At 31.9% G+C, this 57,671-nt stretch carries 53 protein-coding genes, 1 pseudogene and 1 riboswitch (1 of these 55 running past the window's edge); of the genes and pseudogenes, 27 read left to right on the forward strand and 27 right to left on the reverse strand.

From position 1 onward, the window contains the following. Positions 1-310: 310 nt before the first annotated feature. Together B4H69_RS07595 and B4H69_RS07600 are read left to right on the forward strand one after the other, a co-directional pair. On the forward strand, positions 311-2,461 hold the full coding sequence (locus tag B4H69_RS07595; RefSeq protein WP_414647218.1) for a type VI secretion system Vgr family protein: 2,151 nt from the start codon (positions 311-313) through the stop codon (positions 2,459-2,461). 4 nt (positions 2,462-2,465) lie between these two features. Then, positions 2,466-3,533, forward strand: a complete 1,068-nt coding sequence (locus tag B4H69_RS07600) for a LysM peptidoglycan-binding domain-containing protein (protein ID WP_180904902.1) — start codon at positions 2,466-2,468, stop codon at positions 3,531-3,533. A gap of 10 nt (positions 3,534-3,543) precedes the next feature. Here the strand turns inward: B4H69_RS07600 and B4H69_RS07605 are convergent, their stop codons facing one another. Further along, complete coding sequence (locus B4H69_RS07605; RefSeq protein ID WP_280045333.1) at positions 3,544-3,885, reverse strand: hypothetical protein; 342 nt, start codon at positions 3,883-3,885, stop codon at positions 3,544-3,546. On the opposite strand from B4H69_RS07605, the gene B4H69_RS07610 reads away from it, so the two are divergent. The 8 genes from B4H69_RS07610 (at position 3,854) to B4H69_RS07645 (ending at position 12,188) form a co-directional block, all read left to right on the forward strand. Further along, entirely contained in the window at positions 3,854-4,612 is a 759-nt protein-coding gene (locus tag B4H69_RS07610; RefSeq protein WP_280045334.1) for a hypothetical protein, read from the forward strand. The two genes, B4H69_RS07605 and B4H69_RS07610, sit on opposite strands and share 32 nt — an antisense overlap. A gap of 3 nt (positions 4,613-4,615) precedes the next feature. Further along, complete coding sequence (locus B4H69_RS07615; protein ID WP_180904900.1) at positions 4,616-5,221, forward strand: hypothetical protein; 606 nt, start codon at positions 4,616-4,618, stop codon at positions 5,219-5,221. Positions 5,222-5,848: 627 nt separating this feature from the next. Further along, positions 5,849-6,472, forward strand: a complete 624-nt coding sequence (locus B4H69_RS07620; RefSeq protein WP_180904898.1) for a hypothetical protein — start codon at positions 5,849-5,851, stop codon at positions 6,470-6,472. A gap of 196 nt (positions 6,473-6,668) precedes the next feature. Next, entirely contained in the window at positions 6,669-7,196 is a 528-nt protein-coding gene (locus B4H69_RS07625; protein ID WP_180904897.1) for a hypothetical protein, read from the forward strand. Between the two features lie 743 nt (positions 7,197-7,939). Next, the gene (locus tag B4H69_RS07630) at positions 7,940-9,403 is read left to right on the forward strand and encodes a helix-turn-helix domain-containing protein (RefSeq protein ID WP_180904896.1); all 1,464 of its coding nucleotides are present in this window, start codon (positions 7,940-7,942) and stop codon (positions 9,401-9,403) included. A gap of 157 nt (positions 9,404-9,560) precedes the next feature. Further along, positions 9,561-10,427 carry a C1q-like domain-containing protein gene (locus B4H69_RS07635; RefSeq protein WP_180904895.1) on the forward strand — a complete coding sequence of 289 codons (867 nt, stop codon included), beginning with the start codon at positions 9,561-9,563 and terminating at the stop codon, positions 10,425-10,427. Between the two features lie 10 nt (positions 10,428-10,437). Beyond that, a complete protein-coding gene (locus tag B4H69_RS07640; RefSeq protein WP_180904894.1) occupies positions 10,438-11,241 on the forward strand; it encodes a hypothetical protein in 804 nt (267 codons plus the stop codon). A 5-nt stretch (positions 11,242-11,246) separates the two neighbouring features. Then, entirely contained in the window at positions 11,247-12,188 is a 942-nt protein-coding gene (locus tag B4H69_RS07645; RefSeq protein ID WP_180904893.1) for a hypothetical protein, read from the forward strand. A gap of 157 nt (positions 12,189-12,345) precedes the next feature. Here the strand turns inward: B4H69_RS07645 and B4H69_RS07650 are convergent, their stop codons facing one another. The 15 genes and pseudogenes from B4H69_RS07650 to B4H69_RS07715 form a co-directional block, all read right to left on the reverse strand. Then, positions 12,346-14,070 (reverse strand): HAMP domain-containing sensor histidine kinase, encoded by a 1,725-nt coding sequence (locus B4H69_RS07650; RefSeq protein ID WP_291093385.1) that lies wholly within the window; start codon positions 14,068-14,070, stop codon positions 12,346-12,348. Next, positions 14,067-15,205, reverse strand: a pseudogene (locus B4H69_RS07655) (sensor protein KdpD). Before B4H69_RS07655 ends, B4H69_RS07650 begins: the two are co-directional and overlap by 4 nt. After that, positions 15,206-16,279, reverse strand: a complete 1,074-nt coding sequence (locus B4H69_RS07660; RefSeq protein WP_180904890.1) for a porin — start codon at positions 16,277-16,279, stop codon at positions 15,206-15,208. Next, entirely contained in the window at positions 16,279-16,845 is a 567-nt protein-coding gene (locus B4H69_RS07665; RefSeq protein WP_180904889.1) for a K(+)-transporting ATPase subunit C, read from the reverse strand. The genes B4H69_RS07660 and B4H69_RS07665 overlap by 1 nt, the downstream gene beginning before the upstream one ends. A gap of 81 nt (positions 16,846-16,926) precedes the next feature. Beyond that, the gene (gene kdpB / locus B4H69_RS07670) at positions 16,927-18,942 is read right to left on the reverse strand and encodes a potassium-transporting ATPase subunit KdpB (RefSeq protein WP_180904888.1); all 2,016 of its coding nucleotides are present in this window, start codon (positions 18,940-18,942) and stop codon (positions 16,927-16,929) included. A gap of 3 nt (positions 18,943-18,945) precedes the next feature. Then, the gene (kdpA, locus tag B4H69_RS07675; protein ID WP_180904887.1) at positions 18,946-20,640 is read right to left on the reverse strand and encodes a potassium-transporting ATPase subunit KdpA; all 1,695 of its coding nucleotides are present in this window, start codon (positions 20,638-20,640) and stop codon (positions 18,946-18,948) included. A gap of 18 nt (positions 20,641-20,658) precedes the next feature. Continuing rightward, complete coding sequence (gene kdpF / locus B4H69_RS16480) at positions 20,659-20,736, reverse strand: K(+)-transporting ATPase subunit F (protein WP_084106879.1); 78 nt, start codon at positions 20,734-20,736, stop codon at positions 20,659-20,661. Between the two features lie 90 nt (positions 20,737-20,826). Continuing rightward, positions 20,827-21,117: a DUF7674 family protein gene (locus B4H69_RS07680; RefSeq protein WP_114999274.1), complete on the reverse strand. Its 291-nt coding sequence runs from the start codon at positions 21,115-21,117 to the stop codon at positions 20,827-20,829. Between the two features lie 367 nt (positions 21,118-21,484). Continuing rightward, positions 21,485-22,819 (reverse strand): sigma-54-dependent transcriptional regulator, encoded by a 1,335-nt coding sequence (locus tag B4H69_RS07685; RefSeq protein WP_180904886.1) that lies wholly within the window; start codon positions 22,817-22,819, stop codon positions 21,485-21,487. A 159-nt stretch (positions 22,820-22,978) separates the two neighbouring features. Then, positions 22,979-24,565, reverse strand: a complete 1,587-nt coding sequence (gene abc-f / locus B4H69_RS07690; RefSeq protein WP_180904885.1) for a ribosomal protection-like ABC-F family protein — start codon at positions 24,563-24,565, stop codon at positions 22,979-22,981. 197 nt (positions 24,566-24,762) lie between these two features. After that, positions 24,763-24,969 (reverse strand): (4Fe-4S)-binding protein, encoded by a 207-nt coding sequence (locus B4H69_RS07695; protein ID WP_180904884.1) that lies wholly within the window; start codon positions 24,967-24,969, stop codon positions 24,763-24,765. 29 nt (positions 24,970-24,998) lie between these two features. Continuing rightward, positions 24,999-26,393, reverse strand: a complete 1,395-nt coding sequence (locus B4H69_RS07700) for a sensor histidine kinase (protein ID WP_291093390.1) — start codon at positions 26,391-26,393, stop codon at positions 24,999-25,001. Next, positions 26,386-27,069 (reverse strand): response regulator transcription factor, encoded by a 684-nt coding sequence (locus B4H69_RS07705; RefSeq protein ID WP_180904882.1) that lies wholly within the window; start codon positions 27,067-27,069, stop codon positions 26,386-26,388. Before B4H69_RS07705 ends, B4H69_RS07700 begins: the two co-directional genes overlap by 8 nt. Positions 27,070-27,072: 3 nt before the next feature. Continuing rightward, a complete protein-coding gene (locus B4H69_RS07710) occupies positions 27,073-27,960 on the reverse strand; it encodes a diacylglycerol/lipid kinase family protein (RefSeq protein ID WP_180904881.1) in 888 nt (295 codons plus the stop codon). Beyond that, the gene (locus B4H69_RS07715; RefSeq protein ID WP_280045339.1) at positions 27,950-29,914 is read right to left on the reverse strand and encodes an LTA synthase family protein; all 1,965 of its coding nucleotides are present in this window, start codon (positions 29,912-29,914) and stop codon (positions 27,950-27,952) included. Before B4H69_RS07715 ends, B4H69_RS07710 begins: the two co-directional genes overlap by 11 nt. Before the next feature lie 192 nt (positions 29,915-30,106). Here B4H69_RS07715 and B4H69_RS07720 point away from each other — a divergent pair, with 192 nt between their 5' ends. The 5 genes from B4H69_RS07720 (at position 30,107) to purM (ending at position 38,213) form a co-directional block, all read left to right on the forward strand. Next, a complete protein-coding gene (locus B4H69_RS07720) occupies positions 30,107-30,352 on the forward strand; it encodes a hypothetical protein (RefSeq protein ID WP_038332385.1) in 246 nt (81 codons plus the stop codon). 194 nt (positions 30,353-30,546) lie between these two features. Then, positions 30,547-30,645: riboswitch (purine riboswitch) on the forward strand. Positions 30,646-30,749: 104 nt separating this feature from the next. Next, a complete protein-coding gene (locus tag B4H69_RS07725; protein WP_280045340.1) occupies positions 30,750-34,457 on the forward strand; it encodes a phosphoribosylformylglycinamidine synthase in 3,708 nt (1,235 codons plus the stop codon). 461 nt (positions 34,458-34,918) lie between these two features. After that, positions 34,919-35,641 carry a phosphoribosylaminoimidazolesuccinocarboxamide synthase gene (gene purC / locus B4H69_RS07730; RefSeq protein WP_038332381.1) on the forward strand — a complete coding sequence of 241 codons (723 nt, stop codon included), beginning with the start codon at positions 34,919-34,921 and terminating at the stop codon, positions 35,639-35,641. 19 nt (positions 35,642-35,660) lie between these two features. After that, positions 35,661-37,166 (forward strand): amidophosphoribosyltransferase, encoded by a 1,506-nt coding sequence (gene purF / locus B4H69_RS07735; RefSeq protein ID WP_280045341.1) that lies wholly within the window; start codon positions 35,661-35,663, stop codon positions 37,164-37,166. 54 nt (positions 37,167-37,220) lie between these two features. Beyond that, the gene (gene purM, locus B4H69_RS07740) at positions 37,221-38,213 is read left to right on the forward strand and encodes a phosphoribosylformylglycinamidine cyclo-ligase (RefSeq protein WP_280045342.1); all 993 of its coding nucleotides are present in this window, start codon (positions 37,221-37,223) and stop codon (positions 38,211-38,213) included. A gap of 66 nt (positions 38,214-38,279) precedes the next feature. Here purM and B4H69_RS07745 read toward each other — a convergent pair whose 3' ends face one another. From B4H69_RS07745 to B4H69_RS07775, 7 genes are all read right to left on the reverse strand, one after another. Continuing rightward, the gene (locus B4H69_RS07745) at positions 38,280-39,425 is read right to left on the reverse strand and encodes a DUF6620 family protein (protein ID WP_280045343.1); all 1,146 of its coding nucleotides are present in this window, start codon (positions 39,423-39,425) and stop codon (positions 38,280-38,282) included. 13 nt (positions 39,426-39,438) lie between these two features. Continuing rightward, entirely contained in the window at positions 39,439-40,458 is a 1,020-nt protein-coding gene (locus tag B4H69_RS07750) for a hypothetical protein (protein WP_180904877.1), read from the reverse strand. Then, entirely contained in the window at positions 40,458-40,706 is a 249-nt protein-coding gene (locus B4H69_RS07755; RefSeq protein ID WP_180904876.1) for a hypothetical protein, read from the reverse strand. Before B4H69_RS07755 ends, B4H69_RS07750 begins: the two co-directional genes overlap by 1 nt. Before the next feature lie 6 nt (positions 40,707-40,712). Next, on the reverse strand, positions 40,713-40,913 hold the full coding sequence (locus B4H69_RS07760) for a hypothetical protein (protein ID WP_180904875.1): 201 nt from the start codon (positions 40,911-40,913) through the stop codon (positions 40,713-40,715). Between the two features lie 19 nt (positions 40,914-40,932). After that, entirely contained in the window at positions 40,933-41,916 is a 984-nt protein-coding gene (locus B4H69_RS07765) for an SPFH domain-containing protein (RefSeq protein WP_180904874.1), read from the reverse strand. Between the two features lie 80 nt (positions 41,917-41,996). Beyond that, complete coding sequence (locus tag B4H69_RS07770) at positions 41,997-43,079, reverse strand: hypothetical protein (RefSeq protein WP_180904873.1); 1,083 nt, start codon at positions 43,077-43,079, stop codon at positions 41,997-41,999. 22 nt (positions 43,080-43,101) lie between these two features. Further along, entirely contained in the window at positions 43,102-44,208 is a 1,107-nt protein-coding gene (locus B4H69_RS07775; RefSeq protein WP_180906851.1) for an SPFH domain-containing protein, read from the reverse strand. 165 nt (positions 44,209-44,373) lie between these two features. Between B4H69_RS07775 and B4H69_RS07780 the strand changes: the two genes are divergently transcribed. The 6 genes from B4H69_RS07780 to purD all read left to right on the forward strand — a co-directional run bounded on the left by B4H69_RS07780 (position 44,374) and on the right by purD (position 50,807). Then, the gene (locus B4H69_RS07780; RefSeq protein ID WP_286479037.1) at positions 44,374-46,053 is read left to right on the forward strand and encodes an AAA family ATPase; all 1,680 of its coding nucleotides are present in this window, start codon (positions 44,374-44,376) and stop codon (positions 46,051-46,053) included. Between the two features lie 128 nt (positions 46,054-46,181). Continuing rightward, on the forward strand, positions 46,182-46,682 hold the full coding sequence (locus tag B4H69_RS07785) for an FKBP-type peptidyl-prolyl cis-trans isomerase (protein WP_180904871.1): 501 nt from the start codon (positions 46,182-46,184) through the stop codon (positions 46,680-46,682). A gap of 159 nt (positions 46,683-46,841) precedes the next feature. Next, positions 46,842-47,402, forward strand: coding sequence for a phosphoribosylglycinamide formyltransferase (gene purN / locus B4H69_RS07790; RefSeq protein ID WP_180904870.1), 561 nt, complete (start codon positions 46,842-46,844; stop codon positions 47,400-47,402). A gap of 89 nt (positions 47,403-47,491) precedes the next feature. After that, entirely contained in the window at positions 47,492-49,003 is a 1,512-nt protein-coding gene (gene purH / locus B4H69_RS07795; protein WP_180904869.1) for a bifunctional phosphoribosylaminoimidazolecarboxamide formyltransferase/IMP cyclohydrolase, read from the forward strand. Positions 49,004-49,105: 102 nt separating this feature from the next. Then, positions 49,106-49,465 carry a four helix bundle protein gene (locus tag B4H69_RS07800; protein WP_180904868.1) on the forward strand — a complete coding sequence of 120 codons (360 nt, stop codon included), beginning with the start codon at positions 49,106-49,108 and terminating at the stop codon, positions 49,463-49,465. A 49-nt stretch (positions 49,466-49,514) separates the two neighbouring features. After that, positions 49,515-50,807, forward strand: coding sequence for a phosphoribosylamine--glycine ligase (gene purD, locus B4H69_RS07805; RefSeq protein WP_291093405.1), 1,293 nt, complete (start codon positions 49,515-49,517; stop codon positions 50,805-50,807). A gap of 57 nt (positions 50,808-50,864) precedes the next feature. Here purD and B4H69_RS07810 read toward each other — a convergent pair whose 3' ends face one another. The 3 genes from B4H69_RS07810 to B4H69_RS07820 all read right to left on the reverse strand — a co-directional run bounded on the left by B4H69_RS07810 (position 50,865) and on the right by B4H69_RS07820 (position 52,468). Then, complete coding sequence (locus tag B4H69_RS07810) at positions 50,865-51,251, reverse strand: hypothetical protein (RefSeq protein WP_114999543.1); 387 nt, start codon at positions 51,249-51,251, stop codon at positions 50,865-50,867. Beyond that, a complete protein-coding gene (locus tag B4H69_RS07815; protein WP_038332359.1) occupies positions 51,251-51,472 on the reverse strand; it encodes a VF530 family DNA-binding protein in 222 nt (73 codons plus the stop codon). The genes B4H69_RS07810 and B4H69_RS07815 overlap by 1 nt, the downstream gene beginning before the upstream one ends. Positions 51,473-51,577: 105 nt before the next feature. After that, positions 51,578-52,468: an ADP-ribosylglycohydrolase family protein gene (locus tag B4H69_RS07820; RefSeq protein ID WP_291093407.1), complete on the reverse strand. Its 891-nt coding sequence runs from the start codon at positions 52,466-52,468 to the stop codon at positions 51,578-51,580. Between the two features lie 208 nt (positions 52,469-52,676). On the opposite strand from B4H69_RS07820, the gene B4H69_RS07825 reads away from it, so the two are divergent. From B4H69_RS07825 to B4H69_RS07845, 5 genes are all read left to right on the forward strand, one after another. Beyond that, a complete protein-coding gene (locus B4H69_RS07825) occupies positions 52,677-53,576 on the forward strand; it encodes a DnaJ C-terminal domain-containing protein (RefSeq protein WP_114999547.1) in 900 nt (299 codons plus the stop codon). Between the two features lie 4 nt (positions 53,577-53,580). Then, positions 53,581-53,838: a chaperone modulator CbpM gene (locus B4H69_RS07830; RefSeq protein ID WP_038332351.1), complete on the forward strand. Its 258-nt coding sequence runs from the start codon at positions 53,581-53,583 to the stop codon at positions 53,836-53,838. A 67-nt stretch (positions 53,839-53,905) separates the two neighbouring features. Further along, positions 53,906-54,820, forward strand: a complete 915-nt coding sequence (rlmF, locus tag B4H69_RS07835; protein ID WP_038332349.1) for a 23S rRNA (adenine(1618)-N(6))-methyltransferase RlmF — start codon at positions 53,906-53,908, stop codon at positions 54,818-54,820. Between the two features lie 111 nt (positions 54,821-54,931). After that, positions 54,932-55,447, forward strand: coding sequence for a c-type cytochrome (locus tag B4H69_RS07840; RefSeq protein ID WP_219034713.1), 516 nt, complete (start codon positions 54,932-54,934; stop codon positions 55,445-55,447). A gap of 67 nt (positions 55,448-55,514) precedes the next feature. Beyond that, a complete protein-coding gene (locus B4H69_RS07845; protein WP_291093409.1) occupies positions 55,515-55,868 on the forward strand; it encodes a hypothetical protein in 354 nt (117 codons plus the stop codon). Positions 55,869-55,934: 66 nt separating this feature from the next. Here B4H69_RS07845 and B4H69_RS07850 read toward each other — a convergent pair whose 3' ends face one another. Then, on the reverse strand, positions 55,935-57,014 hold the full coding sequence (locus B4H69_RS07850) for a TerC family protein (RefSeq protein ID WP_180904861.1): 1,080 nt from the start codon (positions 57,012-57,014) through the stop codon (positions 55,935-55,937). Positions 57,015-57,125: 111 nt separating this feature from the next. Between B4H69_RS07850 and B4H69_RS07855 the strand changes: the two genes are divergently transcribed. Next, on the forward strand, positions 57,126-57,671 hold the 5' portion of the coding sequence (locus B4H69_RS07855) for a glycoside hydrolase family 3 protein (protein ID WP_244957955.1). Its footprint extends 1,209 nt past the window's final position; only the first 546 of its 1,755 coding nucleotides appear in the window; its start codon is at positions 57,126-57,128; the stop codon falls past the right edge of the window.

Raw genomic sequence — 57,671 nt, forward strand, 5'->3', positions numbered from 1 at the left:
TCAACACGAATTAAATTTTGATGCATTAAACGACAACAATATGTTAATTTCATTTGTAGTGAGTGCAGAGAAAATCGATTACGGAACAGCTTCTTACGACGGTGTTTGGCCTTCAGCTCGATAATTTATTTCAATCGAAAATCGCATAAGTTTACTAACCAACCAACTTATGAAAATTTGAAACTCTTGGTGCGATGCGAAGGCTGCATCAGGAGTTTTTTGTTTGTAAATGAGATGTTTTAACAAAAAATTAATGCATTCTCATTCCTTAATTGTATAATTTTAAGCTAAATACCTAAACTCTATTACTATGTTTCAAGATGATAAACTTCCAAAAAATAAACCATCTGTTGATCCATCTAAACTAAAAGATGATGCAATAAATGCTTTGGACAACAAAATAACGTCGCAAGTTGATGCTAAAATTGCAAAAGTAACGGATGGAAAATTGAATCAATCGTTTGAAAAAACACAAGATTATTCGAAAATGTTCATGAATCAACCGATTGTTCCCAATGCGAAAACGTATGTGGACAAGGATTTATGGGGAAATCAACCTACTTCAAAAATATACAATGCGAAAACAATTCCTGAACATGATATACTGGGAATTAATCGTGTTGTAAAGCTTAGTTTGGTGATTGAAGGTGAAATAATCAATTTTTTCAAACATTTCAAATTGGTTCAAAGTGCAAAAAAACACCATGAATTTTCGCTAGAATTAGCGCATGATGTATTGGGTGATGCAGAGAATTACCGCTTGGAGAATGCACAGAAATTTTTAGGAAAAAGATTAACTGCAATTTTTAGATACAGCGGAGTTGAGGATAGTCCAGAACGTGTTTTTGTTGGTGTCATTACCGAAGTTGGTTTTGTACAAGAACAAGGGAGTTTAGGAAATATTCTGTTAACAGGTTATAGCCCAACAATTTTGCTAGATGCAGCTCCTCACACTCAAAGTTTTGGTGGAACAGATTCAATCAGTCTAAATAGTATTGCAGATCAAGTGATCAAACAAGGGATAAGCAAAAGTAAATTTGATTACCGCATTGCAGCAAAATATGGGAGTATTACCTATTCTACGCAATATGAAGAGACCCATTATAATTATTTGGCGAGAATGGCAGAAGCTTATGGTGAGCAGTTTTTTTATGATGGAGAGGTCTTACATTTTGGAGAACTTCCGCCTCAACAGAAACCAATTACTTTAACATACGGAAGTAGCGTAAATGATATAAAAGTGAATATGCGTGCCCAACATATTAATCCTTCATTTTATGGCTATAATAGTAGTAAAAATGAAAAATTAACGACAGGAACTTCACAAATTAGACATACTTCTGATATTGCAAAACGAGCTTACTCTATTTCAGAACAAACGTTTAAAACACCCTCGCTACGTGTTGCCCCAATCAAAGCAGCGACTTTCTTAGATATTAGTGCTTCTCAAAAAGGGACAGCTGGTAGTAAGGCAGTTGATGTTTTTGTGACGTCTGGTACCACGACGATTCCATTTTTATATCCAGGTTGTATTGCAGATATCGAAATGCGTCAAACAGATACAAATAGAACCTCTTATTTTACTAAATTAATGATAACCGAAACGACACACGAAGTTGATGCACGTGGTTATTACAACGGAACTTTTGAGGCGATTGCTGCGGATACAGGATTTTTACCTCGTCCAGAATTTAAGATGCCGAGAGCCGAAATTCAAGTAGCGAAAGTAACTTCGAATACTGATCCTAAAAATCAAGGACGTGTACAGGTGCAATTTGATTGGCAAAATGGCTATAATAAATCAGAGTTTATTCGTGTGATGACACCTGATGCTGGAGGAAGTGATAAAGTAAAAACAAACCGTGGCTTTATGGCTATTCCAGAAGTTGGTGATCAAGTAATGGTTGCTTTTCAACATCATCATCCTGATCGTCCTTTCGTAATGGGTGGTATGTTCCATGGAAAAGTTGGCGGCGGCGGTGGTCAAGGAAATAATGTGAAAAGTTTGAGTAGTAAAAGTGGTAACATTATTTGTCTAAACGATGGAGCAGGTATCGAAATTAAAGATAAAGCAGGTAATCATGTTACTTTAAGTGGAACAGGAAATTTAACGACTGAAATAAGTGCTGATTGTACTGATAATATAGGTGGAAATCAAACTATAAATATTACAAGTGCAAATAGAATTAACATTGGTACAAATAGTGTTGAAAATGTTGGAGAAAAAGGAACTTCAACTTTTGCAAGTAGTTCGGGATATTATTATGTTAAGAGTGAAACCGCAACTTTATTAAAATCAGGTGAAAGTTCCATTATATTAACAAAAGATGGAATCATTAAAATAAAAGGAAAAGCAATTATTATAGAAGGTACTGATCTTGTAAGTATTAATGGAAAAGGAGCGAAAGCATTATTTAGTACATCTACAACAATTTCAGGAAGTCAAGTTGATATAAATTAAGAGAATGGAAATTATAGAATACGAAATACAACAAGACGATACATTAGCATCAATAGCAGAAAAGCACAATATTACTGTTGAAGAATTGGTTAATTTTCATAATCAACATTGTGGGATTACGCAACAGATTATTGGAAATGAGATACCGTTTCATGTTATGCTAATTTTGATAAATGATTTTATAAATGAAGATATTTCAGAATCTAATACTAATGTTCAGATTGCACACGATTATCAAGCAAGATACAGATGTGAGCAGTCTGTTATGACTTATGTAGGTGATATTATGATGAATCATGCGGACACAAAACGAGAGTTTTTTGTAAATAAGTATCAAGAAAATGGAGAAAGTTTAGTAAAGGTAGAGTTGATAGAAAATATTATTGAAACCTATCCTGAGCAAATGAATGAAGCTGTAGAATTGATGTCTGATATAGATCTTATAGCATGTAATTTAGAGACAGGTTTAGATTCTCATTCTGGTAAAATAAAATATATCAAAAATTACAACGAAGTTTTAGAAAAATGGAAAAGACATAAGAATAATCTAGCTTCTAAATACAGTTATTTAAGAAATCCCACTTCAAGTAATGATCTTAAAACTTTTATTACTATTTATGATGATATTTTTAATCATCAAGAAAAACTAATATCATGGGTAAATACCAAAATGTTTTTCGATTTATTTTTTGACAAATATTTAGTAACCAATAAGAAATTAACAGATGACTTTAAAAGAACTGCCTACTCTCAGCTTTTTGAAGGCTTGCCTGTGCAGTTAAATTTTAGACAAGATATAATTGGCGAAACCCCCGAAACTATAAATCTTCGTAAAGTAAGCGAAATGCAAGATGGAGGATACGATATAGACTCTTTTAAGAAAATATATACCGAAAAATTTTTACCACTCGTAAAATACAAATTCTCTGAATTTAAACTAAGTTGTAGGGAAAACTCAACTTATGACCTTGTTGATAGATGGATTACCAAGTCTGATGTTACCATTATTGAAGAAATAAAAAATAATGTAAAGATTATGATAACCTACAAACTAACCAAAATAGAAGCATAATGGCAGAATCTTATGTACCACAAGATACAATGGCAATTTGTACCATGATGACCAATGGCGCACCGCAGATGATAAAAACTACTACACCTAGTAACGTTATGTATAGCACCAAAACACAGCCCTTCTTAACCATGTCCGATAATAAATTAGGTGGATCTTTTGCCTGTAAAAAGCCTGCAAAACTTTGGGGTGGGTTACAAACCTTAGCATTAGGCATTGCCCTTGGTGCAGCAATAGTGCTTACAGGTGGTGCCGCAGCAGTGGTTATTATTGCTGCTTGCGCAGTAAGTGTTGTTGCAGGAGGTGTTGCCCTCTTTAAAATGGCACACGATTGTGATGCTACTTTAAGCATAAAATGGAGTGAATCTCATAAAAAAGTTCGTTTTAATCAAGATTTTGCTCTCCTTAATCGTTCTTTTTTAGATTGTCCGCAAAAAGGTAAAATTACAATTATCATGGATCCTGTAATAGCACAAAAAGCAGCAGATTTTATCACAAACAACAATACCAAAGAATATTTATGGCAAGCAGGCAGCCAATTTGTAATGGGGTTTATTGGCGGGGTTACAGCGGGTACAAGTGCAGTAGCAGTTGGTGTTTCTGCGATAATATCTGGGGTAATGTATTTTCCGAGCGAGTGGCTTGGTGACACCGATTGGGGTGGCGAAAATGTAGCTACTGCAAGTACGGCTTCTGCTATGGCAACCGACGGGGTAACTGCTACAACGGGTGCAGGTCTTTCTGCAGCAGGTGTTACAACCGAAGTTGGTGGTACCATTATCAATAAAAATGTAGGTAATGCAGTGGGTGGTGCAGTGCAACATGCAGCAGGAGAAGCTACAGGTAATGTATCGCAAAGTTTAACAGGTGCTTTGCGTAATTATATAGGGCATAGTGGATTAAAAGCTGATAAATACCAAGGTTACAAAGGAATAGCCGGTTTTATAGCCAATATTGCCATTGGTACCTATGCCGATAAAAAAGAAAATAAATTGGCTGATGAAACAAAAAGAGTTGCAGAAGACTTTAATGAATCTGATAAGAGTAATGGTATTAATGTAATTGCTTTAGATGTTTAAAATATGAAAACACTATTAAAAATATTAGGAGGAATTATTATAATTTTACTACTCAATTTTTTAATTAACTTATTTTTTGTTAGTAAAAATAAAGGAGAAAAGTATGTTGAACAATATAAAAGTTTATCAAAAGAATTAAAAGTAAAAGTAAATCCAGTTTTTTTTGCAGGTAGAAATACACAGGATAGTTATTTTAAAGGAACAGCTTTTTTTAAGGGTTTATATGGAGGTTATTCTGGGAAAATAATTAAGGATGATTATAGTGGGCGTTATTTCAAGATAATACGTTTCGATCCTTATGGTGATAAATTTTATTTAGCACAATCTGCTAAAATCGACAACAAAGAACTTATTGTAAAAGTTGATCCTTTGCAATACAATGATAAGACTTTTGGCACCAAAGAAAATCCTATTTTAGTTTTTTGGTATGAAGGTGCTAACGAAAAGCTAATGACAGATATACGCACGGATGAAAAAGATAGTGATGGGTTTTATATTAATAAAGATGTACAATTATCCCCAACCGAAGAAGAATACCGTTATAATGTAACGCAATATTTAACGTATGTAATGCCAAAGGAAGAATTCAAAAAACGTTTTAAAAACTAAGTGAAATCACTATTAAAAATATTGGGTGGAATTGTTGTTATCTTATTATTAAATTTTTTGATTAATTTACTTTTCGTAAGTAAAAATAAAGGTAAAGATTTTGTTGAAACATATATCAAAGAATCCAAGAAAATTAGAATTAGAGTTGATAGTAAAGATTTTTCAGGTAAGTTTACTCATGTTAGTTATTTTAAAGGAACAGTTTTTTTTAAAGGACTCTATGGGAATAGTCAAGATGAAATAGTTTTAGATAATATTAATCATAAATATTATAGAATAATGCGCTTTGATCCTTATGGTGATAAATTTTNNTAAAATCGACAACAAAGAACTTATTGTAAAAGTTGATCCTTTGCAATACAATGATAAGACTTTTGGCACAAAGGAAAATCCTATTTTGGTTTTTTGGTATAAAGGCGCCAACGAAAAGCTAATTATGAATATGGATATTGACGAATTGGATGAAGATGGTGTTTACAAACAAGCACCAACATTAATATCCCCAACCGAAGAAGAATACCGTTATAATGTAACGCAGTATTTAACGTATGTAATGCCTAAGGAAGAGTTCAAAAAGCGTTTTAAATAGGACATCTAAAAAAATAAACTATTTTTCCCAACAAGTAAATGAAAACAATTGGCTATTTTTTAGGGTTACTTATTGGTGCACCGCTGGTATTTTTCTTAATTAGTTATATCTTTTTAAGACCACGAAATATAGAAGAAATTCAAATACTAAATTATATTGATAATTCTGAAAAAAAATTATTGAAAGAACCGATTCCATATTTAAGTAAATATGATGGAGATGATGAAAGATTAGGTGGTAGTACAATTAGTAAAACAACTTATTTTAGTAATCGTAATATGTCATACTTGAGAGGAGATTCGTATATATTTTTTTCTAAAGAATTAAATAAATATGTACAAACATTGGTTATAAGTGAAGGTGCTTATTTAAATAAAGAATTACTTGATTTTGGCAATTCAAAAAAAAATAAAAATGTTTATCCAGATATTATTTTTTACTATAATAAAATACAAAATGAAGACCCTAGTTATGGTACGATAGACAAGCCTTTGCCTATTTTACACTTCAGAAGTGCTAATCCAGCTCTTCGATCAATGCGGAAAGAAAATAAAGATACAGATGAAGCGTATCTAAAAAAAGTTTACGAAGAAAACGTGAAGTTATATCTTCAATATTTTATAGACAAAGAAGATTTCAAGAAACTTTTCCCAAAAGAATAAATGAAAACAATTGGGTATTGTTTTTAAGGATCTAGTATTGTTGTTTTACAAACATCTTATTTATATAAAACTCTTAAAAATAACCTACAATATTTAGCGTATCATTTAAAGCTATAATAATAAATGAACCCAAAGAAATTAGAATATCTATGAAAATTTTATTTTTTAATAGTCGTTTAGAAAAGCAGAATTATAAATGAATGTTCAAAAACAAAGTATAGGAAAAGCATATTATCATCAGCAAATGATTAAAATGACGTATGCTTATCTACCAATATTTTCACTTGTTGTTTTAGTGTGTTCTGCTTTTGAAAAGTTAAGATTCTTTTTATATCTGGCAGTGGTAGGAGCAACTTATGGATATATACTCAATCAAATGAAGAAAAAACATTTTTGGATTGAGTTTAGAGAAAATGATATCATGGTGGATAAGACTTCTTACAATTTTAAAGATATAGAAAGCTATCATCTCTCTTTACCTTTGAATGAGTTATTAATGTTAAGAATAAGAACAATAGATAAAAAATATCTAGCTGTCTATGTTGATAAAGATTTAAAACAAACTATTGAAATGTTTTTTAATAAACATTTTATAATATCCCATAAAACTAATCATGATAATTATCTACAATACGGACATTTAATATTTTCTCTTTTATGTATTTTTTTATGTGGAATGATGTATGCTCTTTATAATCTTATTTATTATAAAATATTAAATTAATCTTTATGAGTAAAGTTTATATACCTAAAAATACTTGAGTTGTTTGCACCATGCAACAAAACTCTACTCTTAAAAAAAATCCTATATAAATCTTATTAGACAATCGGTAGGAAAGATTATTGATTTGGAATAGATATTCAACCGCCAATTGGCGGTTTTTTTTATTTAAAATTTAAAGGTTAATTGCTAAAAATAATACGAATGAAAAAAACTATTTTAGAAGTAAAATGAAATATCTTTAATATTATATATTTAATTAAGATTTATCGTTATATGACTTCTTGTACAAAACTACGTTATGATTTCACGATTATCAATTATGATGAGAATAACATAGAATGTAGTAAAATTAACCTTTAGAGAAACAAGTTAAGTAGGAGTGACGAATGACGAACCTAATTGGTTAATGGAGGTTGTATGCCTTAAAATTATTTTTTTATGTATCGGTTGTGTATCTTTGCTATATTGATTCTGTATCAGTTGTATATCCATTTCGTATGATTTGTTCGATGCTCGTGTATCGATGCATGGATTACCTTTTAGTCAAAAAAATACCTATTCAACTAAAAGAATAGATTTATTACATAAAGGTTTACTGAAAAAGTGATTCAAAATTTGTTTTCATTAAAAATAAATTAGAGTTACTTTGAATATCGAAAACGAAGGTTCCTTTGGCATATTTTATGAAATACTAAAGTTATCTTTCTACTATTACATATTTATAAAAAACCTAAAGCTTATATATGAAAAAGACTCTTTACTTTTTTATGGTATTATTCTGTTCTGTAATTTCTGCTCAAAAATCTGAATATATTTATGAAAAACTGCGAACAGAATTAACTACTTCTCCTAATGAATTCTTTAAAAATATTGAAAAAGAAAAATTAAATGCATTAGCCTCGCAAGATTTAAAATTGGTAACAAAGCTAGATTATTTGAAAGGTTTTGGCTATTATTTGAATAATAATGCCGATTCATGTGTCTTCTACGCGAATGAAGCTATAAATAGAGCAGAGCATATTTCTTATATAGAAGGAGAAGCAATGGGATTGCGACTTCTGGGGACTCAGTATGCGAAAATGGGATTGTTAAGTGAGTCTGATTCTGCTTTAGATAAAGGGTTGGTATTAATAAAACATCTAGATAATGAGGAAGCAAATGATTTAATAGGAAGTCTGTTTGCTTCAAAACTTGTTTTAATGGATGATACTGTAAATCTAGAAGAAAAACTAAATGTTGCTAAAAAATCTATCGATTCTTATGAACGTTTAAAGTCATTAAAGAGGAAAAAAGAAGTTTTGCCATCTGCTTATACAAATGTAAGTTATATGTATACAAAATTGGAAAAGTACGATTCTGCATATAATTACTCAAAAAAAGCTATATCTATAGTAGATCCTTCTGATAAGTATATGAATGCAGCAATATATCATGATTTAGGTTTGATTTTTTTGAGAAAACATGAGTATAGTAAAGCGATAAATTACTTAGAAAAAGCATTGGATTATTGTAAATCAACAGACTTTTTAAGTAAGAAACAAGAAATTCTAAAAAGATTGGTTGAAGCTTATACTGGGTTAGGAGATTATAAGAAGGCAAATGAAGTGAACGAAGAGTTTATGGAATTGACTCATGAAATAGATAAGTCAGCAAAAACTGCTGTAAGTTCAGTTGTTCAACAAAAAAATTCTAAAATAAATAGTTTGACAAAGTATGAAAAACTGTTTTATATTGGTTTAATCTCCTTTCTACTTGTAACTGTTTCAACAATAATTTGGTTTTATACTAAAAGAAGAACTAAAATTTCAGATGATAATTCTATTGATTTAACTGAAAAAGAAGATTCGTTTTCGATTAATGATTCAACAAAAAATAAAATTATTGAAGAATTGAAGAAATTCGAAAAAGAAGAAGGCTTTATCGATCAACATATTACTTTATATCATTTGTCTAATAAAATAGGATGTAATACAAAATATCTTTCACGTACAATTAAAGAAGAATACGGAAAGAGTTTCTCAAACTATATTAATGAACTTAGAATTGAATATTTACTCGAAAAGTTGAAAAATGAAGAATCTTTTCTAAATTATAAAATAAGTCACTTATCTAAGTTAGCTGGTTTTTCATCTGATCCTACTTTTATAAAGGCATTTCAAAAGAAAACAGGAATGAACCCTTCCGAATATTTAAAACTGAATAAATAATTAGAGTGTTTATTTATAGTTGTTTAGGTTTTTAAAAATAAGAATATTTAATTTAAATATTGAAAGAATTCTGAATTTTTAAAATATGTGAAATGACAAAACCATTATATTAATTAACCATAGTTTTGTAGGATCAATTTAAAAACCAAATCAACCAATGATCAAAGACCTTAAAAAAAGATTACTTCTTTTATTTTTTTTTGGTAGTACTTTCAGTTTATTCGCTCAGATAGGAATTAATACAAAAGATGTAAAAGGGGCATTTCATGTGGATGGAAAGATAGACAATTTTAGTACACCTACTAATGAACAAGCCAATAATGACTTTGTAGTAACAACGAATGGAAATATAGGAGTAGGGACGATAACACCTGTTACAAAACTTGATCTAAGATCAACTTCTAACTCTAATAATGCTTTGGGTATTGGTTTTACATCTAGAACAGCAGAGTCAGTAGGAGCAGGAGTTATTCGTTATGTTAATACTTCTGGAGGAAAGTTGCAAATTTCTGATGGTATTCAATGGATGGATATTTATTCTGTTCCAAAGAAATCGTTTGTAGTGGCGAGAATTAGGACTGCAGATAAAGCAATTAAGTTTACTTATAATACTGCAACTATAATCGCTGGTTGGGAGATTACAAATGATATTTCTAATAATTTTAATGCTACAACTGGTGAGTTTGTTGCTCCTAGAGATGGCGTTTATACTTTTAGTTTTGCTTATGATTTTGTTCAAGAAGGGAATGCATTCTTGGCAAATAGTTCGGTTGAGAGTCAGTTTGTGAAAAATACTAATGTAATTGAAGTAAAATGTTTAAAAACATATGGTAAATCAACAAGAGGAGCTCAAGCTGGAGGAAGCTGCGTAAGTAGTATGAAATTAAAACAAAATGATAAGGTAGTTGTAAAATTGCTACAAAAGATTGACAACTCTACGAGTGGAGGGAGAGGTCTTCGCTCGGATGCTGTAGTAAATAAGCCCAATTTTGGATTCAATAATTTGACAATTGTAGAGCAGTAAAATATAGCATATGAAAAATATTTATTTAATTCTTAGCTTTCTGATTACAACAGCTCTTTTCGCGCAAGTGGGAGTGGGAACAACTAATCCTCAACAAGTTTTACATATAGACGCTTCAATGAATAATGATAGTTCTACTCAAAATATTTACGAAGATGATGTCGTTGTAACAGCAGAAGGTAAATTAGGTGTTGGAACTATAAATCCTATAACAAAAGTTGATTTAAGAAGTAAGACGCTAACAGATAATGTGATAGCTATAGGTTCTACTACACAAACGGCTACTCAAGCAAAAGAAGGTGCTTTGCAATACAATGGTAATTTAAAACTTTCTGATGGTACAAATTGGATAAATCTTCCTGGTAAATCATTAAATGCTTTGGTATACGCTAATAACTCTTCTAATCAATCTTTAGCAAATAATACACAAGTTTTAATAAAAAGTTGGACAAAACAAGAGGATGTAACCAATAGTTTGGATGCTGTAACTGGAATTTTTACAGCTCCTAAAGACGGAGTTTATGTAGTAAGTTTTAATGCAGCTTTGTCATCTGCTGCTATTCCTAATAATAGTTATATCGAAATACATTTAAAATCTAATGCAAGTCAAGGTGTTCCTGAATATAGATGTTTAAACTCTTATCCAGGATTCTCAACTGGGAATGCAACGAATATCAGTTCTATAAACTGTACAGGTATTTTTTATCTGAAAAAAAATGAGACATTATCACCTAACATTTTCCATACTTTTGGCGGGAGTCGAAACTTAATTAATGATGCAAGTTATAATACCTTAACAATTTACGGCTTATGAAAAATATGATTATATTTTTAACATCCTCTTTTTTCGTTCTTTCTATAAATACGAATGCACAAATAGGAGTAGGGGTAGAACAACCAAAAGGAATTTTGCATATTGATCCTTTAAAAAATACAGTTAACACAATTTCAAGTGCAACAGATGATTTTTTAGTAGAAAATATAACAGGAAATATAGCGATAGGAAATAACCTGCCTAAGGTTAAATTGGATGTTAGAGGAGCTACAGAAAGTGCTATAGGGTTAGGAAATACAAGTCAAACAGCAATAGAAGCAGAAGAAGGAGCGATTCGATACAACACAGAATCTAAAAAAATACAATATTCTAATGGAATAGAATGGAATGATGTAATTATTAATCCAATTGAGAAATCAGTATTTATCGCGACTAAAAATTCGCAAGAAGTGGTGTGTTATGAACAGGGAGGTGTAAGTCCAGGAACCTATAACGGTATGCCACATCGTACTCCTTGTTATCTAACATCATGGACTCAGAAGTATAATAATTCCAATGGTGGAGGAACTTTTAATCCTGCTACTGGAGAGTTTACAGCAAAAAGAGATGGAGTTTTTACAGCAACTTTTACATTTGCTTTAGAGTCAGGAAGAATAAGGGCTTTGAATGGTTCTAGTGCTGCTATTGATAATAACCAAATTGAAGCTATTTGGAGATTAAAGGACTCTAATAATGTGGAAATAAATGCAGTTAAATGTGCTAATAATTTCCCTAGTGATAGTAGAAATAATACAAATGATGCGGGGAGTGCACCTGCTGCATCTAATTGCACAGCGAGTTTTTATATGCTAACAGGACAAAAAATTAGACCTGAAGCTTGGATCGATTTAGATCCTGGTCAACAAAAGTTATTCAATTCTACAGCATCGGGAAGTGGAGCTACTTTAAATTCATATTATAATAACATGACTATTATAGAGAACTAAGTATTATAGAACTTAGCCCTTAAAACTTTGACTAGAATAATATAAATTATTTAAAAACGTAAAAGAATATCAAGTCTACTGTTGAAGTAACTCTTGGCTTGCTATAAGCTTGAACACTGGTTCAAGCTTTTTTGTTTTCAAACCAAACGAATAGATTTTATGAATATTCTTTTTGTGATAATCTCATCACGAATTCGCTTCCAACACCATATTCGCTAAATACATCCAACGTTCCTTTTTGAGCTTCAATAAATTCTTTGCTAATAGCCAATCCCAAACCTGTACCTTCTTTGTGAGTGCCTGGTACACGAAAATAACGGTCGAAAACTTTGGGTAAAAATTCGGTTGGAATTCCAATTCCTTCGTCTTTAACTTTGAAAGATGTTTCGGTTGTTGTTTGTTCAATAGTAATCCAAATTCGAGCATTTTCGTGAGAATAATGTATTGCATTTGAGATTAGATTTGATAAAACCCAAGCTGTTTTTTCAAGATCAACTTTTATAGATTCTAAATGATTTGGAATATTCGTTTCTATGATTAAATGCTTTTGTTCAGCTAAAGTTTGGTTGGCTTTAACTGCATTTTCTACAATTTCAATAGGGAAAACTTCTGTTTTATTCATTTGAATTGTACCACTTTCTATCTGTGTTAAGTTGAGTAATTCTTTTGTTATTCGCAATAAACGATGTACATCATCGTCAATACTAGTTACCAAATCATTTTGTTCTTCGTTTAATGTTCCTATTTGCTTATTTCGAAGCAATTGCAAACTCATTTCCATAGATGAAATAGGTGTTTTAAATTCATGCGAAACTGTAGCAATAAATCGTGTTTTGGCTGCATCTAGTTCTTTAAATTCGGTAATGTTTCTAAGAATGATCACATGTCCAACAACTTGTTTTATCGTTTCTCCTGTTGGAATTATTTCGATATGAAAAATTTCTTTGGTAAAAAATTGTTCTTTTTCATCCACTACAATTTGCAAAGGTTTTTCGTCTTTTATAATTTCTGTTTCGATATTTTGCAATAACAATCGAATCAAATCATTATGCAAAGCCAAATCTTTACCTGCCTTATTTACCATTTGTTTAGCAGACAATCCTGTTACTTTTACAGCTTCATTATTCGCGAAAATTACTTGCATTTGTTCATCCAAACCAATTACAACATCGTGCATATTATTAATTAGCGTTTCCATTCTTGTTTTTTGTTTAAGAATAGTTGCTAAATGACTTTCGTTGTATTCTTCTAATTTAGAAGCCATGGTGTTAAAAGATTGCGCTAAATCGCCAAACTCATCTTTTTTGTCTAAATAGACACGCTCTTTGTAATTATTCGAAGCAATTTCCTTGATACTATTCGTTAATTTCTGAATAGGATTTGCAATATTAGACGGAATCTTAATTAAAGAATTAAAGGCTATAAAAATACATGCGATACCTGTGAAAATGATTAATAAAATGGCTTGATTAGCGGTCTTTTCAGCAAATTCACTTTTAATTTCTATGGCTTGCATATTTATTTCCATCATTTCTAAAAGCGAAATTCTAACATCTTTTAATAGTTCTGGAGAATGATTTCCTTCTTTATAAGCATCAAATTTATCTCGAATCTGTTGATTCAATTCTTTTTCACCTTGTTCTGTTGCGTTTAATTCTTGATTTGCTAATTGCTTTTCAAACGATTTGAAATTAAAGTTTTCCGCATCATTTAAATTTCGCATCATACTTTTTGCATAAATCAATGAGTTGTAATTATCATGCAAAATATTTTGTGTATCATTTTTCAATGAATAAATAGACGTAGTTGCTACAGCTGCCAATAATACAATCAATAAAAACAGCAAGCCTAATCCTAAGCGAAGTTTAGTTTTAATTCTCATTTTGATAAAATAATCACATCAACATGTAACGAAGATAGTTTTTTTAGTAATTGATTAAATACATTCGTAGCCAAAATAATCTGGATTAAATTTAACTTTGGTTTTCCCAAGCAAACAGTGGTAATATTACGCAATTCAATTTGTTGAATGATAGCTGTAGAAACCCGTTGATTTTTTACCTTAATAATCTCAGCACCTAATTCTGTAGCTAATTTTAAATTATTAATGAGATGTCGTTGTTTGTCCAAAGCAATTTTATTAGGATGCTCTTTTGGCGTTTCTACGTACAATACAAACCAACGTGAATTATNNAATTATAATATCCAGCCAAACGAGCGGTTTTTCGAATAACAGTTTTGGCATTTTTATCATTGCTACTAATGCATGCCAAAAAACGCGACGGTTTTGCATAAACAGATGATACATATTCGGTTTCAACCTTTTTTTCTACATGTGAAGCAACTTCTTTTAAAGCCAATTCACGTAATTGTAAAATATTTGAAGGAATAAAAAAGTTATTTAAAGCCATTTGAATTTTATCTTTCGGATAAATTTTCCCTGTTTTTAATCGTTCAATTAAATCATCTGCTGTTAAATCAATATTTACAATCTCATCTGCTTGTTCCAAAATTATATCAGGAATTCTTTCCGAAACGTCAATCGAGGTAATCTCCGAAATACTATTATTCAAACTTTCTAAATGTTGAATATTTACAGCAGAAATAACATTGATACCAGCATCTAAAATTTCCATAACATCTTGCCAGCGTTTCGCATGTTTGCTTCCAAAAACATTAGAATGCGCCAATTCGTCCACAATAACAATTTCGGGTCTTTGTCTTAGGATTTCTTCCAAATCCATTTCTTCGACAGATTTACCTTTGTAGTAAATTACTTTTCGTGGAATTATGGTTAATCCTACAACAAGATTTTCTGTTTCGGCTCGCTTATGGGTTTCGATATATCCAATTTTTACATCAATCTTATTTTTTTGCAATTCGTGTGCTTCTTGCAACATACGATAAGATTTTCCAACGCCAGCGCACATTCCAATATACACCTTAAACTTGCCTCGTTTCGATTTCCGAATCAAGGCAAGAAAGTCTTCTGCTGTATGTTGTGTTTCTTTTTCCATTTATAATTTTAATGCTAAAGAAGTTGTCAAAAATGTTTCATTCGATATATTTTTATCATTTCGAAAATAGATATCATCCTTACTCGAAAAACTTCTAATTTCTATTCTCCACATCAAATTATTTGTAAAATAATGATCTAAATTCAAAGAAAAACCAACTGTTTTGAAACCATTTTGTGTATTCGTTGAGATTATTACACCTTTTTCGTCAGCATAATATTCGGCACGTGCAGTTGCAGACCATTTTTCATTGAATGTATATTGCCCAACTAAAATAGGACTGTACCAAATATTATAACTGTCTGATCCTTTCGATTTTTGTTGTGCACCAATATCAAAACCTGCGGTTATTGAAAGCTTTTTAATAGGTTTAAAAACAGCATAAAGATGATGGAAATAACGCATTTGACGCAAAGAATCAGGAGTATCGCTACCAATAAACGAACTGCTGTTGATCGAAAATTTTTCATTTGGTGTGTAAGTAATTTGATGTCCAAAAGCTGGTGTAGAATTACCATCAAGACGCTTGATACGTTGCCAACCATTTAAATAATGCAAACTCATTGCCCATTTGTTATTAGGTGAAATATAACTCAGCTTAACGCCAGTTGAAAAATACGGTGAATTCTCTGCCTGAATACTTCGTGTAAGTGTTGCAACATTAGCACCAATTGCGCTTTCAAATCCAATGTGAGAAGGCATAATACCTGCATCTAGCCATAAATTTTTATTCTTTGAAAGTTTGATACCGATATTTGCTTCGTAAATATTTCTTAAACCATCAGGTTCTGCAGCAAGATTTGATTGCGCATAAGTTCCTGCCATTAAAGCAAGATTTCCTCGAACTCGTTCATCATTATATTGCAATTGAATTGTACCGAAGTTTAAATTCATCTCATTGTGTCGATTAAACGAATACAAATAATTAGGAAGCTGATTGTTTTTTGGTTGATTAAAATCGTAGGTATAATAAACTTCTGCATAGCCAGAAAGTTTTAATTTCTGAATAGAATCGTTTTGAGCTTGAACATTTAAACCCAAAATAAAAGCACCAAAAGCAAGTATTTTTTTCATTATTTCGATAATTTATCCAATTCGATATTCAGTTTTAAGACATTGATTTTATCAGGACCTAAACTTCCTAATAAAGGTTTTTCAATTTGGTTATCAATCAATTCTTTTACTTTTTCGTGATCTAAACCTCGAGCTTTTGCAATTCTATCAACTTGCACAATTGCTCCTTGAACTGAAATATTAGGATCTAAACCACTTCCACTAGCCGTAATTAAATCTACAGGAACGTCTTCTTTTTTTACCGTTGGATTTTTTTGAAGAAAATCATTTAAGCGTTTTTCAACTTCTTGCAAATATTCTTCATTATTTGATCCTTTGTTACTTGCACCAGAACCTGCTGCATTGTAATCTACAGCCGATGGTCGTCCCCAGAAATAATGATCTTTTGAAAATGATTGTCCAATATTTTCGTAATAATGCTGATTGTTTTTATCGGCAACTAAAAAACCTTTTCCTTGATTTGGAGAAAGTTGAGCAATTCCCCACATAGCTAACGGATATAGTACCATTAAAAGGAGCATTAAGCTTAATGTTAGTAAAATTGCTTTTATACTATTTTGTTTCATTTTGTATTAGTTTTAAAAATTTGCTGTTTTGAATTTTATTAATAGAATATTGAACTCCTTCAAAACAGCTCATTACATTAATTAAAAAAATATGGAAATAAAGATGTCGATTAGTTTTATCCCGATAAATGGAACGATGATTCCTCCAATTCCATAAATCAGTAAATTTCTTCTCAAAAGTGCACTTGCTCCAATTGGTTTGTATGGAACACCTTTTAATGCTAAAGGAATCAAGAAAGGAATAATAATCGCATTGAAAATAACAGCCGATAAAATAGCGGTTTCTGGACTATGTAAATTCATGATATTCAATCCTTTTAAGGCCGGAATTGCTGTAATAAATAAAGCGGGTATGATGGCAAAATATTTTGCTACATCGTTGGCAATACTAAAGGTTGTTAAGGTTCCGCGCGTCATTAATAATTGTTTTCCGATTTCAACAACTTCAATTAATTTGGTTGGATCATTATCTAAATCTACCATATTTCCAGCTTCTTTTGCTGCTTGCGTACCACTGTTCATGGCTACACCAACATTAGCTTGCGCTAGAGCAGGAGCGTCATTTGTACCATCGCCCATCATCGCAACCAAACGACCTTCGGTTTGTTCTTTTTTGATGTAATTCATTTTATCCTCCGGTTTTGCTTCCGCAATAAAATCATCTACACCTGCTTTTTCTGCGATAAATTTTGCAGTCATAGGATTATCACCTGTTACCATAACCGTTTTAATTCCCATTTTACGTAAACGAGCAAAGCGTTCTTGAATTCCAGGTTTGATAATATCTTGTAATTCGATCACTCCTAAAACTTGTTCATTTTGAGAAACAACTAAAGGTGTTCCTCCATTTTGAGCAATTTCATTAGCTTTCAATTGAATTTCGTTTGGAAAAGTATTTCCAGCATTTTCAACCAAATTTTTGATAGCATCTACAGCTCCTTTTCGAATACGAGTTTGATCAAAATCAATTCCTGAACAACGTGTTTCTGCGCTAAAATTGATGAAAATAGGATGTTGAATTGCATACTTTAATGGATCTATCTGAACTAATTCTATAATTGATTTTCCTTCTGGCGTTTCATCACTCATCGAACTAAGAACTGCTGCTTTTTCTAAAGCTTCCATTTCTATTCCAATTGCAGGATATAAAGCCGTCGCCTTACGATTCCCGATTGTAATGGTTCCTGTTTTATCCAATAATAAAACATCTATATCGCCTGCTGTTTCCACTGCTTTTCCACTTTTTGTAATAACATTTGCACGCAAAGCTCTATCCATTCCAGCAATTCCGATTGCGGATAATAAACCTCCAATAGTGGTTGGAATTAAACATACAAATAATGAGATTAAAGCGCCAATGGTAATGGGAACATTTGCATAATCAGCGAATGGTTTTAGGGTAACCATAACTATGACAAATACTAATGTAAAAGCAGCTAATAAAATGGTTAAAGCAATTTCATTTGGTGATTTCTGACGATTTGCACCTTCAACTAATGCAATCATTTTATCTAAAAAACTTTCTCCTGGTTGTGTCGTAACTTTGACTTTAATTCGATCCGAAAGAACTTTTGTTCCTCCAGTAACCGAGCTTTTATCACCACCAGCTTCACGAATTACAGGTGCACTTTCTCCTGTAATAGCACTTTCGTCGATCGTTGCTAAACCTTCTATAATTTCACCATCGGTTGGAATTATATCTCCAGCTTCACAGATGAACATCATATCTTTGATTAGAGCAGAGGATGAAATCGTTTCACCATTTTCTAATTTTGCAGGCGTTTCTTCTCGTGTTTTACGTAAACTGTCGGCTTGAGCTTTTCCTCTTGCTTCGGCAATTGCTTCAGCAAAATTGGCAAATAACAATGTAAAAAGGAGTAAGATGAAAATTGAAAAATTATACCCAAAACTACCTTGAGATGTTTCACCTAAAAGAATCCAAAAACAAACTCCTAACATAATTGCAGTACCAATTTCTACAGCAAACATGACAGGGTTTTTATATAAAGTTGCTGGATTTAGTTTGATGAAAGCTTCTTTGAAGGCTGTTTGTACCAATGTTTTTTCAAATAAATTGGTTTTATTTTCTCGTGTCATTTTCTAAAATTTTGGAGTTGAAAAATAATCTGCAATGGGACCTAAGGTTAAAGCTGGAAAAAATGCTAAGGCTGCAACAATTAAGATGATGGCAAAAACAATACTTCCAAAAGTTGCTGTATCGGTTGCTAAAGTTCCTGAACCTTCTGGGACAAAATGTTTTTTTGCTAATAATCCAGCAATTGCAACAGGACCAATTATAGGTAAGAATCGTCCTAAAATCAATACAAAACCAGTTGCAATATTCCAAAATGGAGTGTTGTCTCCTAAGCCTTCGAAACCAGAACCGTTATTTGCAGCAGATGAAGTAAATTCATATAACATTTCACTAAATCCATGATACGAAGAGTTGTTTAAGGTTGATAGTGTTTCACTTGGTATTCCAGCAGCCAAAGCTGTTCCTACTAAAATCAAGAATGGATGTAAAAGGGTAATCATCATGGCGATTTTCATTTCTTTGGCTTCTATTTTTTTTCCAAAAATTTCAGGTGTTCTACCAACCATCAATCCACTAATAAATACCGCTAAAATTACAAATACAAAGAAGTTTAAAATACCAACTCCCACACCTCCATAAACACTGTTGATCATCATAGCTAACAATTCGTTCATTCCAGATAATGGCATTGTACTATCGTGCATAGAATTGACTGAACCTGTAGAAATAACGGTTGTTGCGATGCTCCAAAATCCTGAAGCGGCAGAACCAATTCGAACTTCTTTACCTTCCATTGCACCTAATGAATTATCAATACCGAGTTTTTCAATCATTGGATTTCCTTGCGATTCCATGTAAACATTCGGAATCGTTAAACATAGAAAGCCTACAGTCATTACACCAAACATCATCCAAGCGAATTTTCTGCGATTTGTATAAACGCCAAAGGCAAATAACATCGCCAACGGAATTAGCATTTGTGCAATCATTTCCGTCATATTACTTATATATGTTGGGTTTTCGAATGGGTGTGCAGAGTTGGTTCCAAAGAATCCGCCTCCATTTGTTCCTAGATGTTTTATGGCTATAAAAGCTGCTGCAGGTCCTCGAGAAACTTCCACTTTATTTCCTTCTAAAGTCATCATTTTATCTTTTCCTTCAAATGTCATTAGAGTTCCTTGAAAAATTAAGATTGAAGATACAATTACACATAATGGCAATAAAATACGCGTAATAGATTTGATGAAATAGGTATAAAAATTACCTAAAGTTTTCGTTGTTTTTTGTCGAAAAGCTTCAAATAATGTAACTGCTGCTGCCATACCAGTTGCTGCACTCACAAATTGTAAAAACATCAGCCATAATTGTGCTAAATAACTTACGCCTGTTTCTCCTGAATAGTGTTGTAAATTACAATTCACCACAAACGAAATAATCGTATTGAAAGCCAAATCAGGGCTCATACTTGGATTTTTATCTGGATTAAAAGGCAACAAACCTTGTGTCATTAATAGAATAAATCCAATGACAAACCAAATCAAATTAATCGTTAACAATGCACTTAAATGTTGTTTCCAATTCATCTGCTCCTCTGAATTGATACCTGATATTTTGAATAACAACTTTTCTATTGGGGAAATTAATCGGTCTAAAAAAGTTGGTTTATTGAGATACACTTTTGCAATGTAATTTCCTAACGGAATGGAAAGAGCGATCGCAACTAAAAATTGTACGATAACGCCAAATATTTCTGAATTCATTTTTACGAATAATTAAGTTTAAAATTTTTCGGGTTTTAATAGCACATATACTAAGTAAACAAACAAAGCAATAGCGATGAGTAATAAGAAAATCATGGTGAATGAATTATATATTATCAAAAAAGTCAATGGATTTGAAGAATACTCCAAAACATAAAATCCCAGCTAATAGTAATACAATTGTTATCATATTCCTGAATGATAAATTTGTTTAACATATTCTGATTTCAAATTCATTGGAAACAAATTCAAAAACTGTTTTCGGTTTTTGAAATCCGCTTCAATCATCAAAGTAACGGGTAGTATAAACAGATTATTGATGTATGTTTTACCCAAATCATTTGTTTTTGAAAACAATTTTCCTACACTATAACATAGCTGTTTTACACGTGCTGGATTATTATCTAAAATGTTTTGCAGTACTTTACTTTTAAGTTCTTTGACTTCATCTAATGAAATCGTTTGTTTCATTTTCATTTTGTAGATTTTTAAATTTCTCTACATAAGCCAATCAAAATGCCAAAGCAATTAGAATTAATTAGACGAAACAAAATCAATACGTTATGTTTTTATGGTTTTTTACTCAAATAAAAAACCCTTCCAAAATGGAAGGGTTTATTTTCATTATGATAAAGTATTTTATATCTGTTTTTCATTTTGAACAAAAATTCGTCAGTTCGAGTTATTTTCGTTTCGATAGAATAAGAAAATAGTATCGAGAACTTAGACGAATATATACCTAAAACCATCTTACTTCTCGATATAAAATTCTTTTCAGAATTTCACTCGAACTGACGGTTTTATTGATAAAATTATCAAAATATATAATGGTCAGTATTCTAAATTAATTCAGTTCATATTCGGCTATTTTTCGATAAAGCGTTGTTAAGCCAATACCTAATAATTCTGCCGTTTTTGTTTTGTTTCCTTTTGTAAATTTTAAAACTTTCTGAATATGTTTTTTTTCCATTAAAGCTAATTCTAATGAATTTTCGTTCTGATCAATTTCGCTTGTTTGAATAAATGAAGGAAAATCATTTGTAGAAAGTTCTTCATTTTCCGACAAAATAATAGCACGTTCGATCGTATTTTTTAATTCACGAATATTTCCCGGCCACGAATATTTTTTTAGAAAAAGTAAAGTTTCCTGATTGATAGATTTTATATTTTTTTGATAATACTGATTGAAGTGTTTTATAAACTGATTCACGATTAGTTCGATATCCGAAACGCGTTCACGTAAGGAAGGTAACTCGATATGGAACACAGAAATTCGATAAAATAAATCTTCGCGAAATGTTCCGTTTGCAATTTCCTTTTCCAAATTTCGGTTAGTGGCTGCAATAATTCGTACATCAACTTTTGTAGGTTTTGTTTCGCCGATTTTAATAAACTCACCCGATTCTAAAACTCGCAATAATTTTGCTTGTAAATCCAAGGCCATTTCGCCAATTTCATCTAAAAAAATAGTTCCTAAATGAGCTTCTTCAAACAAACCTTTTTGATCTTTCATTGCGCCTGTAAATGCACCTGCTTTATGACCAAATAATTCACTTTCTAATAAGTCTTTACTAAAAGCAGAACAGTTAATAGCAACAAAATTTTGGTCTTTTCGCAAACTTGATTGATGTATGGCTGTCGCAAAAACTTCTTTTCCAGTTCCTGTTTCTCCGGTTAAAAGAACGGTAGCATTTGTTGGTGCAACTTTTTGAGCTAATTGTAAAGCTTGTTCAAAAATTGGAGATTTACCCAATAATAAATTACTGTCTAATTTTGTTGATGTTGTTTCTTGAGAAATTTCATTCTCTTTATTATATTTCACACGATCCAAAGCTCTATACAACAAGGGTAAAATACGATTGTTATCATCCCCTTTTGTAATATAATCAAAAGCTCCGTTTTTAATAGCTTGAACGCCATCAGGAATATTTCCATAAGCTGTAAGCAGAATAATTTCTATCAAAGGAAATTTTTCTTTGACTTCTTTTGCAAACTCAACACCATTACCATCAGGTAATTTTACATCACATAAAATAACTTCAGGAGTAAGTGTTTTAATTTTCTTAAGCCCTGATTTTAAATCTTCTGCTTGATGTATTTCAAAACCTTCTAATTCGAGAATTCGAGCTAGGAGTGTTCTGATTTTTGTTTCATCGTCTATGATTAAAATTGAATGCATTTTTATTACTTGTGAACAACGAAGGTATTGTTTTTATGCATATAGCTTTTATAAACTCATTATTTTTTTCTTCTTTCAACTTTTTCAAAAATTTCAAAAACGCATCAAATGTAGGATTGAGTAACTTTTGAATCTATTGGAAGGAAGTTGATTATTTTTTTATAAATCAATCGTCCGCTCTATTTTTATTTGCTCCAAAAATGCTTCGTCGTGTGATACAACGATTAGCGTTCCTTGATATTCGTTTATGGCTTTTGTCAAAATTTCAATGTTCTGAATATCTAAATTATTGGTAGGTTCGTCCAAAATAATAATGTCAGGAGCTTTGCTGTTTATTGTTAAACAACAAAGTAATAAACGCATTCTTTCACCACCACTCAATGTTAAGCAAGGTTTCTCCCAATCATCTTTTGAAAACAAAAATCGGTTTAAACGAATCTTGATTTCGTGTTCTTGTAATGCTGAGGTATTAAATTGTTGTGCTTGCTCGTAAACTTCTAGTTTATTATTAAGTAACGAATAATCTTGGTCAATGTAAATGGATTTATTTTCTGCTCGATAAATTGTTCCTTTTTGCGGTTTTATCTTTCCTAAAATAAGCTTTATCAACGTAGTTTTTCCTGAACCGTTTTTTCCTTTTATTGCAATGCGTTCACGACTTATAATCTCAAAATTTAAGTTATTTTCCCAAATCAGTTTATCGTTATAACCAAAGTTAATGTTAGTTGCAGTAAGTAAAACTTTTCCTTTGTGCAAGTGAGAATGATCAAAACCAAATTTCATTTTATCTAAAGGAGATAGAGAGGAGCGAAGCGTTTGTAAATCCTGAGAAATTCCATTAATTTTTTCTGTATGAACACCTTTTAATTTTGATGTACTATTTTCGGCATTATTTCGCAAAGTGTTCATCATTATTCGAGCAACACCTGATTTTTCTTGTTTACTTTTTCCACGATTATCCAATTTTTGTTGCCGTTCTAAAGTATCTCGTTCTTTCTCTTTGGCTTTTCGCAATGCTTTTTCTTTACTTTGAATATCTTGACTCAAGGCATTGTTTTCAATCTGTTTTTGAGCTTTATAAAAGTCGTAATTTCCACCATAAACTTTAATCCCGTGTTTACTTAACTCATAAACACTATTTAGAAGGTTTAGAAGTTTTCTGTCATGGCTTACGATGATTAACGTGCTTTTTGTATCGAGAACTAGATCGTATAAAAGTTGACGGCTTACATTATCGAGATGATTGCTAGGTTCATCCAATAAAATTAATTCGGGCTGATGAATGGAAATTCCAGCTAAAAAAACCTTTGTTTTTTGTCCACCACTTAGAGTTTCCATTTTTTTGGATAAGTCTAAATTATTGAGTTGCCAATAACTTAATGCTTCATTGCAACGGTCTTCGATTGTCCAATCATCATCGAGTGAATTGAAATTATCTTCACTTGTGTTTCCGTTTAAAATTTCGTGCAATGCACTTAATTTATCTTCAATTTTCAGTACTTGAGCTATTGTTAACTGATCGAATTGTCCGAAAATTTGTGGAACATAATAAGGTTCGGTTTCAATGTTTATTATTCCGTTTGATGATTGACTTTTTTTGGCGATAATTTTCAATAAAGTAGATTTTCCTACTCCGTTATTACCAATTAAAGCAATTTTTTCTTGATTTTGTACTGTTAAATTAATGTCGCTAAACAGTATATCCTTGTTTGGATGTTGATATGAAATATTTTGTAAAGTAAGCATAATTCCTTTCTTTAGAAGTGAAACAATACAGCAACCGTTTTGAGGTTGTTGTTCTGATTTGTCTGAAAGAAATTATTTTTTACATTGTATCTTACTTAAATTTTGATTCTGCGAATATACGAAGTTTATTTAATTAATAAGAAATCAGAGGGAAGCTAAAGATTAGCTACATAGGAACATTAAATACTGATAAAATTTTACTTCTTTATACTCAACGCGCCTGAAGGACATTGGTGAACTTGTTTGATAAGTTCATCACTACTTGCATTTTCTGGTTTTAGCCAAGGTTTTTCTTTCGGATTATATACATTTGGAAGTAGTTTTACGCAAATACCTGCATGTTGACATAATTCAGGCTTCCAGATTATAGTAATTTCTCCGTTGGTATATTCGTGTTGGTTCATTTTGATATTTTTAGATGAATTGAAGTTACTTAAAAATTTTCAATATTCAACGTTAAAATAATTTTAGTTCCAATATTTTGCTTACTCTCAATTCGCATTTTAATATCAGACATTTTAGCTAATTGTGTTGCAATATTTAGTCCTAATCCAAAACCAGAAATATGGAGTGTTGAATCATTTTTAATTCGGAAAAATCGTTCTTGAACAAATTTTAAATCTTCTTGATTCATTCCAATTCCATTGTCTTCAAAAATCAATTCATAGCAATCATTTTCGATGTTAGAAAGAATTGTGATTTGACCTTTTAAGTTCGAATATTTTATGGCATTTGATAAAATGTTATCTATAATAATCTCAAAAAATTCTTGGAAATTATCAATTTCATAAGCTTGAAGTTGTTCCGTATCGACAGAAATTTGTTTTTCTTGTAACAAAACATCAAAACGTTCAATTGATTTTAAAACTTCTGATTTTAGTTCAAATAATGAAGTTTTTAGCTCCAAACTATTATTTTCGACACGAGAAAGCAATAAAAATTGTTCCACCAAACGATCCAAACGATTCACTTGTTTCAATGTGTAATCTATTTTTTCATTATATTGTTCAGGCGTACGTTCGCGTCGAATCAAAATTTCCAATGTTCCTTTTATAATTGCTAAAGGTGTTCGAAGTTCATGTGAAGCGTCAGCCGAAAACTGTTTAGCTTTTAAAATTTGAAACTCTAATCGATCTAACAGTGAATTTATTGTCGCTGAAAGTTGAAATAATTCATCTTTATTTTTAGGTAATTGAATACGTTCTGAAAGATTATTTTCTGTGATAGACTGCGCTGTATGAATCACATTGAAAACAGGTTTAATCGATTTAGCAGCAATAAAACGAGCTAAAAGAAACGTCAATAAAACCGAAATAGGAAAGATAATAAGTAAGGCAGTTTTCAAATAATCTAGCGCTAATTGATTGTGTTTTGTTGAAACGCCGACGACCAAATATCCCACAACTTCGCCGTGATGAATCAATTTTGCTTGAGAAATTAATAACTGAATTGAATTGTATTCAGCGTAAAAAGGCTTATTTTCTGGTTCTTCATTGTTCCAATCCAATTGATTTTGCACCATATTTGGAGAGCTCTCAATTAATTTGAAATTTTTATTATAAATCGAGATAAAAACAGGATTCAGTGCAATGTCTGTATGTTCAACTTCTTCCCATTCACGTGGTTGAACAAAGTTCTCTAATGTTGGTTCGTGTAAAACATAATCAACGTGACTATTGATTTCTTCCTCCAACGTTTCGTACATCGTTTTGTTGATACCTCGGTTTACAGAAAAATAAATTAAATAAAATATAATCAGTAAAATAACCGAAAAAGTAAGACTGTAGAAAAGCGCAATTCTATTTTTTACTGAAAATTTTTTAAGCATCTTTCGAAATGTAACCAACGCCACGAATAGTATGCAAACGCGGATCGTCTTTTTTTAGATTCAATTTTTTACGAATCGCATTAATAAAAACATCAATCACACTTGTATCATATTCAAAATGAATGTCCCAAACGTTTTCAATGATTTCTTTGCGTGTACAAATTCGGTTTTTATTCTTGAAAAGATAAGCTAAAAGTTGAAATTCTTTTAGTGTTAATTCAACTAAATTATTGTCTAAAAAAGTTTGATGCGTTTCTGTATTTAATGAAATATTTCCGAAATTCAAAAGATTATTCGATTCATTTTGACGAAGATAAACGTTGATTCGTGCTACTAATTCATTGAAATCAAATGGTTTTTTGATGTAATCATTTGCACCAGTATTCAAACCTTCAATTGTATCTTGAACTGTATCTTTCGCTGTAATGAAAATAATGGGCGTTTTTTTATTTGGATTTTCAGTAGATCGCGTTGTTTGACAAACTTCTAATCCAGAAATATTTAACATCATCCAATCCAATAAAATAACATCAAATTTCTCGTTATTTATTTTCACTAAGGCATCTTCGCCGCTTAAACAGTGCGTTGGCGATAAATTTTCTTCTTCTAAACCTTGAAGCATAAAATTGGCAATTCCCAATTCATCTTCAACAATTAAAACTTTTGGTTTGTTCATTTTCTAATTTGGAACAATAACATTTAAAGCATTCGGGATAATCGAAACTTCAATAGAATTTTGGTTAAAAATAACAGCTTCACCATCAACTTGTGCAATGGTTTTTGTTTGTTTGGAATTGAATTTTACTGAATTAACTTGCAATACTTTTGCTTGCTTCATTTTTTCAATTCGTTTTCCTAAAACATTCGCCGAAAACTGAATTTGTTGGATAAAATTAAGCTTTTTTACCGCAAGAAAGTCTAATTTTCCATCATTTAATTTTGCATTGGGCGAAAATGAGATGCCGTAACCCGCTTCGTTAGAGTTGGAGCAGAACACAAAATAGAAATCATCATCTAATGTATGTTCGTTGTCTAATTCGATGCTAAATTTTTTCGGTTGAAAGTTGAAAATTGCTTTTGTACTGGCGGTTACATATCCCAAAAAGTTTCTTGTTTTGGTTTGTGCGTAATTGTTAATCACATCTGCATCAATTCCCAATCCCATATTGCTGAAAAAGTATTTTTCGTTGATTTTTCCTGCATCAATTTTATTGATTTTTGCATTCAGAATCATTTCAAAAGCTTTTTCAGTAGATTTAGGAATATGCAAATTAGCAGCTAATCCATTTCCAGAGCCAATCGGAATAATTCCCAAAGCAACATTGCTACCAACCAAAGCTTGAGCGACTTCGTTTATTGTTCCGTCGCCGCCACAAGCTACTATTATATCAGGATTTTTTGTGAGAACTTGATTCGTAATTTCGGTTGCATGACCAATACTTTCAGTCAAAAATGTTTCGAAATCAATATTTTTCTGACTAAAATAACTTTGAATTTCAGTTTCAATCATTCGTCCTTTTCCCTTTCCAGCAATTGGATTGATGATAAAAATGATTTTATTTTTCATTTAATAAATGATTGCTAAATAAATAATCGGCTGTTTGATAATTAGATATGATAGAACGCTCGAAAATAGGATCAACCTTTGTATCAATTAAATTTTTATCAATCCATTTGTATTGATTAATTTTCTTTTGATCGGATAAAATTGAAACATCTTCTCCTTTTTTCATTCCTAATTTAATATACGTACCAACAAAAGAACGCGATTTGTATTGCGGATCGAAAATGTCTTTTCCATAGAATTGAGATGTATACTTCCAATTAAACAACGAAAATAACGTTGGGAAAATATCAATTTGAGAAACTTCTTTTGTGACATTTTCGTTTGCATGCGATTTCAAATTATAGATAAATGCAGGAATGTGATGATTTTTTACATCAATTGCATCTTTACCCGCGCTACTTGCACAGTGATCGGCAATAAATACAAAAACGGTATTACTGAACCAAGGTTTTGTTTTCGCTTTTGTAATTAAATCTCCAATCGCATAATCGGCATATTTCACCGCACCAGGACGACCAGTTCCAGACGGAATATCAATTTTTCCATCTTCGTATGAATAAGGTTTGTGGTTAGAAGTAGACATTACGAAAGCAAAAAATGGTTGTTTTGTTTTGTATTTTTCATCGGCAACTTTGATTACTTTTCTGTAAATATCATCGTCTGCAATTCCCCAAGCATTTTCAAAAGTAACTTCATCATCATTAATATTGAAACGATTGGTGTTGATTTTATCACTCAAAACACTACCACGACCACGATCGTAAATATCAAAACCATTTCCACCATAAAACGCATTCATATTATCAAAATATCCATCGCCACCATAAAAGAACATATTGTGATAACCTTTTGCTTTGAAAACGTTCGAAATAGTATATAAGTTTTGATTATCAACACGTTTCACAATACTGTTTCCAGGAGTAGGAGGAATTGATAATGTAACAGCTTCCATTCCGCGTACTGTACGCGTTCCGTTGGCATACATATTCGAAAAATAGATGCTGTTATTTGCAATATCATTAAGGTTTGGAGTGATTGATTTTCCGTTGAATTGCTCTTGCAAAAATGAAGCGCTCATACTTTCCATCAATACAAAAATCACGTTTGGTTTTTGCTCTGCTTGTGACGGATTACTTGCTAAAATTGTTCTTCGTATTGGATTTTTGAATTGTTGATCGAAAACAGTTTTCGAATCTTGCAATTCAGATTTCATTACTGCAAAAGCATCTTCAATCGGAATAGATTTATAATGTTCGTCGTATTTTAAGTGATTATTTCGGAAAGCTGAAAAGAATGAAAAGATTCCAGCTTTAGAAATTTCATTGTTGTATCGGTTTTCAGAAGTTGAACTACTATCGTTGTTTAAAAGGAATAATGAACCAACCGCAAGTAATAAATTGAACACAAAAACGCCAACTTTTTGACTTGTTTTTGGTTTGTTATGAAATGTATTGTAGAAGAAATAACCTTTTTTTGTTGCGAAAATTGTCAAGCCTGTAATCAACACAATTCCGCCAATTAAAACAGGTAATGGATATGATTCTTGAATGTTTTTGACAACTTCGTATGTATAAATTAAATAATCGACTGCAATAAAATTGAATCGACTTTTGAATTCGTCCCAAAATGTAACTTCGGCAAAAAATGTAAAATAAATGATTACCAAATACAATGTATAAACGAAATACACGAAAATTCGATCAAATAAAGAATTGACGAATTTGTTTGGTAAAATCATAAAATAAAATGATAAGAATAACGTGAAACAGCTTACAACACTAATGTCGTACACTAATCCATAAAAAATAGTGTGTAATAACGAGCCGATATTCCAATCGAAATCGCTTTTTACCCAAATCGCAAAAATTAGGCGTAGAATAAATGAAATTAGAATAAATAACGAACTGAAAAATAGTAAAATACTGTAACGTCCTTTTAAATTATTTGTAAACATTTTGTTTTTGAATTATTGTTCAAATGTCTTGATATTTAATAGATTATTAACATGGAAAAGTGAATCTTAAGCGAATCTTAAGTTTGCGATTCTTGAATGAAAGATAGAAGCTGAAAACGTTAATAATTCGTGAAAAAATGGTTTTGATTAGAAATAGTTGTAAATTTGTAATTGGTTTATAAAGTAGGTATAATGGAAGAGATATTAATCAATGAAAAAGAAGAAAAGTTTTTAACATATTGGGAGAAAAGATTCTCTACAATTTTTAAAGACAATACAAGTTGGACAACTTTGTTTATGACAGTTAACAAAGCTACTTTTCCAGATTCATTAAATATAGAAACGTTTTGCAAAAAGTTTATGCAAGATTTCAATATGAAATTATCATATAAATATGATGAATCAGACAACGAATACGATTTGACAATTACAAGATAATTACGGAAAACGAAAAATCCTTATCAATTTTGATAAGGATTTTTTTTGTTGTAAAAAGGGACATTTGATTGATAATCATGCTTAAATTTTAAGAAAAATATTTAACCAAAAAATTAAATAAAATATTGTTGATTTAGATTTGATTTTACTAATTAAAATGTTTAATTTTGCAGTTCACTTTTAAAGGTGATTTAGTTTTTAAAGTTTACAACATTTGTATAGCTCATAATAAGGTTGAGCGTCTCTACGGCAGACCATAAAAAATTGCCACTACAAATGAATTTTTTTTCTACAAAATGAGTCTTGAACCACTCTTGTTAGAAAATAGTTTGTTTGTTGATGTAGATGATACAAATGGTTTAAACACATTAAACCAAATAGTACAGCAAACAATACAATGAACCACAGACTTTTCATTCAGAAGAAATCGAATTTTGACGTTATCAGTCAGAAGACTACAATAGAACTCAAAAACCTTGTACCTACAATTGTGTGCAAGGTTTTTGTTATTTATGATCTATTTAATATAGAAGAAAGCCAATTACAAGAGGTTCAAAATAAGGTGTTTGTCGATCCTGTGACAGACGTTGTTTTCAAATACGTAGAAGACGCAGTTAACGAAAGTATTCCTTATTCTAAAAACTATTTTGCAACCGAATTTTTACCTGGTCAATATAATCAACGCGATGATTCTTCGGAACAATGTTTAGTGTTGATGAATGTTGAAAATGTAACCGTAAAATCTGGTTTATTATATGTTTTCAATGATGATTTGTCTGCAGAAGATTTAAAGAAAATAAAAGATTACTTAATCAATCCAATTGAGTCGCGCGAGAAAGATCTTTCTAAAATGGAAATTCCAGCTAATCCAGAAGCGACAGAAGTTCCAATTATTGAAGGTTTTATTTCTGCTGACGAAAATAAACTACAAGACATTTACAACCAATTTGGGTTATCGTTAGAGATGGATGATTTAGTTTTTATTCAAGACTATTTCAAATCGATTAATCGTAATCCAACCGAAACTGAGTTAAAAGTTTTAGATACATATTGGTCTGATCACTGTCGTCATACAACTTTTGAGACGGAGATTACAGATGTTCAATTTAATTCTAAATTTAACGAAACACTTCAAAAAACATTCAATTATTACCAACAAGTTCGTCAAGAATTAGGAATTACAAAACCAATTCGTTTGATGGATTTAGCAACTGTGATGGGAAAATATCTTTCTCGTACAGGAATTGTGAAAAATATTGATGTTTCAGAAGAAATCAATGCATGTTCTATTGTCGTTCCAATCGATGTAGATGGAGTTGAGGAAGAATGGTTATTACAATTCAAAAACGAAACACATAATCACCCAACAGAAGTTGAGCCATTTGGTGGAGCTTCGACATGTGTTGGTGGAGCAATTCGCGACCCTTTGAGTGGACGTTCTTACGTTTTCCAAGCGATGCGTATTACAGGAGCTGCAAATCCTTTAGAAAAGATTGAAGATACGTTACCAGGTAAATTACCACAACGTAAAATCTCGAAAGAAGCAGCAAACGGATATAGTTCATATGGAAATCAAATTGGTTTAGCGACAACTTTTGTGAAAGAAATTTACGACGAAGGGTACAAAGCAAAACGCATGGAAGTTGGTTTTGTGGCTGGAGCTGTAAAAAAAGAATATGTCCGTCGTGAAGAACCAGTTGCAGGTGACCGAATTATTTTATTAGGTGGAGCAACAGGTCGTGATGGAGTAGGTGGAGCATCAGGGTCATCTAAAACACACGATGGTTTAAAATTAGACGATTTATCAGCAGAAGTTCAAAAAGGAAATGCAATTGTTGAACGTAAAATTCAACGTTTATTCCGTAATCCAGACGTTTTAGCATTAATCAAAAAATGTAACGACTTTGGTGCGGGAGGTGTTTCTGTTGCAATTGGTGAAATTGCACGCGGAATTAATGTTAATTTAGATTTAGTCCCACTGAAATATGCTGGATTAAACGGAACAGAATTAGCGATTTCTGAATCTCAGGAACGTATGGCTGTTGCGGTTGAGGCAAAAGATGTGGAAACATTTATCGCATTAGCAAAAGAAGAAAATCTTGATGCGACTTGTGTTGCTGAGGTAACGGGAGATGATACAATGACTTTGGTTTGGAAAGGAACAAAGATTGTTGAATTAGACCGTAAATTTTTAGATACAAACGGTGTTCGTAAACAAGCTAAAATCGAAGTTACGGACGAAGAATATACAAACCCTTTTGAGAATAAAGCTTTCAATAAAGAAGCGTTTATTGAAATGATGCAAGAGTTAAATCATGCGTCGCAAAAAGGTATGGTAGAAATGTTTGATAACAACGTTGGTCGTTCTACTATTTTGAATGCTTTTGGTGGACAAACAATGGATACGCCAGAAGATGTTTCAGTACAAAAATTCCCAACAGACGGATTTACAAATGCGGTTTCTATCGCATCATTTGGTTACAATCCTACAATTTCGCGTTGGTCAAATTATCACGGAGCTTATTTTGCGGTAATTGATTCGATGACAAAAATTGTTGCTGCTGGTGGAAATTACGCTGATATTCGTTTAACTTTTCAAGAATATTTTGAAAAATTACGTGATGAAGCAACGCGTTGGGGAAAACCATTTGCAGCTTTATTAGGAACGATTGAAGCTCAAAAACAATTCGGAATTCCTGCAATTGGAGGAAAAGATTCGATGTCGGGTTCTTACCAAGATATTGATGTTCCGCCAACGTTAATTTCTTTTGCAGTTGCGCCTTCTAAGGCTGAAAAAATTGTACAAGGAACTTTAGTTGAAAAGAATTCTAAACTTTCAGTTTTTATTCCAACATTGACTGAAGACTATTTAATCGACGAAACAAATACAAAAGCTGTTTTTGATTTTATCGGAACAATTAATGATGATGTAAAATCAATGATGACGGTTAAATTTGGTGGAATTGCAGAAACTGTAGCGAATATGGCTTTTGGTAATGAAATCGGATTTGAAATCAAGACTGATTTAGATTTAGGAAAATATTATCCAGCTTCGATTGTGATTGAACATTCAGAAGAATTAAATATTCCTGCTGAAATTGCTCAAAATTACCACGTTGTAGGTCAGACAAATGATTCAACTTCATTCAACTTTAATGGAGAAGAAATCAATTTAATTGAATTGAAACAACAATGGAAAGAAACATTCAATTCATTGTTTCCATATAAATCAACTTCTGAAACAGTTGTTGAAGAAAAAGATTTGAAAGCTGAACAAATTTGTTTTGCCTTCGCAGATCATAAAGTAGAAAGCCCGAAAGTATTTATTCCAATTTTCCCAGGAACAAACTCAGAATATGATTCAGCAAAAGCATTCCGTAGAGAAGGAGCAATCGTTTCGACTTTACCTTTCCGTAATTTAACACAACAAGATGTTGAAGAATCAGTAGATGCTTTTGTAAATGAAATCAATCAAGCCAATATTTTCTTTGTACCAGGTGGTTTCTCAGCTGCTGATGAGCCAGATGGATCAGGTAAATTTATTGCAACGGTTTTACGTAATGAGAAAATCAAAAATGCAATTCACAATTTATTGGAGCGTGATGGACTGGTTTTAGGAATCTGTAATGGTTTCCAAGCCTTGATTAAATCAGGATTATTGCCTTATGGACGTATTCAAGATTTAGAAGAAGATACACCAACATTAACGTTCAACGAAATTGGTCGTCACATTACACAATTAGCGAAAGTGAGAGTGAATAAATCGCATTCACCTTGGTTGAAAGGAATGGAAGGACAAGAATTCTGGATTCCATTTTCTCATGGAGAAGGTCGTTTCGTAGCAAATGAGGTTGAATTAGAAAAGTTAATTGATAAAGGACAAATCGCTACTCAGTTTGTTGATTTGGATGGAAAATTAGCAGGTAAAATGCCTTATAATCCAAATGGATCTACGTTTGCGGTAGAAGGAATTGTATCGCCTTGTGGAAAAGTTTATGGACGAATGGGACATCCAGAGCGTTACGAAGAAGGATTATTCAAGAACATTCCAGGAAATGGATATATGAATATCTTCAAAAATGCGGTAGAGTATTTTAGAGGGTAAAATATAGATTTGAGATATTAGAAGTTAGATATGAGAAAAATCGAGCATCTAAATACTCAATAAAAGTTGTCATCCTGAACTCGTTTCAGGAACTCATTCTAAAAGAGTGAGAAGCTGAACTAAATTCAGCTTGACATTGAATAAAAGTAAGGAATTTTGAAGTTAGAGATTAGTTAGAAAAAAATCTAAATACTAATATCTAACATCTAAATACTAAAAAGAAACAAACAACAAACTAATACCAATTTCGATCCTGAACCAATCGAAATTAATCTCGAAAGTTAACCTTGAACAAGTTAATTTTCAAAACAAACAACAAACACGAAGTGGACTTTTTCATTTCAAACAAAACAAAAAAACAAACTTTAGAAGTTCGTTTTTAGAATTTCGAAATTAGAAAATAATAAAACTAATTTCGTATTTCGAATCTCGATTTTCTAATGAAAAAACAAACAACAACGATGAGCTTAACAAAAAAAGACTTCATTTACGAAGGGAAAGCAAAACAAGTTTACTCAACAGAGGAAGCAGACAAAGTAATTGTGTATTACAAAGATGACGCGACTGCATTTAATGCACAAAAGCGTGGAACTGTTGAGGACAAAGGAGAAATGAACAACAAAATTTCGACTTTAATTTTCAACTATTTGATTGAAAAAGGAGTTAAAACTCACTTCATCGAGCAGTTGAATGATCGTGAGCAATTGGTGAAAAAAGTATCAATTATTCCAATTGAAATGGTTGTGCGCAACTATGTTGCTGGGTCTATGGCTCAACGTTTAGGCTTAGAAGAAGGAGCGAAATCTCCAGTTACAATTTTCGATATCTGTTACAAAAAAGATGAATTAGGAGATCCATTAATCAACGATCATCATGCAGTTTTATTAGGTGCTGCAACATATGATGAGTTGGATGAAATGTATACACAAACTGAAGTAATTAACGAAGCATTGAAAGAATTGTTCTTAAAAGCTGGATTAATTTTAGCTGATTTTAAAATTGAGTTTGGTAAAGATGTTGATGGTAATATCATTTTAGCTGACGAAATTTCTCCTGATACATGTCGTTTATGGGATGTTGAAACAGGTAAAAAATTAGATAAAGACCGTTTCCGTCGTGATTTAGGTGATGTTTCAGAAGCTTATCACGAAGTATATAATCGTTTGACAGAAGTTTTAAAATAAACATTTTTTTCATTCTATAATGATTGATAAAAAATTACATAAAAGCCAATTAAAAGCTGAATATTTAACGAATTTCTACGAAAGAAATTTATTAAAAAAATATGCAGCCGATACTGTGGATAGTGTAAACGAAGAATGTGGTGTTTTTGGGGTTTATTCGCCAAAAAACATCAACACTTATTCTATTGCGCAGTTTGGTTTATTTGCGCTTCAACACCGTGGACAGGAAGCGTGTGGTGTTTCTTTCTTGAAAGATGGAAACATCAAAACGGTGAAAAAAACAGGTTTGGTATTAGACGTTTTCAAAACAATGGAAGCCGAAATTGAAGAATACCAAGGAAATGCTGCGATTGGACATACACGCTACACAACTGCTGGAGGTGGAAGTCGTCGTAACATTCAGCCACTTTACACGTACAATATTTACGGAAAACCTCATTTCTCTATTGCTCACAACGGAAATTTAATTGAAGTTGAAGCATTGAGAGCTGAATTAGAAGCAGAAGGTTTACCATTTTTAGCAACTTCGGATACGGAGGTTTTATTACGTTCTATTCAAAAATATTCGCATTTAGATATTGTAGAAGCTATTCAGAAAGGAACAGAAAAAGTAAAAGGAGCTTATTCGGTTTTGTTATTAGCGAATAATCAAATGGCTGCTTTTCGCGATCCAAACGGAATTCGTCCTTTATGTTTAGGTAAATTGGATGATGCGTATGTTTTCTGTTCAGAAACATGTGCATTAGATGCTGTCGGAGCAGAGTTTATTCGTGATGTAGAGCCAGGAGAATTGATTGTTGTAAATGAGCAAGGTTTGAAATCTTATTCATTAAATCAACCAACGCAACGTAATATTTGCGCTTTTGAGTACATTTATTTTGCACGTCCTGACTCGAATATCGAAGGAAATGAAATCTACGATTTACGTGTAGAATCTGGTCGAAAATTATACGAACAATCTCCTGTTGATGCCGATATTGTGATTGGTGTTCCAGATTCTGGAATTCCGTCTGCAATTGGTTATTCAGAAGCTTCGGGTATTCCTTACGAACCAATTTTGATTAAGAATCGTTATATGTCGCGTTCGTTTATCGTGCCATCGCAAGAAATGCGTGAGCGTGTGGTAAACTTAAAATTGAATCCTATCAAAAATAAAATCAAAGGAAAACGTTTGGTTGTTTTAGATGATTCGATTGTACGTGGAACAACTTCGAAATTATTAATCAAAATCTTAAAAGAAGCAGGAGCAAAAGAAATTCATTTTCGTTCTGCTTCGCCTCCAATTATTGCACCTTGTTATTTAGGAATTGATATGCCTTCTAAAGCAGATTTAATTTCAGGAAATAAGTCAATTAAAGAGGTTGAAGATTATTTGAATGTCGATTCGTTAGATTTCTTAACGGTTGATAATCTGATTGATTTATTAGGAAGTAAAGAACATTGTTTTGGATGTTTTACAGAAAAATATCCTGTAAATTATTCTAATGAAGAGTGTAAAGAGGTAAAACCTTTGCATATAGATTAATAAGTTATACGAATTTCGAATCTCGTATTTCGAAAAACTAAATCATAATTAAAAATGAGCAATACATATAAACAAGCCGGAGTAGATAAGGAAGAAGGTTATCAAACGGTATCGAAAATTAAAGATGCAGTTGCAGCAACACACAATGCAAACGTGTTGAATGGAATTGGAAGTTTTGGTGCATTTTACCAATTAGGAGGTTACAAAAATCCTGTTTTGGTATCAGGAACCGATGGTGTAGGAACTAAACTACGTGTGGCTTTAGATTCTAAAGTTTACGATACAGTTGGGATTGATTGTTTCGCAATGTGTGCAAATGATATTTTGTGTCATGGTGCAAAACCATTATTTTTCTTAGATTATTTAGCTTGTGGAAAATTAGATTCTGATATCGCAGCAGAAATTGTAGGTGGAATTGCACAAGCGTGTAAAGAAACTGGAACAGCATTAATTGGTGGAGAAACAGCAGAAATGCCAGGAATGTACCAAGTTGGTGATTATGATGTTGCAGGATTTTGTGTTGGAGTGGTAGAGCGCGACGAAATTATCGATGGTTCTAAAATAAAAGCTGGACAAGTAATTATTGCGTTACCATCAAGTGGTTTCCATTCGAATGGATTCTCTTTGGTTCGTAAAGTTTTCCCAGATTTTAACGAAGAATTTGAAGGTAAACCTTTGTTCGAAACATTATTAGTTCCAACAAAATTATATCAAAATGATATTTTCAAAATCAAAGATGCTGGAATCGAAATGTCTGGAATTGCTCATATTACAGGAGGTGGATTAATCGAGAATGTTCCTCGTATTATAAATGACGGTTTGACGGCTGTAATAGAAAAAACAAAAATAAATGTACCAACAGTGATGCAAGAATTAGCAAAACGCGGAGGAATTGCAGAAAACGAGATGTTTGGAACATTTAATATGGGTGTCGGAATGGTTGTCATCGTTGACCAAACTGACGCTGAAAAAGTATTGAATATTATTGATGGAAGTGCGTTGATTGGAGAAATTCAAGAAGGTGCTGACAAAATTATATTGAAATAGTAGATTAAATAGTTTAAAAAAGCCGGATAAGATCTCTTATCCGGTTTTTTTGTTTTAGGTAGAATATTAAAACTCGATATCATCAGCGATTGTTCCGCCCATTTCGTTTTGAAATTGTTTTAAATATTCTTCTTTCTTTTCCATTTGATAAGTAATCATCGAAGAATAATTACCAGAACGAGTCCAAATAACAGCTTGAGCTTGAAAATCTACAATTCCGATTCCGTATTTATCTAGAATATATTGCGCACCATCTTTTCCAACTTCTATTGCAGCATCTCTTTCGGCAGCTAAATCATAAAAGAAATGTTCGTCCGTTTTCAAACGTTCTAAGTTTGGATTTGAAGCTGTATCAGCAGAAAGATTTCCGTTATTTCCTAATGTTGGATGTTCATCAATTTTTGTGAAATATTGGCTATATAAGGTCATTACAGTCATTTCTGTATCTTGTTCCATACGTTGATTCCAAATCAAACTTGCTTCGTCCCATTGCGGTTTATCAACTCCCAAAGCTTTCAAAACATCAGTTTCAGGAACATTAGAACCAATTTTCACAACTCCTGCAGCATAATCGTACAAAGAAATTCCATGAATCGGCTCTAACAAAGGATTATCTTTTGAATCTTCAAGCACTTTTGCGTCATGTTGTTGATACATTTGTTCAATTCCAATATCCGAATTTTTATCATCATATTTTTGCACAAACTTTTCTAACTGATCATTAATACGATCATACAAAGCCATTTTATTGTTTTCAGCTCTGTCATATAACTCTTGTTGATTTGGGGCATCCGTTAAAAAGGCTTCTGCATATTTCTCAAAATCATTTTCGATGTTTTTTATTTTATCATCAAAATATGCAATAGCATGTTGTTGCAAAGAATCATCGCCTTCGTAAGGTCCCATTTTACGCACTTGCTCTTTATATTTTTCAAGATCGATTTTCCAAATCGAAATCGAATTTTCAACTTTTTGACGATTATTAGAATTTAAAGCATTGTAAAAATTCTCGTAATTGTCTACATAATGTTCATCAATTTCTGGAATGATGTTACTATAATCGATGTAATCTTCAAAATAAATAGGTTCTGGTTGATAAGTACTTTCTGCAGATTCATTCTCTGAATTTGACGATTGCGTTGTGTTATTTTCTTGTAAATTTTCAATTGCTTCTTCTGCTTTATTGAAAATGCTTTTTAATTTTCCGAACATAGTTTTGAGTTGTTTAATTATAATTATTTTGTTGTTTTAATGATTGATAATGGTTTTCTAAATCAGTCAGAATTGTAGTTTTTTCTACAGCTTCTTTCATGAAATTCATACTGAGTAATTCTTTGTTTAAAAGTGTTTCAAAAGCAAGTTGATCTATTTTTTCTAAATCATTTATAGTCGAATTTTGATTGATAAATTTTGTTCCAAATTGATCGATAATACTTTGATAAAAAGCCGCTTCTGTTTCCGTTTCATGCTGAAAAGTTTGTACAAAATCATTAATTTCTCTTTTATAAACTTCTTTGTAAGAATCGGTTAATTCTGGAATTAGATTCTTTTTGATAAAGAATTGTTGTCTTGCATGTTTTTCATTGTTCAAAAATTTTTCAAAAACTGAATTTCCAGGAATTGGATAATCTAAAATCCCTGTTTTTTCTGTCGCAATTTCTCTTGCCAAATCAGGTAAAAGTGACATTCTCGTTGACGGAATAAATGTGTTTTGCGTTTGACAAAATTCGCATGTAACATAAGCAGAAACAAAATAGACTTTCTCGATTTTTAGGTTCGCTCCACATTGCGCACAACAAAAATTGTTCTTCGTTGTTTCGTATTCTACTAATAATTTTTTGAGTTTATCTTCAGAACTTTCAGCTTTTACTTGACTAAAAATATTTCCCAAAATCGAATCAATTTTATCATCAAAATCATCTAACAAAAGCGAAGTTTCATAAATCTTAGCATCATGAGAATACATATAATCATCTGCTCTTACATCTTTATCTGAGTAATAATATGAAAAAGATTTTTTCTCAATTTGCTCTTTGAAAACTTCTTTAGCTTTAACTTTTAATGTTTCATATTGCCCTGTAATTCCAGCTTTGAAATGAATAAATCTTAATTCATCCAAATCATTTATTTGTTGTCCAGCTTCTATCGTTTCAGTTTCTAATTCCAAAGCACGCTGTTCTAATTTCAATAAAAAGCTTTTGAAACGATCAATTAAGTTGTCTAATTCTACAAAATTATTTTCCATTATTCTTTCGAATTATCTGAGGTTTTAATATGTATTCCATCGTCCAATTTTCCACTAATAAATTCGTAATTGCAATAGGCGCATTTGGTAACACCATCTTGTTTTGCACGACCAGCACCGCAATTTGGGCAATCTACAGTTTCTAGCTTTGATTGATTTTTCATGAAATCTCCTCCAAGATTCGTTTGATTCTCTGCTTGAAGTTTCAATTTTTCAATCAATGATAATTTTGGCTTTTCGTCATTCATATCATTTTAATTTGCGATATTTTCTTCTTGTTTTCTTCCCATAAAATAGAGAATAGCACCAACGATAACGAACGCAATTTTAATTCCCCACGCAACGCCTTCGCCCCAATTGTAGATCCAAGCCAAAAGACGAGGAACAGCATTAAAAAAGTTCAAAACGATTGCTAATAATCCAAAAATAGCCATGTAAGTTCCAATAGTTTTCATAAAATTTAGTTTTTAGTGGTTATAATTTATCTAATAATTCAGCTTTTTTTGACTGATATTCAGTATCTTCAATCAAGCCTAAATCATAGATTTCTTTTAATTTTTTTAGTTTATCTATAACAGATTCTTCTTGATTTTGAGTAGGTTGTTGAGGTGTGTTCTGTTGAATGTTTTGTTGCGTAATTCCTTGCATCATCAATCCAAGCGCAGCTGTATCTTGCACACTTTGTTGCATCGGATTTCCATCTTTTCCAATCGCTAAAGAAGTATTGAATTGTTGAAACTTGTTCATATCATCAATCATATTCATACTACTTATTTTATCAATATTGTCGTTTACTTCTTTTGGTAAAGTCGCCGAACTAATGGTAAATTGAGTAACATCGATTCCGAATTGCTCGAAATGTGGAGCGATTAACGGTTGTATTTTTTGATTAAGCGCAGTCAAATTTCCCGCAATATCAAGCGCAGAAATATTTGCTTGAGCCAAAACTTCGGCAAAAATAGGTGCGATAAAATCACGTAATTGATGCTCTAATTCGAAAACAGTCAGGATAGGAAAAGTTCCTGCATATTTTGAAAAGAATTTTCTGACATCAGAAATTTTAATATTATAACTTCCAAAAGCTTTGATACGAATTGGACCAAATTGTGGATCACGAAGTAAAACAGGAGCAGGAGTTCCCCATTTTAAATTGACAAAATCTTTCGTCGAAAAATAATAGACGTCTGCTTTAAAAGGTGATTGAAAACCATATTTCCAACCTTTTAATTTTGATAAAATAGGAATATTTTCGGTTGCTAAAGAAAATGTTCCCGCTGAAAAATCATCTGCAAAAACCCCTTGATTAAGAAATAATGTGGCTTGGCTTTCTCTTACGATTAATTTCGCGCCATTTTTTATCTCCTTGTCTTGATCAGGAAATTTTAGCATCAACAGATTTGGATCTTGTTCTATCCACTCGATAATTTCGATAAAAGGTCCGCTTGATGATAAATTCATGGTAGTAGTTTTTTTGAGTTGTTGTATTACAAAGTTGTAAAATCGTCACTCAAAAAAACTCACTAATTTTAGCTAAATTGTTATCTAAACATCATTATTAAAATTAGTAATACAATGATTACGGCAATTACCGTAAATACAATTTTAATGGTGCTGTAAGGTCTGTCTCCAGCTATTTGACCCGTCATTCCGTTGATATAGAAGATGTAGTTTTTGTTATTGTACAAAAAAGAACTAACATAAATTGGCAATAATATGTGTTTGAATTTTATTTTATCAAATTTTGTGAACATGTCATTTATGCGTTGTTCATCTCCGCCGATATCACGTTTCACACTTTCTCGTTCGTATTGAATAAAGATATTTTTTGCCCTCGCGTAACTATCTTTCAAATCAACTTGATATTTTTCGGTAATATAACCTTCGAGATAATTCTGGTCAATTTTTACAACAGCTTTCGGATTCCAACCTCTTTGTACATTGCTTAAAATGGTAGGATTAAGACTTTTGGTTCCGCAAACCAAAACGTCATCATAAAAATTGTTTACACTGCCCGCTTTATAAGACCAATCGACACGTCTTATTTGCCTTCTATTTTTTCCAGGACCAACTGTTTCGTAATATGCATCACCGCGTTCGCCTTTGTAATCTGTAAAAGTTTCTGTGTCAAATGTCCAAAACGGAACATAAATTCCATTGATATTATCTGCTGATAAAATTGCTTTTTTTAGATTGTCTGGAGCAAACCAAAAACCATTTACCCAATTTTTCAGAATATCATTTATTTTGATTTTATCAACCTGAAAAGGCAAAACATAACTTGGTTTTATATATCGTTCTTCGTGTATATTTTCTTCAACTAAAGGCGAACCACAATACGGACACATCATCGAACGCAGATTTTCGTCTACGGTTGGTGTCGCTTTACAATTGTTGCAGGTTATAACTTTTGTTTTATTAAATTCTTCTTTTTCGTAGGTTTTGATAAAACTTTCAAAATCAATTTCATTTAATATAAAATTCTCTTGTTTAATCTCTTGCGTGCTATTGCAATAGGTACAAACCAGCAAATTTGTTCCAGCCTTGTAAACCATTGGTGCGCCGCAGGATTTGCAAGAAGTGGAAGCTGTATTATTTGCTTTATAAATTTCTTCGGTAGCCAAGTTTTCTTTTTTTAGTTGAGAATTATGCTTGAGGTAATGGAGGAGGAGTTTGACCAAATAATGAAGTTAATTCGCTCTGATTTGCGGCACTTTCCCAATTTGCCATACCAGTTTTCCAAACCAATGTGTCTTTTGTAAGTTGTCCATTTGCAATCATTTGTTTCAAAGTTGTCAAATCGAATGGACCAGTTTGTTGACCATTATTTGCAACAAAAAACGAAACTGAAGTTGACGAAATAGGAGGAGGCGTTTGATTTTGATTTGATTGATTATTATTTTGAGCGAAACCTTGCGTAAATTGATTTGCCATCGCAAAACCAGCACCCATTCCAACGCCAGCACCAGCTAATCCAGATGGATTATTTGCTGCTGCTTCCATTGCTTTTGCAGCTTTTAGTTGAGCAAATTTGTTCAAATCTATTTTATCCAAACGACTCAATTCGAAGATTTCTTTCTTGATTTCTTCTGGCATCGAAATATTTTCGATCAAAAATTTAGTCACATCAATTCCATAAGCTCCAAAATCATCCTTCATATAATTGAAAATTGCTTCGGATAATTCATTCAAATTTGCAGCATAATTTTCAATTGGTAAATTTGCTTCGCCGATTGAATCTGTAAATCGAGTAACAATCACGCTTCGCAATTGTTCATTGATTTGCTCTGTTGTAAAAGAACCAATTGTTCCAACAATTTCTTTGATAAATTTTCCTGCATCCGAAACTTTAAATGTATATGTTCCAAAAGCTCGAACTTCTATCATACCGAAACGTTCGTCGTTTAGAATAATAGGATTTTTAGTTCCCCAACGTTGATCCAGAAAAGTTTTTGTACTAACAAAATAAACTTCTGCTTTAAATGGACTATCAAAACCATATTTCCAACCTTGTAAAGTCGATAAAATAGGAAGATTTTGAGTGTTTAGCGTATAAGTTCCTGGCGAAAAAATATCTGCCAATTGTCCTTCATTAATAAAAATAGCCAATTGCCCTTCACGAACAACCAATTTTGCATTATTTTTTATTTCGTTTTGATAACGTTCAAATCGATGAACAATCGTATTTTGATTATTATCTAAAAATTCGATAATATCGATAAATTCACCTTTTATTTTTTTGAAGAAATCCATCATTTGAATTGATTTAGTTTGACTTAGTTATAAATCTAAAGTATAAAAATTTAATTAATATTTACATCATTTTTTTTAAGACTTAAATATTTATCATTTCCTTACTTCATTCAATCTTTGTATCTTTGCAGTTCATTCAAAAAACTCCAAATTCACTCATAAGTTATGCAACAATCTAAGGCTTTGGCAATTCTAAAATCTGGTCGAAATGTATTTTTAACAGGTTCTGCGGGTGCCGGAAAAACTTATGTGTTAAATCAATACATTCAGTATCTTAAACAACATGGCGTTCCTGTTGCTATAACAGCTTCTACGGGAATTGCAGCAACGCACATGAATGGTCAAACGATACATTCATGGGCTGGAATTGGAATAAAAGATTATGTTTCGGATCGATATTTAGCTTCGCTTCGCGACAAGAAATATTTTCGTGATAAAATGGACAAAGTAAAAGTCTTGATTATTGATGAAATCTCGATGTTGCACCGAAATCAGTTGGATGCGGTTGATTATGTATTGAAATTTTTCAAACAAAATGATGAACCTTTTGGAGGTGTCCAAGTTATTTTTTCGGGAGATTTTTTCCAGTTGCCACCGATTGGTGAAGAGTGGGAAGAATCGAAAGATAAATTCTGTTTTATGTCAGATGCTTGGGTGCAATCGAAAGTACATATTTGCTATTTGACAGAACAATATCGTCAGACAAATAATGCGTTAAATGATATCTTAAATGAAATTCGTTCGGGAAATATTTCGCAAAAAACGGTTGATTTATTAGAATCTCGAATCGAATATTTTCCTGATGAAATAGATTCACAAACGCGTTTGTATACGCATAATATGGATGTGGATCGTATCAATAAAGGTCAATTGATTAATATTGATTCTTCTTCCAAAACATTTGAAGCTAAAGTTGCCGGAAATCCAGCTTTGGTTGAGGTTCTGAAAAAATCTGTTTTAGCAGAAGAAGTTTTAGAATTGAAGATTGGAGCAAAAGTGATGTTTGTTCGTAACAATTTCGAAGTTGGTTTTGTAAACGGAACACTTGGAAATGTATCAGGTTATACTGAAAAAGATGAGCCAATTATCAAAACGTTAGATGGAGAATTTTATGTTGCAAAACCAGAAACTTGGGCGATAGAAGACGAAAGCGGAAAAGCATTGGCTTCATTTACGCAAGTTCCATTACGTTTGGCTTGGGCGATTACGATTCATAAATCTCAGGGAATGACGTTAGATTCTGCGTTTATAGATTTGTCGAAAGCGTTTGAAAAAGGTCAAGGGTATGTTGCACTTTCACGTTTACGAGATCTCAATTCGTTGATGTTACATGGTCTTAATCAAACGGCTTTAGAAATTGATTCGCTTGCGATGAAGGCTGATAGACGTTTTCAGGTTTTATCGAATGAAATGGATGAGTTTTTAGACGAAAAAGAATTGCAAAATTCTTGGGCTGCTTTTATTCGATATTCTGGAGGAACGTTGGATAAAAAGCAAATCGCGAAGAACATCGAAAAGAATAAAACCAAAGAAAAAGGACAAAAGAAATCTACTTACGAAATCACACTAGAATATGTGAAAGAAGGGTTGACGTTGGAACAAATTTCAGAGAAAAGAGGGTTAACTACTTCAGCAATTGTCGATCATATTGGTAAAATCAAAGAAAGTGAACCTGATTTGGATTACTCAAAATTTAAACCTTCTGATAAAATTATTGATAAAGTTCGATTGGCTTATAGTGAAATCGAATTTGAAGAGAATAAAGTTTTAAAACCAATTTACGATTATTTTAATGGTGAAATTGGTTATGAAGACATCAAAAAAGCATTACTTTTTATTGATTAAATAAAAATTGTCAGTTCAAAAATCTAAATAACTGACAAAATTGGTCAAATTATTCGAAAGGAATAATTGTTGTTAAAAGATAAGTATTAAAAATGAACGCTTTTTTAAGCATCCATAACTTACAATTTATGTCAATAGAAAACAACAATGTAGTTTCAGTAAACTACTCATTACATACCATCGAAGCGAATGGTGAAAAAGTATTTGTAGAACAATCAAATGCAGAAGAACCATTAACTTTTTTATTCGGAGCTGGAATGATGATTCCAAAATTTGAAGAAGAATTAAAAGAATTAGCAGTTGGTGATAAAAAATCATTCGTAATTACTCCAGCAGAAGGATACGGTGAAAGAGTAGAAGAAGCTGTTGCTCAATTACCTTTAGATATGTTCAAAGAATCTGGATTACCACCAGTTGGAGCAATTTTACCTTTAACTGATGATGCAGGAAATCAATTCCGTGCTTCAGTTGTAGAGGTAACAGAAGATGCTGTAATTGCAGATTTGAATCCTCCAATGGCAGGAAAAACATTAGAATTTGAAGTTGAAGTTTTAAATGTTCGTCCAGCAACTGAGGAAGAATTATCTCACGGACACGCACATGGAATTGATGGAACTCAAGGTCACTAAAAAATATTTTCAAAAGGCTATTTCGATAAGAGATAGCCTTTTTTATTTTTAATTGTGAATAAATCATTAATAAATAGATTAAATCCAAGTTATATTTTTCGGCTTGCTTCAACTAAAATCTTATCTTTGTAAAACAAACAAGATTACTTACAAACAAACATGAAAATAGCTGTATTTGTTTCCGGTGGCGGAACAAATCTTCAAAATATTATTGATGCAGTTGAAGACGGAACGTTACCAAATGTCGAAATTTCGATGGTAATGGCAGACCGCGACTGTTATGCAATAGAACGATCGTTGGATAAAGATATCCGAACGTATGTCTTAGATCGAAAAACTTTTTCGGAAGATGCCGAACATAATTTAGAAGGAGAAGAAATCGACTTAATTGTTTTGGCAGGTTTTTTAACCATATTATCTCCAGAATTTACCACGAAATGGGGCGCGAAAATGATTAATATTCATCCTGCATTATTACCAAAATTTGGTGGAAAAGGAATGTATGGAGCAAAGGTTCACAAAGCGGTTTTAGAAGCTGGCGAAAAAACATCAGGAGCAACTGTACATTTTGTGACTGCTGGTGTAGACGAAGGACAAATCATTTGTCAAGGAACTTTTGAGATCGAAGAAGGTGACGAAGTAGCAGATTTACAGCGTAAAGTTGCTGAGGTAGAAAGTGAAATCTACATCAAGGCAATCAAGCAAATCAGCGAAGCATAAAATATAGAATGCCTCAATGTCGTGTACATTGAGGTTTTTCATTTCCAATAAAATAGTAAACAAACAATAAACTTTAAAAACTAAACACAATGCAAAAACAAGCGCTAATCAGTGTTTCGGACAAGTCAAACTTGTTAGAATTTGCAAAATTCTTGGTTGAGCAAGACTACAAAATCTTATCAACTGGAGGAACTTACAAACATTTACAAGACAATGGAATTGAAGTTACAGAAGTAAAAGATGTAACTGGTTTTCCTGAGATTTTAGATGGTCGCGTAAAATCTTTACATCCTGCAATTCATGGTGGTATTATGGCGCGTCGTTCGGACGAAAACCATATGGCAACAATTGCAGAACATGGAATTAACCCAATCGATATCGTTATTGTAAATCTTTATCCATTCTTCGAAAAGATGAATACAGGTCTTTCTGAAGCAGAGATGATTGAATTTATTGATATTGGTGGACCATCAATGTTACGTTCTTCTGCAAAGAATTTTTATGATGTAACGGTTGTAACGGATGTGAATGATTATGAAGTTGTGATGAATGAAATTCGCGAGAATGGTTCAACTTCTATCGAAACGCGTAAATTATGTGCTGGTAAAGTATTCAACTTAACTTCTGCTTACGATGCGGCGATTTCTACTTACATTTTAGGAGAAGATTTCCCTCAATTTTTAGAGTCTTCTTACGAAAAAGTGATGGATTTACGTTACGGAGAAAATCCACATCAAAAAGCGGCTTATTATGTTGATAAAACAAAAAATGGTGCAATGAAAGATTTCGAATATTTACAAGGAAAAGAACTTTCTTTCAATAATATTCGTGATATGGATTTGGCTTATAAAGTGGTTTCAGAATTTGAAGAAATAACTTGTTGTGCAGTGAAACATTCAACACCTTGTGGAGTGGCGATTGGAGATAATGTTTTAGAAGCTTATGAAAAAGCTTATGAATGTGATCCAATGTCAATTTTTGGTGGAATTATAGCTTTCAATAGAGAGGTTGATGGAAAAACTGCGGTTGAATTAAATAAAATTTTCTTAGAAATTGTGATTGCGCCTTCATTTACAGAAGAAGCATTAGAGATTTTCAAACAAAAGAAGAATTTACGAATCATCAAAGTCAAAAATCCTGTTTCGGATAAAGTAACTTACGTAAAAGTTGATGGAGGATTAATTGTTCAGTCTACAGATAATCAGTTTTCAACAGATCTTAAAGTTGTAACAGAAGCTCAACCGACAGATCGTCAAATGACAGATTTAGTTTTTGCTCAAAAAATTGTAAAATGGGTAAAATCTAACGCGATTGTTGTAGCGACGAATGGTCAAGCTTACGGAATCGGAGGTGGCCAAACGAACCGTATTTGGGCGGCTCAACAAGCGATTGCACGTGCAAAAGAAAAAGTGGAAGAAGATTTAGTATTAGCTTCAGATGCATTTTTCCCTTTCCGTGATGTAGCAGATTTTGCAGCAGAAAATGGAATTAAAGCAATTATTCAACCAGGAGGATCAATTAAAGATCAAGAATCTATTGATGCTTGTAACGAACGTGAAATTCCGATGGTTTTCACAGGAATGAGACATTTTATGCACTAATTGATAATTAGTTAATCTGCTAATTTGAAAATTCGTCAATTCGAGTGTTTTTGTAGAAAATGTATCGAGAATAGAATTTTCAATTATAATTAAAAACTAAAAGTGAATAATGAAAATGTTTTGAAAGATAAGAGTTATAATTTTGCTTTAGAAATTATTAAACTTTCAAGAAATATTATTCAAAATAAAAGTGAATATATTTTAGGAAGACAATTAATGAGATCCGGAACAGCAATTGGTGCTCTTATTCGAGAAGCTGAATTTGCTCAATCAAAGAAAGATTTTATCAATAAAATGAGTATTTCGCTAAAAGAGGCAAACGAATCGTTATATTGGTTAGATTTATTAAATGATTCAAATTTGATTGAAAATAATATATATACAAATCTGAAAAAACTTAATTTAGAATTAATCGCAATATTAGTCAGCTCTATTAAAACGGCTAAAGCGAATTTAGATTAAATTTATTTTTCAATTTTCACTATTCATTTTTCATTTAAAAATTAAAACAATGGAACAAAATAATAACGCAAACCGCGAATCGCAAACTGCAACTCGCATCTTAGTAATCGGTTCAGGTGGTCGTGAACACGCAATCGGATGGAAATTTGCTGAAGATTTTAAACAAAAAGGTCAAGAAGTAGAATTATTCTTTATTCCAGGAAATGCAGGAACAGCGCAAATTGGAACTAATGTTTCGGTTTCTTCGATTGAAGAAATGAAAAATTTCGCGAAAGAAAATCAAATTGATTTAACTTTTGTTGGACCAGAAGCTGAGTTATCGGAAGGTATCGTTGATATTTTTCAGAAAGAGAATTTAAACGTTTTCGGACCTCATAAAGCTGCTGCGCAATTGGAAGCTTCTAAAGCTTTTGCGAAGGATTTTATGGATAAATATGGTGTGAAAACAGCAAAATATAAGAATTTTCAAGGACCAATGTTGGCGATTGATTATTTGAAAACACAAGAGTATCCAATTGTAGTGAAAGCCTCTGGTTTAGCGGCTGGAAAAGGAGTGATTATCTGTCAAGATTTCGAAGAAGCGAAACAAGCTGTTTTGGATATAATGGAAGATAAAACCTTTGGTGATGCAGGAAACGAAGTGGTTATCGAAGAATATTTAGAAGGTTTTGAAGCTTCTATTTTGTCTTTCTTTAACGGGAAAAAAATCGTTCCATTTGTTTCGGCAAAAGATCATAAGAAAATCGGTGAAGGTGAAACTGGTTTGAATACTGGCGGAATGGGTGTTATTGCTCCAAATCCATTGTTTACAGATGAGCATTTCAAAATGTTCGAAGAAGAGATCATGGAGCCAACAAAATGTGGTTTAATTAAGGAAGGATTAGAGTTTGCAGGTGTTATTTTCTTTGGATTAATGATTACGACAAAAGGAGTTTATTTGTTGGAATATAACCTAAGAATGGGCGATCCAGAAACACAAACAACTTTACCTTTGTTAGAAAATGATTTGGTTGAGGTTGTAAATAAAGCAATCAAAGGAGAAGATTTCGACTTGACTTTCAAAAATCAACATGCATGTTGTGTGGTGATGGTTTCGGGAGGATATCCAGGAAATTACGACAAAGGTTTTGAGATTCGTGGTTTAGAAAAGGTAACTTGTCCTAATTTTATTGCTGGTGCAAAATTATCAGGAGAACAAATTGTTACTTCTGGTGGGCGTGTAATCAACATAGTTGGATTAGGAAATACGTTAGAAGAAGCGCGTGAAACCGCTTACGAAAACATCAAGAAAGTACATTTTGATTACGAATATTATCGAAATGATATTGGAGTAATTCAATAAAAAATACAGTTTATATTATTAAAAAATGCGTTTCAAATGAAACGCATTTTTTTTAATTTATTCTGAAAATTCGACGTGATAAACATCGCTTTTATTTCGATTTATTTTTCGATATTCAAATCCTCCAGCTTGCGGAATAATTTCGACTAAATCAAATGATTGACAACTTTTTGGCAAACCATTAAAAATTAAAGTGAAATGAAGAGACGAACCTTCTTCGATATACGTCCAATTTGGATACATTGTAATTCCGTCCGCAAAAACCAATTGACAACGTTTTCCTGATTGATTATCAATAATAAAAGTAGAAGGCCAAATACGTGCAGCATTTGCATATTCATCTGCCGCCATACAACAATGTATAATAACCTGACTTTCTTCTTCGATATTGGTTAAGAGCTCAGAATCAATAAAAATCTTTTCTTCAAGAATAGTTGCACTCATTATTTTGCAATTTTCTTAATGTACAATTCTTCTACTTTTGCACGTGCCCAATCTGTTTTTCGAAGAAATTTCAACGATGATTTCAAACTTGGATTATCATTAAAACATCTGATGTTAATTTGATTTCCCAAACCTTCCCAACCGCCGTAATAAATTACTAATTCTTCGATAATATCGTCTAAACGTTTTCCGTGTAATGGATTATTTTTTTGACTTTCCATTTTGCAAATTTACGAAAATGTTTTTGGTGAATTTAGAATAGTTCAAGCTTTCTAAAATTCATATTTTTCTTCCAATTGTTCTGCTAAATGTAAAATATCATTCACTCACGCTAATTGCTCAATCCAATTGGTCGGAATTGTTTCTGCATCATAATAAATCCCTGCAATTCCACCAGCAATACAAGCAATTGTATCGGTATCATGTCCTAAATTCACCGCTTTCAAAACACAATCTTTATACGAACTTGTATGTAGCAAACACCAAATAGAAGCTTCTAAACTATCCATGACATAACCAGTTGATTTAATTTCATCTTCTTTTAAATCAATTAGTTTTCCACTTAAAATTCGTTCGAAATATGTAAATTCATTTTTATAAATTTCATTTTCTTCTAAGAATAATTTTAACCAAAAATTTGTGTTCAGATAAGCTTCTTCTAGATTTTCGGCATCTAAAACGTTCAACGCAAATTCAATATAATAAATACACGCCAAAACAGAACGATTGTGCGCATGCGTGATAGAAGAAACTTCTTTGACGATTTCACAGCGTTCATCAATCGATAAATCTTTCGTGAAAATTGCTAAAGGAAGAATACGCATTAACGATCCATTTCCATTATCAGATTCGGATGTAGAACCAGCCTCAATTGGATTTTTTACAACTCGTAAACGATTTATTGCTTTTCGTGTAGAAATTCCAACATCAAAGACTTCTCCGTCAGCCGTCCAATAACCTTCGTGCATCCACATCTGAAATTTTTCTGCAATATCATTCACATTATAACCATTACACAACGATTCAGCCAAGCAAAACATCATCGAACTATCGTCAGAAAAAGTGCCAGGAGGCATATTGTATGTTCCATAACCCATCATATCTGTGACAGGATTTTGTTGTAAATATTGCCTACTTTTAAACTCAACTGGAACTCCTAATGCGTCACCAACCGCCGATCCAATTAATATATTTTTCGAAAAATTTTTTCTATTCATAACTTTCTTTTATAAATGAAAAATAATTGATTTTTTTGAATATATCCAAATTATTTTTGAAAATTTATGAATTAATCATAATAAATTTATCTTTTTCGGATAAAATATTAAAAGGTTTAAAATAGATAAAAAAGAATAAGTCGTATTGTCAGTTTTGAAAAAATTGGAACTGATTTTGATTAAATTACCACACAAACTTATTATTACTATGGCTTTTATAGATTATTATACAACATTAGGTCTGCAAAAGACCGCATCACAAGATGAGATAAAAAAAGCTTATCGGAAATTGGCACGTAAGTATCATCCCGATCTTAATCCAAATAACGATGAAGCTGCACAGAAATTTAAAGAATTAAATGAAGCAAACGAAGTGTTGAGCGATCCAGAAAAACGTAAAAAATACGATAAATATGGAGAAAATTGGCAACATGGTGAAGAATATGAAAAAGCTCGTCAGCAACAACAACAGCAACAATATCAATATAGTAATAGCGATTTTGATGGAGCTGAAGGTTTTGGTGATTTTGATGGCTATTCAGATTTTTTCAGTTCGATGTTTGGACGCGAAGGAAGGAGTAGATCAACAGGTTATAAAGGGCAAGATGTAAATGCCAGTTTGACACTAAATTTGACAGATACATTGACTTCGCATAAACAAACTTTTGCTGTGAATGGTAAAAATATTCGAATTACAATTCCAGCTGGAGTAGAAGATGGGCAAACGATTAAGATAAAAGGTCACGGTGGAAAAGGTTATAACAATGGTCCAAATGGAGATTTGTATATAACGTTTCATATCGAAAATAATACGTCTTTTGAAGTTAATGGAGCAGATTTATCTACAATTGTTGAAATTGACTTATACGATGCAATTTTGGGTGGAGAAGCGATGATTGATACACTTTCTGGAAAAGTGAAAGTTCCAATAAAAGAAGGAACAGAGAATAATAAAAAGGTTAAATTGAAAGGAAAAGGTTTACCAATTTATAAGAAAGATGATCAATTTGGAGATTTGTATGTGACATTTTCAGTAAAAACTCCAACTAATTTATCAGCAGAAGAAAAAGAATTATTCGAGAAATTACGTTCACTTAAAAAAGCTTAAAACCATGAAAAATATAACGATATCTGTTATTCAGTTTAGTAAATATCATCAGATTGAACCTCAATTTGTGATTGATTTGTACAAAAATGATTTGGTTGTTTTGCACGAGCGTAACCAAGAATATTTTATCGAAGAAAATGATTTGAAATTAATCGAACGATTTATTGAATTTCATTATAATTTGGGCGTTAATATAGAAGGTTTAGAAGTGATTCATCATCTTTTGAAACAAATCGAAACGCTACAAAAACAATTAAAATAAACTAATTCAAAAACAACCTTTGCAGAAAACTGCAAAGGTTGTCTTATTTTTGCATAAATATTTTTGTATGAATACTCCCGAAAAGAAGAGTAAATTAAAAAAATTACATTCGCGCAATCGTCATTTAGCGCCTTATAATTTCGAAAAATTGTGTGCGATTTATTCCCCACTTTCCAAATATATCAAACCCAATAAAGAGAACGAACCAACGATTAATTTCTCGGATAGAGAAGCTGTAAAAGCGTTGAATAAAGCGTTGTTGAAAACATATTATGATATTGATTATTGGGAATTGCCAAAAGATAATTTGTGTCCACCAATTCCTGGTCGCGCCGATTATATTCATTATGTTGCCGATATTTTGGGTGAAAGTTTTGATGGTGTAATTCCGCGTGGAAAAGATGTAAAAGTCTTGGATGTTGGTGTTGGAGCGAATTGTATTTATCCGATTATTGGAAATTACGAATACGACTGGAACTTTGTTGGCGCAGAGTTGGATTATGCTTCTTTCAAAAATGCGGAAGAAATTGTCAAGAAAAATGCTCGATTACGTAACAAAGTTGAGATTAGAATGCAATTTAATCCAAACAATATTTTCAAAAAAATCATCAAACAAGGCGAAAAATTTGATATTACAATTTGTAATCCTCCATTTTTTAGATCGAATCAAGAAGTGATGGAGCAAACAATGCGTAAACTGAAAAACTTAGGTCAAAAATCTGATCAAAAACCAATTCAAAACTTTGGTGGGAATAATTCTGAGCTTTGGTGTAGAGGAGGAGAGCGTCTGTTTATCACGAAAATGATAAAAGAAAGTGCGGATTATAAACATCAAGTAAAATGGTTTACAACATTGGTTTCTAAGAAAGAAAATGTTCGAATTTTGGAAGGTATTTTGAAACGTGAAAAAGTAAGAGATTACCGAATTGTAAATATGCAACAAGGGAATAAAATTTCGCGTTTACTAGTTTGGAGATTTTAATTGATTTATTTTTAATTCATTAAAGGTTTTATTTAAAATTATTCCAAATTTTTCTGAAGGGTTTATTCAGTTTAAGATTTGTTTTACCTTTTATAAACAAAATTATTACAAATGAAAACAAATAGAATAATGGTTTCTTTGGTAGTTGTAGCGTTGATGTTTAGTATTTTTTCGTTTACGACTTCTCGTCAAATTGACACAGGAAAAGCAATTTCAAGTTCAGAATGGAAAAATCTAAAAGTGTTACCACAAAACATTTCGGAAGATAGTTTGAAAGGTTTGATGCGCGGATACAACGCTGCTTTAGGAGTGAAATGTAATTTTTGCCACGCCGAAAATCCAGATACGAAAAAGATGGATTTTGCAAGTGATGCAAAAAAAGAAAAGGAATTTGCACGTCATATGATTGTAATGACACGTGATATTAACGCGAAAAATTTCAATTGGGAAAATGCAAAAAATCCTGAAATGATCAATGTTGTAACATGTGTAATGTGTCACAGAGGAAATGAAAGTCCTACAAAATCATTGATTGAGCCTGTAAACGCTGAGTTAAAAAACGTGAAAGATGTTGCAAAAGAAAAATTAGCTCCGGCATCTGGTTCAACGAAAGTTGAGAAAAAATAAAGAATAGAAATATAAGCTCCATTTTTGGAGCTTTTTTTATAAATTTAAGCTTGTTAACATTATTGGTATGATTAAATTTTTATGCATTCTTGTTGCTTTATCGATATTTAGTTGTAATAAAACAGAAAGAAATATTCAAAATAACTCGGTTACAAAATCCGGTTCTAAAGACTTAATCGTAAAAAAATATTATCTTGGTTTTGGAAAGTATTCTCATCCATTATATTTATATGATGAGTTTAAAATGAAAGATTCAACTAATGTTAAAAAAGCTTATTGTATTGGATATTATAGAGATAATAGATTAGTCAAAATTGAAAAATATCTTCATCAAAATTTTGAATTTGGATTTATTTATAATTACAATCAAAATGGAGATTTAGAAAAAGTTATTAATTTACCAATTGAAGATAAAAAGTGAGATGTATAAAATTTAAAAAAGCCATTCGTAAGAATGGCTTTTTTAAATTTATTTCGAAGGAATAATCTACTCCTTAACCTCTGATTTATTCGAAATTAGCGACCAAATAATTGTTGTTAATAGAACTCCACCAATGATTGATAATGAAACTGTCGATTCGAAATGATAGAATGGCATAATAATCATTTTAATTCCGATAAAGCTCAAAATAATTGCTAAACCATAATGTAGTTTATTGAATTTATCCATTGAATTTGCCAACAAGAAATACAATGAACGTAGTCCTAAAATGGCAAAAATATTAGATGAATATAAAATAAATGGATCGTCTGGAGCAACAGCGAATATAGCAGGAATACTATCTACAGCGAAAACTAAATCAGTTACTTCAATTACCATTAAAGCGACGAAAAGTGGTGTTGCCATTTTAATTCCATTTTGTACAGAAAAGAATTTATCTCCATCAAAATTTGGTGTAACCTTAAAGAATTTGTGTACCAGTTTAACACCAAAATTTTGCGATAAATCTTGGTTTTCATCATCATCACTTGATTTCCAAGATTTGATTCCAGCAACGATTAAGAAGAATCCGAACAGTGTTAAAACGACATTTGGACGGAAGAATTGTTTTGCTGCAAAATTTGCATGAGTAGCTTCATCACCAAGATTAAAGTGCCAATCTCCAATTGAGAAAGCTGGTAAATAAGTCATTTTAATTAATTCAACTCCTGCAAAAATAAAGATTGCTCTAAAAAGAAGAGCACCTAAAATTCCCCAAAAAAGGACTTTATGTTGATATTCTTTCGGAATTTTGAAGAACCCAAAAACAAGGATAAAGACGAATAAATTATCCACGGATAAGGCTTTTTCTATCCAATATGCTGCCTGAAATTGCGAAAATTTATTGATGGCAAATGCATGTCCATCTGCTTCTTTAAAAACGAAATAAATTACACCACTAAAAATCATCGCCAAGGAAATCCAAACGACAGTCCAAGTAAGCGCTTCTTTGTTCGAAACCGCGTGCGCATTTTTATTAAAAACACCTAAATCAAGTAACAACATAATAATTACTGCAACCCCAAAAACAGTTATTAGTCCAGGATGATTCAACATGCTATCCTGTACAACACTGAAAATACTCATATAAATTTATTTAATTTGACAATTTACTATAAATTTACCAATCCTAACTCGATTGGCCTTTAAAAAATGTTTCTAAAAAAGAAAAAACAAGCAAAATTAATTTATTCCGGAATGAAAAGAGTAATCGCATACGTATTCTTAACAATTATTTTACCTATAGCTTCGAAAGCGCAACACGTTTCACCATTGTACAAAGATTCTATTCAGATGAAATGGGTGGATGAAAAGTATAATTCTATGTCGTTGGAAGAGAAAGTAGGTCAGTTATTTATCGTTGCTGCCTATACAAACAGAGATGCGGTGCATGAGAATGATATTCAAAAATTAATTGAAGAAGAACATATCGGAGGATTAATTTTTATGCAAGATCAAGCGGCTCATCAAATTGAGTTGACAAATAAATTTCAATCGATTTCTAAAATTCCATTATTGATTGGTATGGATGCAGAATGGGGATTGGCAATGAGATTGAAAGGAGTGGAGCGTTTTCCTTGGAATATGACGCTTGGCGCTTTACGCGATAATAAATTGGTTTATCAAGTTGGAAAACAAATTGGTATACAAGCGAACAGAATGGGCGTTCAGTTTAATTTTTCGCCTTCGGTTGATGTCAATGTTAATCCAAATAACCCAATTATTGGAAATCGTTCTTTTGGT

The organism is Empedobacter sp. UBA6745, from assembly GCF_002453775.1.
GTDB lineage: Bacteria > Bacteroidota > Bacteroidia > Flavobacteriales > Weeksellaceae > Empedobacter > Empedobacter falsenii_C.

Bases quoted from the DNA above. Each gene is read 5' to 3' on its own strand.
- B4H69_RS07595 (WP_414647218.1), top strand. From the start codon at position 311: ATGTTTCAAGATGATAAACTTCCAAAAAATAAACCATCTGTTGATCCA.
- B4H69_RS07600 (WP_180904902.1), top strand. From the start codon at position 2,466: ATGGAAATTATAGAATACGAAATACAACAAGACGATACATTAGCATCA.
- B4H69_RS07610 (WP_280045334.1), top strand. From the start codon at position 3,854: ATGGCACACGATTGTGATGCTACTTTAAGCATAAAATGGAGTGAATCT.
- B4H69_RS07605 (WP_280045333.1), bottom strand. From the start codon at position 3,885: ATGCTTAAAGTAGCATCACAATCGTGTGCCATTTTAAAGAGGGCAACA.
- B4H69_RS07615 (WP_180904900.1), top strand. From the start codon at position 4,616: ATGAAAACACTATTAAAAATATTAGGAGGAATTATTATAATTTTACTA.
- B4H69_RS07620 (WP_180904898.1), top strand. From the start codon at position 5,849: ATGAAAACAATTGGCTATTTTTTAGGGTTACTTATTGGTGCACCGCTG.
- B4H69_RS07625 (WP_180904897.1), top strand. From the start codon at position 6,669: ATGAATGTTCAAAAACAAAGTATAGGAAAAGCATATTATCATCAGCAA.
- B4H69_RS07630 (WP_180904896.1), top strand. From the start codon at position 7,940: ATGAAAAAGACTCTTTACTTTTTTATGGTATTATTCTGTTCTGTAATT.
- B4H69_RS07635 (WP_180904895.1), top strand. From the start codon at position 9,561: ATGATCAAAGACCTTAAAAAAAGATTACTTCTTTTATTTTTTTTTGGT.
- B4H69_RS07640 (WP_180904894.1), top strand. From the start codon at position 10,438: ATGAAAAATATTTATTTAATTCTTAGCTTTCTGATTACAACAGCTCTT.
- B4H69_RS07645 (WP_180904893.1), top strand. From the start codon at position 11,247: ATGATTATATTTTTAACATCCTCTTTTTTCGTTCTTTCTATAAATACG.
- B4H69_RS07650 (WP_291093385.1), bottom strand. From the start codon at position 14,070: ATGAGAATTAAAACTAAACTTCGCTTAGGATTAGGCTTGCTGTTTTTA.
- B4H69_RS07660 (WP_180904890.1), bottom strand. From the start codon at position 16,279: ATGAAAAAAATACTTGCTTTTGGTGCTTTTATTTTGGGTTTAAATGTT.
- B4H69_RS07665 (WP_180904889.1), bottom strand. From the start codon at position 16,845: ATGAAACAAAATAGTATAAAAGCAATTTTACTAACATTAAGCTTAATG.
- kdpB (WP_180904888.1), bottom strand. From the start codon at position 18,942: ATGACACGAGAAAATAAAACCAATTTATTTGAAAAAACATTGGTACAA.
- kdpA (WP_180904887.1), bottom strand. From the start codon at position 20,640: ATGAATTCAGAAATATTTGGCGTTATCGTACAATTTTTAGTTGCGATC.
- kdpF (WP_084106879.1), bottom strand. From the start codon at position 20,736: ATGATTTTCTTATTACTCATCGCTATTGCTTTGTTTGTTTACTTAGTA.
- B4H69_RS07680 (WP_114999274.1), bottom strand. From the start codon at position 21,117: ATGAAAATGAAACAAACGATTTCATTAGATGAAGTCAAAGAACTTAAA.
- B4H69_RS07685 (WP_180904886.1), bottom strand. From the start codon at position 22,819: ATGCATTCAATTTTAATCATAGACGATGAAACAAAAATCAGAACACTC.
- abc-f (WP_180904885.1), bottom strand. From the start codon at position 24,565: ATGCTTACTTTACAAAATATTTCATATCAACATCCAAACAAGGATATA.
- B4H69_RS07695 (WP_180904884.1), bottom strand. From the start codon at position 24,969: ATGAACCAACACGAATATACCAACGGAGAAATTACTATAATCTGGAAG.
- B4H69_RS07700 (WP_291093390.1), bottom strand. From the start codon at position 26,393: ATGCTTAAAAAATTTTCAGTAAAAAATAGAATTGCGCTTTTCTACAGT.
- B4H69_RS07705 (WP_180904882.1), bottom strand. From the start codon at position 27,069: ATGAACAAACCAAAAGTTTTAATTGTTGAAGATGAATTGGGAATTGCC.
- B4H69_RS07710 (WP_180904881.1), bottom strand. From the start codon at position 27,960: ATGAAAAATAAAATCATTTTTATCATCAATCCAATTGCTGGAAAGGGA.
- B4H69_RS07715 (WP_280045339.1), bottom strand. From the start codon at position 29,914: ATGTTTACAAATAATTTAAAAGGACGTTACAGTATTTTACTATTTTTC.
- B4H69_RS07720 (WP_038332385.1), top strand. From the start codon at position 30,107: ATGGAAGAGATATTAATCAATGAAAAAGAAGAAAAGTTTTTAACATAT.
- B4H69_RS07725 (WP_280045340.1), top strand. From the start codon at position 30,750: ATGAACCACAGACTTTTCATTCAGAAGAAATCGAATTTTGACGTTATC.
- purC (WP_038332381.1), top strand. From the start codon at position 34,919: ATGAGCTTAACAAAAAAAGACTTCATTTACGAAGGGAAAGCAAAACAA.
- purF (WP_280045341.1), top strand. From the start codon at position 35,661: ATGATTGATAAAAAATTACATAAAAGCCAATTAAAAGCTGAATATTTA.
- purM (WP_280045342.1), top strand. From the start codon at position 37,221: ATGAGCAATACATATAAACAAGCCGGAGTAGATAAGGAAGAAGGTTAT.
- B4H69_RS07745 (WP_280045343.1), bottom strand. From the start codon at position 39,425: ATGTTCGGAAAATTAAAAAGCATTTTCAATAAAGCAGAAGAAGCAATT.
- B4H69_RS07750 (WP_180904877.1), bottom strand. From the start codon at position 40,458: ATGGAAAATAATTTTGTAGAATTAGACAACTTAATTGATCGTTTCAAA.
- B4H69_RS07755 (WP_180904876.1), bottom strand. From the start codon at position 40,706: ATGAATGACGAAAAGCCAAAATTATCATTGATTGAAAAATTGAAACTT.
- B4H69_RS07760 (WP_180904875.1), bottom strand. From the start codon at position 40,913: ATGAAAACTATTGGAACTTACATGGCTATTTTTGGATTATTAGCAATC.
- B4H69_RS07765 (WP_180904874.1), bottom strand. From the start codon at position 41,916: ATGAATTTATCATCAAGCGGACCTTTTATCGAAATTATCGAGTGGATA.
- B4H69_RS07775 (WP_180906851.1), bottom strand. From the start codon at position 44,208: ATGGATTTCTTCAAAAAAATAAAAGGTGAATTTATCGATATTATCGAA.
- B4H69_RS07780 (WP_286479037.1), top strand. From the start codon at position 44,374: ATGCAACAATCTAAGGCTTTGGCAATTCTAAAATCTGGTCGAAATGTA.
- B4H69_RS07785 (WP_180904871.1), top strand. From the start codon at position 46,182: ATGTCAATAGAAAACAACAATGTAGTTTCAGTAAACTACTCATTACAT.
- purN (WP_180904870.1), top strand. From the start codon at position 46,842: ATGAAAATAGCTGTATTTGTTTCCGGTGGCGGAACAAATCTTCAAAAT.
- purH (WP_180904869.1), top strand. From the start codon at position 47,492: ATGCAAAAACAAGCGCTAATCAGTGTTTCGGACAAGTCAAACTTGTTA.
- purD (WP_291093405.1), top strand. From the start codon at position 49,515: ATGGAACAAAATAATAACGCAAACCGCGAATCGCAAACTGCAACTCGC.
- B4H69_RS07810 (WP_114999543.1), bottom strand. From the start codon at position 51,251: ATGAGTGCAACTATTCTTGAAGAAAAGATTTTTATTGATTCTGAGCTC.
- B4H69_RS07815 (WP_038332359.1), bottom strand. From the start codon at position 51,472: ATGGAAAGTCAAAAAAATAATCCATTACACGGAAAACGTTTAGACGAT.
- B4H69_RS07820 (WP_291093407.1), bottom strand. From the start codon at position 52,468: ATGAATAGAAAAAATTTTTCGAAAAATATATTAATTGGATCGGCGGTT.
- B4H69_RS07825 (WP_114999547.1), top strand. From the start codon at position 52,677: ATGGCTTTTATAGATTATTATACAACATTAGGTCTGCAAAAGACCGCA.
- B4H69_RS07830 (WP_038332351.1), top strand. From the start codon at position 53,581: ATGAAAAATATAACGATATCTGTTATTCAGTTTAGTAAATATCATCAG.
- rlmF (WP_038332349.1), top strand. From the start codon at position 53,906: ATGAATACTCCCGAAAAGAAGAGTAAATTAAAAAAATTACATTCGCGC.
- B4H69_RS07840 (WP_219034713.1), top strand. From the start codon at position 54,932: ATGAAAACAAATAGAATAATGGTTTCTTTGGTAGTTGTAGCGTTGATG.
- B4H69_RS07845 (WP_291093409.1), top strand. From the start codon at position 55,515: ATGATTAAATTTTTATGCATTCTTGTTGCTTTATCGATATTTAGTTGT.
- B4H69_RS07850 (WP_180904861.1), bottom strand. From the start codon at position 57,014: ATGAGTATTTTCAGTGTTGTACAGGATAGCATGTTGAATCATCCTGGA.